The following is a 57,671-nucleotide window of genomic DNA, read 5'->3' on the forward strand; positions in this document are numbered from 1 at the left end:
TAACCTAAACTTGCCTGGGGATTGGTCAGGAAACTTAAAAGGTCCTGGAATTTTTCCGGTAAATTGTGTTGCTGGAATTCGATTGCACCAGCGCGTTTGAGCCGGTCATAATAAATTGAAGGCTCAACTGCTTCGTTGTCAGAATTGGCCACCGAATAAGATAGGTAAACCTTGTCACTGGCCAAGGCTAAACAAATACCAAACTGATAGTTCTGATCAAGATTGCTTAATTGCTGGTGATCTTCCAAATAAGAATCTTCGCCAAAGGCAGTACTTAAATTCTCTAGATTTTCAGTGCTTAAAAAACCTGGGGTAGTTTGAATTGCTGGCAAACCAGTGCTAGTAGCGCCCATGATGAAAACTTGCTTATAGCCGCTAACTTGGACAATACCTGTTTCAGAAAGATTAACTGCATCCAAGGTAGAAGGAATTTGGGAGAAAGTAGCCTCTTTAAAGCCATTGGTTAAAACATTGAAAAAACTGGCTACATCAAATTCAGTCGGATTAATCAGTAAGTAATCATGTAATAACGTAATGAGCAAGTCCCATACTTGTTCAGATTGGCGAGCTTGCTGCAAGTCACCAGCGGTTTGCGCATCTTCGCGCCATTTTTCAAGCACTTGATTAACTTTATTATTAGTTAAAAAATTAAAGAAAGTGGTAATCGCTTTTTGCGTGTCCTCTTCCTGCTTAAGTTTAGTTAATAACCGTTCAAGCTTTTTCACAAAAAAGTCTTTTAATTTGCTTATTTTAGCCACTTCATCAGGAACTTTGTCTAGCCTGATCACTTCAGAAGCAACATAGTCCGTAAAATCACGTTTCCATAAATTATGGTTGATTCCGTGCGCTAAAACAAAATTTTCCAGCTCATCGACGTCATGAATATAAGCTGATTCTTCTTGGTACCAGTCCGGAATAATTAGATGGGTTTTCATAATTGCTAGCATATTTTGGGTTTGAAACGGCCGTGCCAAAAGCTGAGCAATATTTTCAATTAAAATAACTAACGGATGATATTTCATTTCTTGCTGTAAGTCATCAAAAAATGGGACATGATTCTGCCGTAAAATCGGAATCAGGTATGTTTCGTATTCATGTAGATTGGGTGCTAAGACCAAGAAATCGCGGTAACGGTAGTTTTTTAGGGCCACTTGTTGGTAAATTGTATGGGCAACATAATAGGCTTCGGCATACCGGTTATCTGCTCGAACTAATTGCACCTGGTCAAGTTTACCCACATCATAAGCAGTACCAGTCCAGAACTCATTGAGCAATTCCCGCTTAGTGGGCTGGGGCGAAATAGGAGTTTTTTCTACTTCATAAGACAGATCGTGCTGTTTCAAATAATTCAGTAATTGATTAATTGTTCTCTGAATTACATAATCGTAATCACCTTGCGCAAAATCAGGGTTAATGTCGCCAATTTTGGTTTTAAAAGCTAAGGTAACGCTATGAGCATGCATCATTAACAATTTGACCGTCAAACATTCCTGCAGTGAAAAATGAGAAAAATCACTAAAATAAAAATCGGTCTTGCTTAAATCAATTCCGCTAGCAAGATACTCATTCAGCTGCAATTGCACCTCATTTGAAGTCGAAAACTTAGTAGCAATTGTACTGGTAAATGCCTCGTAAATGATTTTAAGGTCTGCAATCTTATTTTTCGTTTCTAAGTCAAGAGAAGCTTCGTCGATTTCATCAAGATCAAGGTTCCCTTCCCTAACCTGCAAAATCGTATCATAAAGCTGTTTAACTAAACCGGGACTGACGCTAACCGTTTTAAAAAGATGAAGCTGGTCACGTTTTTGCTCAATAATCTTGGCTAAAATCATGGCAGCCGCGGCATTATCAAGTTGTGTTGGCAAACCCTGTTCGGCATCTTTGAGGAAAAACCAGGCAAGTCGCGAAAATGATAAAACCTGCAAATTTTTAACCGATTGCTCAACGTTGCCCTTGCTAACGGCTAATCTGTTTATTGCTCTGACTTCTGTGGTAAACTTAATATGATTAGGAACGATAATAAAAGTTTCGTGTTCTGGAAAGCGTTGGTAGTTATCAACTGCAGCTTGCAGGACTTTTTCTTGTAAAGAATCTGTCTGCCGACCGACTAAAATCTTGATCATCTGTTCTCTTCTCCTTTGCTATTTATTTTAGCATAAGGAGTAAAAAAATTTCACAAACAGTAAGGATCTTAAGCAAAATGAAATCTAGTTATTTGGCCCATGGCAAAGTAATTTTAATCGGGGAACATTCGGTTGTATATGGCTATGATGCGTTAGCAATGCCAATTAATTCGCTTCATATCAAAACAACTGTTGAACCGGCCCCCGAGATGTGGATGGACACTGAGCGTTATCAAGGGCCTTTTTTTATGGCTCCAAATGAATATAACGGCTTAAAATATGTTGTTAAAAAAATGTTGGAGTTAGCTGCCAGTACAGAGCAACTGAAAATTTCATATACTGGGCAAATACCAATTGAACGCGGATTGGGTTCCAGTGCCACCGTTGCCCTGGCAACCACTCGGGCAATGGACGATTATTTCAAGCTTAATCTGACCGAAGAGCAAATTTTGGCTATTACCAATCATGCGGAAATGATTAATCATGGTAAAGCCTCAGGTTTAGATGCGGCTACAGTTAATTCTAACTACCTCGTTTTTTTTAATCAAAAAGATGGTCCACGCGTTTTAAAAGCAAAACTGGGGGCTACTTTATTAATTATGGATACGGGAGAATTAGGCAGTACGAAAGAAGCCGTTATGCAAGTTCATGATCAAATAAAAGCTTCACCACAAGCAGCAGATAAGTTAAAGCGGCTGGGAAAATTGGCCGATAGGACTAAGACATCTTGGCTTAATCATGATGCTGGTCAAATTGGTACTTACTTTAATGAAGCACAAGAAATTCTGTGTTCTTTTGGCTTATCAACGGCTAAAATTGACCAATTACAAAAAATTGCACTTGCGCACCAAGCGCTCGGCTTTAAGCTTTCAGGCAGCGGTCTTGGCGGCATTGTAATTGCTCTTTGCAAGAATCATGCGGTAGCGCAAGCAATAGCAGATCATAGTCAAAAAATTGCTGTTAATAGTTGGATTGAGGAGATTTAATGGGAAAAACTGTACGAGCACACGCCAATATTGCACTAATTAAATATTGGGGGAAAAAAGACGAACGTTTGCGACTACCTTTAATGTCAAGCCTTTCTATGACGTTGGATCGTTTTTATACTGATACTAAAATTACCGAAAGCGATCTTAATCATTTTTACTTAAACGGGATTGAACAAATCGGTCAAAGTTCGCAGCGTGTTTTCACTTATCTTAAATTTTTGCAGGACAAGTTTGGTGTTAGTGGTAATTTAGCCGTTAGATCAACCAATCATGTTCCAACGGCTGCTGGCCTGGCATCGTCTTCATCGGCTTTTGCTGCTTTAGCCGGAGCTTTCTGCTCTCATTATGGCTTTGAAATAGAAATCAAAGAATTATCCCGGCTTGCTAGAATGGGTTCAGGCTCTGCGTGTCGGTCAGTTTTTGGTGGCTTTGTCTTGTGGCAGAAAGGTGAAGATGATACTTCATCTTACGCCTACCCCTTAAACGAAAAGCCCGAGATGGACTTACAGCTTTTGGCAATTGAATTAAATCCGAAACCTAAGAAACTTTCATCAACGGAAGGGATGAAACAAGCGACCAGTTCCCCCTTCTTTAAGCCTTGGTTACAGCGAAATCAGACCGAGCTAGACCAAATGATAACGGCTATTGAAAATAATGATTTTACTGCGCTGGGACAACTAGCAGAATTAAACGCTAACGAAATGCACGCAATTAACTTAACCGCCCAGCCTGGTTTTACATATTTTGAGCCACAAACAATTGCAGCGATTAACTTGGTAAGGCATTTACGTGAAACTGGGATTGAGTGTTATTACACGATTGATGCCGGTCCCAACGTAAAAGTTATTACTCGTTTAAAAAATGTAAAAGAAATTACTAATCAGTTTGTATCGCAATTTGACAATGTTAAGATAGTAAATGCAAGTTTTGGTCCAGGTCTATCATATTTGGACTAATTAATGTAATTTAATTGATTAGGAGATTAAATTCTTTTGATAACAGAACAAGCGCCCGGAAAGTTATATATTGCTGGCGAATATGCGGTACTTGAACAAGATTGTCCCGCAATTTTAGTCGCAGTTAATCAATTTATCCGGGTTTCAATTACTAAAACAAAGTCATCTACTGGGTTAATCCATTCTAAACAATATTCACAAGATTCAATTCACTGGGTTAGGCATGGGGCCGAAATGGTTATTGACAATCGTGATAACCCTTTCGAATATATTTTGGCGGCTATTTCGTTTACTGAACGATTTTGTCTTGAAAAGCACATTGAGATGCAGGTCTATGATCTTTATATCAATTCGGATCTTGATTCGGCTGATGGTAAAAAGTATGGCTTGGGCTCCAGCGCAGCAGTTACGGTAGCAACTGTAAAAGCAATCTTACGCTTTTATAACGTACCCTTCAGTAACGAACTTGTTTATAAATTGTCAGCCATCTCTCATTATTCAGTTCAGGGTAATGGTTCGGCTGGTGATATTGCTGCCAGTGTTTATGGTGGCTGGCTTGCCTACCAGACTTTTGATAAGAGTTGGCTAAAACAAGAACTAGCACATAAATCGCTGTCTGAAGTTGTCGATGAAGCATGGCCGGGACTAAAAATTCAGTTGTTAACGCCGCCAACCGGCATGAATTTAATGATTGGTTGGAGTCAAAAGCCTGCTTCCACTTCCCGCTTAGTTGATGAAACTAATGCCAACAAAGAGGCACTGAACGGAAAGTACCGGGAATTTATTAGGCTTTCACGAAAATGTGTCTTAAAAATGATTGTTGGGTTTGAAAGAAACGATATCGACCTAATTAAAAAGCAGATCCGCGAAAACCGTAAATTGTTGCAACACTTTGCTGTTATCAATCAAATTGCGATTGAAATTCCCCGCTTATCCAAATTAATTAACATTGCTGAATCATTTGGTGGTGCTGCTAAAACTTCTGGTGCCGGTAACGGTGATTGCGGGATCGTCATTACAGATGAGCAAACCAACATAGCGGCCCTTGAAGAAGAATGGCGTCAAAACGGAATTATGCCCCTTGATTTTCACGTTCATTCCGTCAAGTTAGCCCGGTAAATGAGTAAGAGGAAAAAATGTCCATTAGATCTACGCGTAAAGAAGAACACTTGGCTTTAGCCCAAAAGTTCTATGAGAATGAGAAGTCGAATAGTTTTGATCAGATGCATTTAGTTCGGCCGGCTTTACCCGAAACTAATGTTAACTTGCAGGCGATTAGCACAAAAATGTTTGGCAAAACTGTGAGTGCCCCATTTTTCATTAATGCAATGACGGGCGGCTCTAAAAAATCTTTTGCAATTAACCAAGCTTTAGGTAAAATTGCCCAACAAACGCACATTGCGCTTGCTTTAGGCTCGGCTAGCATTCTTGTCAAAGAAGCAGATCAGCTGGATAGTTTTATCATTGCTCGTCAAGAAAATCCCAACGGTGTATTGCTCGCTAACATAAATGCTAAGACTTCTGTAAGAGATGCTGAAAAAATTATTGCTGAGCTGCAAGCAGATGCCTTGCAAGTCCATTTAAACGTCGTGCAGGAAATAGCAATGCCGGAAGGTGATCGCGACTTTCACTGGCTAGCTAACCTTCAAGAACTACGCCAACAAATAACTGTACCAATCATTATTAAAGAAGTTGGTTGTGGTCTGGATCAAGCAACAATTCACCGTTTAAAAAAAGAAGGTATCACCTTCTTCGATATCGCTGGTAGTGGTGGAACCAATTTTGCACAAATCGAAAATGCCCGAAACCCGCAGCCTCTTTCTTACCTTGAAAATATCGGCTTACCTACTGTTATTGCTGCGGTGCTAGCTGCAAACGAAGATGTTGATTTAATTGTTTCTGGGGGGATTCGCAATCCGTTAGATGTCTTCAAGGGACTTTGCTTAGGTGGAAAATATGTTGGTATTTCTAACACCTTCTTACAAGTCTTGCTTCAAGACAATGGCTTTGAAAATTTACTTCAACTGATTAAAGAATGGCAAAAGCAACTTGCTTATTTAATGGCGATTTATGGTCAAACCAATTTAACCGATTTACCTAAAATTAAGCGGTACTTTGATTTACCATTAAAAGCGCAAATTGACCAATTACTTTAAAAATAAGTCAAAAACATAAGTATTGAAAAATCCTGTTAAATCTTGGTATTGTAAACCTTGATTTAACAGGATTTTTGTTTGGATTAAAAGATAAAGTATATTTAACTGACTTGCTTATTATTAGTCATTTAAAAGCCGCCAAATTTCTTTTTGAACTGCACTACTATTGCTAGAGCCAATTACGCGGTTAGCTGCACTTTTAGCGATTGGCAAGGCGGTAGCAGTTACATAACTTTGACCAACATATTTAAGCATTCCCACATCATTGCCACTATCACCGAAAGCAACCATTTCGCGGGGATTGATATGATACTTTTTGCTTAAGTATTCTAACCCAATCGCCTTGTTCATTTTCTTGGTCGAAATATCAATTGAAGTAGCTGACCCCGACACAAAACCGATCTGAGGATAATTATTTTGCAATTCGCTAATAATTCGTGGCCGCTCATTTGCTGGAACATCGAGCGTAACTTTAAAAATCTGATCTTGCAAATCGGTAAAACTTGGCACAATTGTCAATTTAGCATAATATTTTTTTAACTCAGTAGCATATTCTGGTCCGTCACTTGCGCGTACGTATGCACTTGCAAGACCGGAAACGGTTATCTTTTCATGAGCATACTTAGCGATAATCTCAAAAATGACTTGCAGATCCTCATCGGAAATACAATCGGTATGAATAACCTGCCTGCCCTGGGCTACCAATGCTCCATTCTCAGCAATAAAGTACATTTTAGCTGCCGTTTTAGGAAAACGGGCATAAATATTTTCATATTGGTTACCGCTAGCAATGACAAATTTAATTCCGCGCTCCTGCATAATTGCAAATTCACGTAAAAATAGTTCCTCATCGTAGGTTTTTTGATCGGTCAACCATGTTCCGTCCATATCGGTAGCAATTAATTTAAGCATGTTAATCTCTAATCTTTCTTCAAAATTCGTAAACCCTTAGGGTAAAAATTCTTCAAAACGCCATCTTTCGTATTTTTACCAAAGCTAAAGATTAAGTGCTGGTAACTAAGTAAAATAAAGCCCTGCATCTTATTATCTTGGCCACGTAATGTTTCTCCATGTAAAAAAGCGGCGAAATCTGGTTGGCTAAGTTCAAGCACCTGCGTTTGTTCAACTTGACTTAAAACCATTGCCAATTGATGGCTCGGTTCAAACCGGTTTTTCTTGAGCAAACCTAGTTCAAAACCATTATTTAAAATTTTCAAATGAGCAATGTTTGTCGTTAAAGCTGGTAAAAAAACGTGATCGTGGCTTACTAAGCAGCGCTTGGGCCATTCACTTAAAGCCGAAGGCAGATTGAATGGTTTTAAGACTAGTGCAATCAATTCCACCTCTTGATTAGTTAGGTGCCTAGTACTGGCTTTTTCACGTTTACGTTTTTGTCGTTGAGACTTGGCTTTAGTGATTACTGAGCTGGCAGGCTTTTGCAATCTTGCCACAAATTGGCCTTCTCCTAGCTCATCAAAAGGCCAGAAACGTACTGTGTTAGTTAACGCCGGATTTTGATCAGCCCAATCAGGGTTTCCAGCAGCGCAGTTAGTATTGCTTAAAGTGATAGGTAAAATCTCAAAGCTATAAGTTTGGGCGAGCCAAGATACAATTTGTTCATCTTCTTCGGGAGCAAAAGTACACGTCGAGTAAATAAGCTCGCCGCCCGGTCGCAACATTTCTGTCGCAGCTGCTAAAATTTCTTTTTGACGACTTTGGCAGGTTAAGACATAATCTTGGGACCAATAAGAAACGGCATCTGGATTTTTGCGAAACATCCCTTCCCCACTACATGGTGCATCAACGACAATTTTATCAAAGAAACTGTTAAAGTGCTGCGCTAATCTTGCTGGACTTTCATTGGTAATTAATGCATTGGTGACTCCCCAGCGCTCCAGATTTTCACGGAGGACTTTTGCTCGGGAAGATGAGATATCGTTAGCAACTAATAGACCATCACCTCTTAACTGTTCAGCCAAAGCGGTACTTTTTCCGCCAGGCGCAGCGCAAAGATCAAGCACTTTCTCTCCGGGTTTTACCTGAGCAATCTGTGCAGGAAACATTGCAGCTGGCTCTTGTGAATAGACCATCCCACTTACCCATTCAGGATCTGAACCACTAACTTGACCATAATATGCGTTATTAATCCCTAAAACAGGTTTGGTTAGCGCATAACCAATATCTTGTTTTTGCTTGAGTGCGTTAATGCGAAATGCTTTCTTTGGTTCTTCATCGTTCATTGCAGCAAATAGCTGATCGGCTTTTGGACCCAATAATTTGCGGTACTTAGCAGTAAATTCATTAGGTAATTTAAGCATCTAGTTTTTCCTTTCGTACGCGATAAAAAATGCCGTAACTATAAATAATGGAAATAATTATCCAGCTAGCTAGTAACAATAACAAGAGATGCTGCGGCTTTGAGAAGAAAGCCCGCCAGCATAAGAAGAAATAGGCACCAAACACCAGTAAAATTTCGGTTAAAATGGTTCTAATTCCGTGGTTTAACAGCCAATTACGCAGTAATCCGCCACTTAAGTGAGTTTGCTTAACAGTTTGCCAATCTAAAAAGGCTAAAATAAGATTGCTGATTCCGGCAATCAAAATAAACACGACAATTAATAAAATTTCTTTGATCACTGAAAATTGATGGCTCTGGTGACTTTTGACAAATGATGGTGTTTTAACCTTTACACCATAATGAGCAGCAATCTGTCTGATCACCCTAGTCGAACTATCAATGATAATTACGTAATTGCGCAATTTAAATTGGCCAGTCGGCTGCATTGAACCCGTAGTTAAGTAATACCCATTCTGTTTCATTTGCCGATAATGCTTTAATGTCCCAATTACGGTGTAATATTTATTGTTTAAAACAATGTACTGGTTTCCCTGCGTTTTATACTGTTTAACATTGGCATTTAAGCCTAAGACACCAAAAGAGACCCTACCCTTAAAGTCGTCAGAAGTAAAGTAACGACCCGCTTCTGTTGGCAGAGTTAAGACATCTTTGTTAGACCAAATTAAAGTTTGCTTATCTTTTCTGTTACTTGCTAGGTGAAGCTGGATCTTGTTTTTTGGGAACTTTTGCTCTAAATAACACACAAAAGTGCTAATGTTTTGGTCATTTTTAATTTTAATATAACGAGTATTATTGCTTAATCCGTATGCTTCAAGTAATTGATTGGCTTCATCGGATTGAATATTAGATAGCATTGAGCCCACACCGAGCATTGCTAAAAAAATAATAAATAATAAAAAAATCTTTTTAAATTTCATGTTCTATCTCAAATATTTGTTCATCGATAAAATCGTAACTGGTAAAAGTTTGCTTAATTTGTCTAAGAGCTGGTGAATGACGAAATTTTTCATGATGCCAAAAAGCTGGTGAGTTTGTGGCACCATTTTTTTCGCCAATAAACAAGAAGTGACTTTTGGGATTGTACTTTTGCCAAGCATTAACTGCTGCTAAATCACTGCGGTTAAAATTGGGCGCCCAAGAACAAAGAATTAAGTCTACTGCCGAATACTGGGCAATAGCTGAACTAGCATTTAGATTAACCACAGAAGCAAACGGTTGCTGGCCAGTTCGCGAAGTCTTCGCCCACTGTAATGAATCTGTTGCAACTGTTTGAACCCCAACCTGTTGTAATGCCCGAGTCCAATAAGCGTTACCCGCCATTATTTCCAGTGCTGAATTTACATGTAAGTTCTCTTTGATTGCTTGAGCCGTTTCCAAGTTCGGTAAAGACCATAAACCATAGTGAATCGATAAAAACTGCCTTGTACTGTTAAAAAGCTGGTTAATTATCTTAAGTGCCGCTGCTTTTTGCGGTCCGACTTCTGTCATTATCTCCTCTAGTTTATCAGGATAAAAGCCGAGTAAGCTCGGTGCTTTAGCTAAAACTTGCTTTTTTTCAATTGTTTGAATGATGCACATGATTTCTTTAGCTTGCTGATCAACCTGTTGGTTGTCAATCTCAATTGCTAAGTGCTTAATTTTCTCTAAAAATTCTGTCATATCAAATACCTATAATGATTTTACCATTCAAATGAAATGATTTCAGTTATAATAAAGAGTAATAGAATAAAGGAGAATATTTGATGGAAAATGATATAAAAAAAGACGATGAGGAAGAAAGTTTAGGGAAATTCCTTTTAGATCTTGTCGTAATGGTAGTCGTTATTTTCGGAATCTTTTATCTGCTGTTTCACTTTGTTTTAGTTAACGTGCGTGTTTCTGGCAATTCGATGCAGCCGACTTTTGAAAATAACGAGCGAATGATCTCAGTTCGTCACTTTACACCCAAAAGATACGATGTTGTAGCCTTGATTCCCCCTAAAAAGGCAAATGATCCGCATGCACTCTACGTTAAGCGTGTGATTGGATTGCCGGGTGATAAGGTTACAGCAAAAAATGATAAAATGTATGTTAATGGCAAACTAATACCTGAACCTTATTTGAATAACAAATTCAAGAAAGCAGATAATGCTGCGGGCTATACCTATACCAACAATTTTACCTATCGCGTACCTAGTGGCCATTATTGGGTTATGGGTGATCATCGGGATATCTCAAAAGATTCACGCAAATTTGGTCCCGTTAGCCGTGGTAATTTAGTTGGTAAAGTTGTCTTTCGTTATTGGCCGTTTAACCGGGTTCAAAGTTTTTAATCTAAAATAGGGAGAATTTTTATGGCAAAAAATGTTACAAAAAAGCAGGATCAAGAGGAAGAAAGCCTTGGCAAATTTATTTTAGATATCGTCATTATGATGGCGGTTATCTTAGGCGCTTTTTATCTCATTTTCCATTTCGTATTGTCTAATGATCGGGTTTCGGGTCCATCAATGCAACCCACTTTTGAAGATAATGATCGGTTGATTTCCGTCAGAAATTTCACACCTAAAAGAAATGATGTCGTCGTTTTATTGGCTCCTAAGGCTGCTAACGATGTTCCTGGCGCTCTATATATTAAGCGTGTTATCGGCTTACCTGGCGATAAACTGGTGTCTAAAAACGATAAAATGTATGTTAACGGGAAATTGCTTCCTGAGTCTTATTTAAATAATAGCTTTAAAAAAGCAGCTAATGACACTGGCCATACTTATACTAATAATTTTACTTATAAGGTACCGAAAGGTTACTACTGGGTAATGGGTGATCACCGCGATATTTCGAGGGATTCACATATTTTTGGCCCGGTAAAACGTAAGAACTTAATTGGTAAGGTGGTATTGCGGTATTGGCCTTTTAACAAAGTACAAGGTTTTTAATATGACTTTTCTTTAAAATTACCGGTTTTTTCGCTAAAATAAACTGTAAAGGAGAATTATTATGAATCAGCAACTAGAAGAATTATCCAGTTCAATTATTAATTATCAAATTAAGCATCATATCACGGACACTGACTTGGCTTTTGCCAGTCACCTTTCGGTTGAAAAAATTCATGCAATGAAAACCGGTGAGGGTGAGTTCACTCCTGAAGAAATTAACCAACTCTATGATTACCTTGCCGCTAACCATTAGGAGTTACGATTTTAATAATTAAAGGGCACTAAGCAGATACTTAGTGCCCTTTTTGCTTAAGATAAAATGTGTTTTACTAGTAACTTTACTTACTTTCACTTGCTTCAAAGAATTTGTTGTAAGAGAATAAATTAATAATAGCTAATACAACATTAAACGTGATCAATATAATAATTATGTTTGACAAAGTATGATTGTCGGAAAACAGGTCCCCGCGCAAAAATGAAAGTGGATATAATACAATTGAAGCGATAAAGTTATTTGTATTAATAATGGTCCAAGCAATCAAAATAATCAACAAGATAATAATAACTCTGATATACGCTTGACCGTTAGAACCGGGAAGAAAATCAGCAATTGAGCGGCTGCTAAAGTTTAAAAAATCAACTATGAAGTAAAATAAGAAACCCAGTAAGATTAAGATAAAGACTAAACTCAATATACTAGAAACAATTTGAAAATCAATCTTAGTTGCATCGGCATTAGCATATTGAAAGCTTTTAATAACTTCTTTGGCAAATTGGCGATCGACCAGCATTGTAATTAAAAGAAAAATTATATTACTAATGATTTCCAATACGCAAAAGAATGCTACGGAAACAAATGAACTTAACATGTTGTCTGCGTATAGTCCCGAACTACTCATTGGAATTAAACGCCAAGTTTGATTGCGGTTGACTTTTTCATGAGTGATACAGGTTATACAATAATAAATTCCAATAAATAAAAAAGTTAAATATAAGAAATTAGTCAGCCACGTTGCGATGAAACTGGCATTCTGAAGAGATTTATCGTGAATGTAAATAAAGAAGGTCAGGGCAAATGAGCCAATTAGCTGGCAAATAAACCATAGATGAGTATTTTTGATTTTTAGCTTGAACAGCTCAGTAAAACTACGGTAAAAAATTGACATTACTCTTCCTCCTTCTCGTAAAGACCTTCATAATAGTCTTCGAGACTTTCGTTTTTAGCCCTGATTTCTTCAGTAGACTTGTGGCAATAAATTGTTTTGTCTTTGATAATGACCACTTCATCTAAAAGTGATGCAATTTCATTAACAAAGTGGTCAGAAATCAAAATGGTAGCTTTTTCTGCTTTCCACAAGATAATAGAACTAATTATTTTTTTGCGGGCCATCGCATCAATGCCAGAAAAAGGCTCATCAAGCAAATAAAGGTCAGTTTTACGCGAAAAAGTTAAAGCAATAACTAGTTTTTCCCGCATCCCCTTTGATAGTTCTGCCAATCGTGAACTTGCATCTAGCCTCATAAACTGGCGTAACTGGTCAAATTCTTCAAGATCAAAATCTTGATAAATCACTTCGTAGAATTTTTCAATTTCACTAATTCTGGTTGAATCAGTAAAACCTGTCAGGCCGTCAGTAAAGGACAGGTGTGCCTTTCTTTCGGCTTCTTTTTCACGTCCAGCTACATAGACACTGCCATGGTAATTCTTGGCTGTGCTGCTGATGATACGCATCAGGGTGGTTTTCCCTGCCCCATTTTCACCTAGTAGGGCTACAATTTTACCAGGTTGCAGGGTTAAGTTAATATTTTTTAAAATTGACTTTTGATTTTTCCGGTAGGTCAAATCCTTGATTTGTAAAAGATTTTCCATTGTACTACTCCTGTTTTGAATAACCAGATAAGATTGTACTGGTTTTTGGTGTCCTCCGCTTTATTGTCTAAAGTGTTGGCAAGCATTAAGCTATTTTTTAACTGTTTAGTGTGGTTAGACGTTGATGGTATTTTATCATTCACGAGAGAAATTTTTTAAAAAAATCCCTTGCAAGATAATAAGATTAAGCTCAAAGCATCAGATTTTTCTTTTTACTGTATTATTTTTCTAATACAGTATCATGTTAAACTAAATAATAAGAATTTGCAATAACTTTAAGAAAAAGACCAGCCCTGACATGATTTCAGTAGTTGGTCTTTTGAATTGGATATTTGCTCAATCTTTTGGCTCAAAATAGCGGTTGAATAAAAATAAATCCGCTAATAAGAATACAAGAAAGATAATCACAAAAATGAGGCTAGAGCTATAAAAGAAGCCCGTCAAGTCCGGGTCATTGTAGAATAAAGAACCTGGAACATTGGAAGCAAGGAGCCAATTGATGGGTTCCATTACTTTAATTATTAGCCAAGAAATTACTAAAATTAGTAATCCGCGAACAAAAAATAAGGCTGGACGATTTGAAAGTCCAGGTAAAAAATTAAGAATGGCCTTGCTAGAGAAATTTAAAAAGCTAATTAAGACATAAGTTACAAATATTAGTAGCATCAACCAAACTACTATTTGTAACATCGTAAGATAAAAGTCGGCCCCTAGTTTGAAAGCATCATGACAAATATCTTGCCAGATACTGATGGTATTTATTCGAAAATCTTGATCTGTCACAAAGGCTAATATGGAAAAAAGGACGACAAATAACAGATTAATAATATTCATCACGATCAGGGCAACAAATGAACTTAAAATATTAGCTAAAAAATATTTAGTATCGCTAATCGCCAATAATCGGTAGCTTTGGTTGCTATTATAGCTTTCGTTGTTAAAGCAAGTAATACCAAAAAATACTATCAGAGCAATCACAGCCAGACTAGCGAAAACTCCAATCAAGATGAGGAAAAAGCCAACATTGCCATTATCGTATAAGTAAAAATGGCCGTTTCTAAAACCAATTACACTAATAATTGAAATAACTATTGCCGCAATCGTTTGGATTGCTAGCAGAATGTAGCCTTGCTTCATTTTATTCTTGAAAAAGACTGAAAATAACCGCTGAAACATCTAATCCTCCTCATCTTCATAAATATTTTCGTAAAAGTCTTCGATACTTTCATTGCTTTCCCTGATTTTCTCGGTAGACTTATGCGCATAAATTGTCTTGTCTTTAATAACAACGACCTCATCAAGGATAGAAGCAATTTCATTTACAAAGTGGTCGGAGATTAACATTGTTGACTTCTCATCTTTCCACAGAATAATAGATTTAATTATCTTCTTACGCGCCATCGCGTCAATACCAGAGAATGGTTCATCCAAAAGGTAAAGATCAGTCTTACGTGAAAAAGATAAAGCAATGATTAGCTTTTCGCGCATCCCTTTAGACATTTGCGCTAAGCGAAGATCAGGATCCAATTTCATAAATTTTACTAGTTGCTCAAATTGTTTATTATCAAAATCAGCATAAAGCTCCTGGTAAAACTCACCTAGTTGCTTTATTTTGCTTGATTCCCGAAAGCCAGAAAGACGATCACTAAAAGATAAATGAGCTTTACGCTGAGTGAGGTCTGAAAAATCACTGACGGTCACAATACCAGTATAATTTTTGGCAATTCCTGCGATTATCCGCATTAAAGTGGTCTTCCCTGCACCGTTTTTTCCTAAAAGAGCAACGATTTTTCCTGACTGCAAGGTTAAATTCACATCTTGCAAAATTTTTTTCTGATTTTTCTTATAACTTAGATTTTTAATTTCTAAAAGGTTAGCCATTACTTAAACTCCTAGCTTTAGAATCCGCCTAAAGGCTGAATTGATTTGATTATTATCAACGCCTTGCTTATTTAGACCCCCAATGAAGTCCTTTACTGCATTATTAAGCAAATCTTGTTTAAGCTCCGAGATTTTTTCGTTATTGTCCGTTACAAAATAGTCATCAGCCTTGTTAACTAAGATTTGCTCGTGCAATAATTCGGTTAACACCCGCTGAACGATATGCGAATTAACCGTCAACTCAGCTGCCAGATTACGACTTCCAGGTAGTTTCTGGCCAGCAGCCAATTTACCGTAATAAATTTGCCACTCAATGTATTGTTTGACCTGTAAATAAAGCGGCCAGTCATCTACTAGACGAAATCTTCTTACTTTTTTGTCGTGCAAGCTAATGCTCATAGTTATTGCTCCTTTTTTAAATATTCGGTTAAAAAAGTACTAATTTGATCATCAGAAACGCCTAAAGCATGCATGCTTTGAACAAATTTATCTAGTTCTTCATTAATTAAATCCTGCTTGGTCTTATCAAGCAAATTGGTATCTTCCGTAACGAAGTTTCCTTCACCACGTTTCGTATATAAAATACCTTCTACATTCATTTGTTGCAGTGCCCGTTGAACTGTGTTGACGTTTACAGTTAGTTGGACAGCTAATTCTCTTACAGAAGGTATTTTTTCTCCTGATTTTAATTTTCCCGTAACGATTTGCCGATAAAGGTACTGCTTAATTTGCAAATAAATGGGAATGTTATCCTTGAATTCCACAAGTCCACCATCCTTTTAAGCTGTATTACATTTCTAATACACCGTAATATTATCGCAGTTTCGCTTATTGTGCAATCTTTTTTATTTTATTATGATAAATATTTCATTGTTACTATTCTGACCTCTTCACTATTAATTGTTTTAGCAGGAAGAGGTTAGACTGCAAGTAAATTTTTAGACATTTTTAACTGTTCCACGACTTATCACTTTTAGTCCTGAGAAAGAAAAAAAGCCCATAAAACCATCTATAGCAATGATTTTATGAGCTATTTTTTTACTTTATACTAGATGTGCATAATTTTTCAATTATAGTAGAAATACGCTTTTCTTTAGTATAACAAGCTTTTTAATGTTTAAGCTGATTTTTAACAAAGCAACTTTAATGTCATTTTTGTTTCACTAATTATTGTTTGTAGCATTCATTTCGGCCATTTTTACCATAACGTCTACTGCTTGATACATTGATTCAAGTACAGTGTATTCAAAACGACCATGCATGTTTTCCTGTCCTGAGAATAAGTTTGGACAAGGAAGACCCATGTATGTCAATTGGCAACCATCTGTACCACCTCTAATGGGATCTTCGTCAATTTGATTCAAACCTACAGCACGATATGCATCACGCGCCAAGTTAACAACATCCATGTGTTTTTCTAATTCGTCAGCCATGTTGTAGTATTGATCTCTCATGGTCAGCTTGATGCGTTCTTTACCAAATTTTTCATTCATCTCATTTACGATTTTTTTGACTAAGTTCTTGCGCTTTTCAAGCCCATCACGTTCAAAGTCACGAATAATATACTCTAAGTGAGCATTGTCAACCGTTCCTTGGAAGTCGGTTAGATGATAGAAACCTTGTCTTTTATCTGTCTTTTCTGGTACTTCGTCACTAGGCAATTGATTTTGAAAATCAATTGCAACTTGAATTGCGCTAATCATTTGGTTTTTAGCAACTGATGGGTGAACATTCACTCCTTGAATATCAAGCGTAAATGTGGCAGCTGAAAATGTTCCCCAATCTAATTTACCAGGTGCGGCACCATCAAGCGTATAACCAAAATCAGCACCAAATTCTTTGACGTCAAAATGAGGTGCACCGGTTCCAATTTCTTCATCTGGTGTAAAGGCTAACCGAATTTTACCGTGCTTAATTTCAGGATGGTTAAGCAAATATTCAGCCAGAGTAACAACTTCAGCTACCCCACATTTATCGTCTCCACCAAGCAACGTGTCACCCGAAGTTGTGATTAAGGTTTTGCCTTGGTATTTTTTTAGATTTGGAAAAACTGCTGGATCTAAGTAAAATTCAGAATCCCCTAGTTGAATTTTTGACTTACCATCATAGTTTTCATGGATTTGAGGTTTAACGTTTTCAGCATTAAAATCAGCTGTATCACAGTGTGCCAAAAAGCCCATAACTGGGACATCATAATCAACATTTGCTGGAATTTCAGCAATAACACAACCGGAGTCTTGGTTGTAATGAACATCTGATAAACCTAATTCTTCGAGGTCCTTTTGCACAACTTCCTTTTGGAACTTTTCCTCACGTTCAGTTGAGGGAAAACGATCTGAGTGTTCATCTGAGCGTGAATTCACTTTGACATACTTTAAAAATCGCGGTAATAAATTTGGGTATTCCATAAAATCTCCTTTTAAAACAAATCCTGAAATGGGTTAGTGGAAACAATAGATTTTTTAAGCTTAATTTGCCACTGATTTACATCATTCCATTTAATTAACTTTTCATACATTCTATCTTTAAATAATTTTTCTGTATAGTGCCCAGGGTCAACAACTGTCAATCCGGAAGAAATAATATCATGGCCAGTATGGTAATAAACATCACCAGTAATAAAGGCATCAATATTCTCTTCTACCGCCAGGTGCCAGTATTTGCCACCATCACCACAAATAAAACTGACGCTAGAAATTGTTTGTTCATTATTAGCACAAATCAAGCGGGCCATTTTAGTTTTCATCTTATCTTTGACATAGTAAGCAAAATCAAAAGCGCTCATTGGCTCAGGCAGATTACCCTTTCGGCCAATCGCGATGCCATCGTCATCAAGACAGAAAGGTTCGACATTTTGTAAACCCAATTCTTCAGCCTGCCAGTCGCTTGAACCATTCTCAGCTTTATCAGAATTAGTGTGAATAGAATAAACAGTTATGTTATTGGCGATAATTTTGGCATACATTTCATTTTGGGGATTAGCATAATTTAAGTTGGGTGCGGGACGAAACATTACGGGATGATGACTGATAATCAAGTCAACTTTGTTAGCAATCGCTTCATCAACTACTTGCGGGCGCACATCCAATGTAGTCATGACGCAATTAACTTCTTGATTTAATGAACCGATCTGAATTCCTACTGGATCACCTTTACTGGCAATTTTCTCAGGAAAATACTGTTGTAAAACTGCCACGATATCTGCAACTTTAGTCATTTAATACTCCTTCAATCATTTTTATTTCATGTTCAACTTGCTTGATATGGACTAAATCTTTATTTTTAGCCTTATTAAGGTTAGTTAATAAGGACCGGTGATACTTTAGTTGTCCGAGCCATTTTTGCTTAAAAATATCATTTTTTTCCCGTAATAGGAATGGCCCAAAATACAATTCCGCCGCAGACAAATTACTTTTTATTTGCGACTTAACTGCCTTAATTAACTCGTAAGTGTGACCAGCTTCTGCCACAATTTGTTCAGCTTTAATTTCATATGAATGCTCAGTCAACCATTTACGCACGCCACATTCACCAACATTTGGTTCAAGTATCAATGTCTTAAACTGCAACTTATTCTGCCAGGCATCATTTAAGATTTGTGTGATTAATTTTCCACCCATACCAGCAATAATCACCGTATCAATTTGATCTTGTTCAGATACCGTTGACAATCCCGCGCCTAAGCGAGTATCTATTTGATCTGCTAGTCCTGCTTCTTGAACATCTTTTTTAGCGTTATCCAGCGGTCCCTTTGCTATATCGCTGGCAATTGCATAGGATATTTTACCACTTTTAATGAGTTCAATTGGTAAATAAGCGTGATCAGTTCCAATATCAGCAACTCGAACGTCATTATCCACCATTGCTGCCAAACTATTCAATCGTAAATTCACTTTTCTTCCTACTTTCTTTGTATAAAAATTTTAACATAATCTTTTCTGGCATTGAGTAAAATAACCAGAAATCTCTATATTTTTGGGGCGTAAAAGTTTTATAATTAAAATAACATACTAAGAAGAGTGAGAGGATATTTTCAGATGAATAAAACTGACCCTGATGTTTTAAATTCACAGCTGAAAGCAAATGAAAATGAAAAGAAGAAAGAAATTAATGATAATAACGAACCTGCAAAAGACCCTCCAAATCGTTCTGATAAAGCAATTCGGGTAGCCAACGCTAGCAATATTTCTTTCAGGGAAATTAAAGATTTAACTGAACTAAATAAAGTTCTTAAACGGCTTGCTGAAGCTTTTTCAGATAATTCTACAAAAGAGTCTACCTCAGTAGACGTTAAAGTCGCTAAAGAAATAACTAATCCAGATTTATTTAAGACTGATTATCGAGTTGTCAGTAATTTTAGTGAATTTTCCAGAAATTGGGAAAACACTACACAGCCTAATAATAGTAGTTCAGTAAAAAAATCTGCTAAACCAAAAATTGAAATCAATATAACTAAGCAAGAATTTAACATTAAGCTAAACGGAAGAGCATTTCCGTTCCATCCCTTTAATAAATAATAATGTAGGACAAATTTGAAAGGAAAATTAATGGACAGAACCGAACCAGTCACTTTGACTAATATGTGCATGATTGTAAAAGATAAGAAGATTTTGGTTTTAAATCGAAATGACCTTAACTGGCCCGGACTAACTTTTCCTGGCGGACATGTTGAAAATCATGAATCGTTCTATGACTCCGTTGTGCGGGAAGTTAAAGAAGAGACAAATTTGGCAATCGAAAATCCACGGCTTTGTGGCTTAAAGCAATTTTATGATGACAATGACCATCGCTATATTGTCTTTTTTTATACTGCAACCAAGTTTAAAGGACAGGTGAAAGCATCAAACGAAGGTGATTTAGCCTGGATGACAAAACAAGAATTACTTAATACGCAATTGGCCTATAATTTTGATCGCGATTTACTCGTTTATTTTAATGATAAAATCGACGAACATCTTTTAGATGGAAAACGTGATGAACTCTTTTAAATTTATTCCAAACCTAAAAAGATAGTTAATCATCTTTTTATTAAAGATTAAAAACACTAGCTGGTATTTAATAGCAGTTTCTTCCTTAAAACTTAATTTTTTATGATGAAATTTGGACCGAAACCTTAAGGGTTTTATGTAAGCGACAAACAGGCTATTTTGTGCAAATTACTAACTACCTTTTCAGCAAGGTGTCCATCATGAGTAGCAATGGTCTTTAATAGTCAGTTAAATACTCCTATATTATGAACTGGTGAAATTAATTCTAATTTCACATTTTTTATACAGTACCTCCCCTTATTTTTACTTGATAAAATTTTTTATTTAAATCAAGGAGAATCAAATATTCTGGTAAACAAAAAAGTGATATTTCCTTGTTAAGAGAAAATATCACTTTAACACATTAATTTAATCAGTTTTAGTCCAAGAAGTCGCGTAGTTGGTTAGAACGACTTGGATGACGTAATTTCCGCAAAGCTTTTGCTTCAATCTGCCTAATTCGTTCCCTGGTTACACCAAAGACTTTACCAACTTCTTCTAAAGTTCTAGTCCGACCATCATCAAGGCCAAAACGTAATCGTAAAACATTTTCTTCACGATCAGTCAAAGTGTCCAAGACCTCTTCAAGTTGTTCTTTCAGCATTTCATACGAAGCATGCTGCTCGGGACTAGTGGCATCTTTATCCTTGATGAAATCACCTAAATGAGAATCGTCTTCTTCACCAATAGGAGTTTCAAGAGAAACTGGTTCTTGGGCAATCTTTAGGATGTCACGCACTTTACTCGTCGGCATATCCATTTCTGCACCAATTTCTTCAGGAGTCGGTTCACGTCCTAAGTCTTGAAGTAATTGTCTTTGAATTCTAATCAGTTTATTGATGGTTTCAACCATATGAACAGGAATTCTGATAGTTCTAGCTTGATCAGCAATCGCACGAGTAATTGCCTGCCTAATCCACCAAGTAGCATAGGTTGAAAATTTGAACCCAAGGCTATAATCAAACTTATCGACGGCCTTCATCAACCCCATGTTACCTTCTTGAATTAAGTCAAGAAACGACATTCCACGACCAACATAGCGCTTAGCGATTGAAACAACTAAACGAAGGTTAGCTTCAGCTAATTCTTGTTTTGCCTCTTCATCGCCTTTTTCAATTCTTTTGGCCAAAGCAATTTCTTGATCAGCATTTAAAAGCGGAACACGACCGATTTCCTTTAAATACATCCGAACCGGATCATTCATTCTAACACTAGATGGTGCAGACATATCCTTCAGTTCAGCTTTTTCAACATCCTTTTGCTTTTTCAGAGCTAGTTTAGATGGTTCACCTTTATCGTCTACAATGCTAATGCCGTTGTCTTCGAATTCTTGAACTAATTGATCCACTGCTTTGCCCTGCAGTTTATAGGGCTTAACTAGACGATCAACAAACTCATTTTCTGTAATTGATTTTTCCTTTTTTACAGCTTTAACAACATCTCTAACGACTTTATCTAAAGATGGTTGTTTATTTTTGCTAGTGCTTTTCTTTTCTACCACTGTAAGCCCCCCTTTAACCCTGGATTCTTTTTAATTGTAAAATCTTTTGTGTGATTGTAATAATTTCATCAGAGTCCATTTTGCGCTTGGCATCCTGAAGATTATTCATCAAATCATGCAGCTGATCATTTACTTGCCGCATTTGCAGTGCATGAATTTGCTCACTAAGTTCACGATCAGAAAAATCCTGGGGCATGTCTGTCATTTCAGCATTTACTATTATACCTTGAAGTTGACTAGGAATAAAATTTAAAAAACTATTCACTGTCGGTTTTTCTTGGGTTTCACTAAAATTTAACCATAATTCCGCTAATTTTTGGTAATTTTGATCTGGAAATAAAAACTTATTTTCCAGTAAGTAATCACGAGCGTGTTCTGAATGAATAAATAAATATAAAAGTCTTGTTTGTACCGGATCATTAGCCGGTGAAGTATCAGCTACTATTTCAGGTGGCGCATCCTGTTCAGCGCTCACCATACTTTGATTACCTTTATGTTGCTGAGCGGCATTAAACTGCCGGCGATATTTAACCAAATTTACTTTTAAAGAATCAAGCGAGACTCGTTGCTGCCGTGCAATTTTTTCTAAATAGAGGTCTTGTTCAACTGGATTAGATAATTGTGCAATCTCTCGAACCGCTTCATCTAAATATAATAATTTTTCGCGATCGTTACTCAAATTATATTTTTTAGCCAGCCGCTTTAAGTAAAAATCGGTTGGCGTTAAAGCGCCTTTGATTTCGTCACGATATTTTTCTACACCGTATTTTTTGACATATTCATCTGGATCCAACTTTTCGGGAAGAACGACGACTCCGAGATTAAAACCACCTGCTTTTTCAAATAGCTTAGTAGCACGTTCTTCAGCATGAACTCCAGGATCATCACCATCGTAATTGATGATAATGTTTTTGGTAATACGCTTAAGCATGTAAACCTGCTGCTCGGTTAGGCTTGTCCCCATAGAAGCAATCCCTGATTTAACACCAGCTTGATAGGCAGCAATTACATCCATGTATCCTTCGTATAATACTAAATGTCCTTCAGCTCTTGCTGCTTTTTTGGCTTCAGCAAAATGAAAAAGTACGTTTGATTTTTCAAAAACCTTTGTTTCCGGACTATTCATGTACTTGGCTTCGGTTTTATCATTAGATAGCCTTCTACCAGAAAAACCAACTGCATAGTCGCCCTCATTTGTTAAGGTAAACATTAAGCGGTCACGAAAACGGTCGAATAGTTCCCCACTTTGTGCCTGAACAAATAAGCCACTCGCAATTAAATCCTGATCTTGGTAATCATGTCCTCGAAGGTAAGTTAAGAGCAGATTATTTTGCTTTGGTGCATACCCAATCCGAAAATGATCAATAATTTCTTCAGTCAGTCCACGTTGATGGGCATAATCCAGTCCCCGTTTACCTGCATTGGTTGACAACAAAACGCGATGATAAAAATCCGCTGCTTCCTCATTTATTTTAATTAAAATGTTGGAATATTTTGGTGTTTTGTTGGTAAACTCACCAACATCAATATGAGCAATCTCAGCTACCTTTTGAACACTTTCAGGAAAAGTCAGGTTTTCCTTTTCCATTAAAAAGGTAAAAACATTGCCACCTTTGCCACAACCAAAACACTTAAAAAATTGCTTTCCCTCATTAACGGTAAAAGAAGGCGTTTTTTCTTCATGAAAAGGACATAGACCGACATAATCTTTCCCTTTCTTTTCAAGAGAAACATACTGGCTAATCACGTTAACGATATTAACATTATCGCGAACTTTGGCAATGGTTTCCTCAGGTATTAAGCCAGCCATTTTTTCACCCGCTTTTTTAAACTATTTATTTAATTACTAATTTACTCAAATCACCCAAGTTATCGGCTAATTCAGCAACTGCACTTAATTGGTTTAACCGGTTATTTTTAATTTCTTCGTTTTTATCTAAAATCATATTAGTCTCAAAGTAGCGGTCAATAACTGGTTGTAATTTAACAAAACCGTCATACAAATCAGTTAAGTTAGAAATATCTTTTAGTGCATTAACGCCAGCATATAATTCTTGCTCGCTCTCATTAGCAAATAAATCGGGATTAACTGCATTTTTACCCTTGTATTTGGCTTTTTTCAGAATATTCTTAATTCTGATTAGACTTTCAACCACTGGTTTAAATTTATCATCATCATGGTGTAGTTGCAAAACATTAGCAGCTGCTAAGATCTGAATTGGATCTTGTTGGCTGGAAGCAAGAACTGCATCAATAATGTCGTACTTAAAGTTATTTCTCTGCAAATATTGCTTAATTCGATCACGGATAAAGGCTGCAATTTCTTCGTCTTGTTCAGCTGTTTTTGGTAATTTAGCTGGAGTCTTATCGTCAAGAGCACTAACAATTTCAGGTAAAACTTCTTTAAATGGCAGAGACCATTTTTGCTTCAACAAAATTCGTACGATACCGTAAGCATAACGACGAAGAGCATATGGATCATTTGAAGAACTTGGAATCATGCCAACGGCAAAAAAGGTAATGATGGTATCAAGCTTATCTGCAACTGACAATAAGGAGCCAACTGTAGTTTCAGGTAATTCACCTTCGGAAGTTGTCGGCATGTAATGTTCCTTGATTGCAACGGCAACATCATCTTTTTCACCAGCAAGTTTAGCGTAATGCATCCCCATAATTCCCTGAAGTTCAGCAAATTCACCAACCATTTGGGTTACTAAGTCAAATTTATACAGTTCACTTGCCCGATCAAAATCCTTAATCGTTTGTTCGTCTAACTTCCAACGTTTAGCAAGCAAATCACCAATGATTCGAACCCGAACAGTTTTTTCTGCCATTGAGCCGATCTTATCATGGAATGAAACATTCTTTAATTTATTTACAAAATGACTCAACGGGTATTTGCGGTCTTCATCATAAAAGAATTGGGCATCATCTAAACGAGCAACCAACACTTTTTCATTACCAGAAACAACATTTTCTAAGTAGTCTTTATTACCATTTCTGACAGAAATAAAGTGGTTGATTAAATGACTGTCTTGATCATAAACTTCAAAATAGCGCTGATTATCTTTCATTGAAGTAATTAAGACTTCTTGTGGCATTTCTAAATATTTTTTGTCAAATGAACCGGCAAAAACAGTTGGATATTCAACTAAATTTGTAACCTCTTCTAACAGATTTTGGTCCATTTTGATTTGCCAATTATTTTCTTTAACCAGCTGATTCATTTGATCAACAATCATTTCTTTACGTTTTTTTGCATCAACGATTACAAATTGATCTTTTAAAGCATCCTCATAATCAGCAGTGTTTGCAAGCACCACTGAGTCGCCCAAGAAGCGGTGCCCCTCTGTTTTACGACCAGCTGTAATATCTAAAATTTTGACAGGAATAACATCGCTACCAAATAAGGAAACTAACCAGTGAATTGGACGAACAAATTCAAAGTCGTGTGAATCCCACCGCATTTTTGTCGGGAAGGTCATTGCTTTGATAATGTCGCTCATGCCTAAAAGGATATCAGCTGCTTTTTTACCTTCTTTTTGAACGTGAACGTATGCATACTCGGTTCCCTTAAGTTCTTCGAAGTAGATATCGTCAGTTGACATTCCTTGGCCACGCGCAAAACCTTCAGCCGCTTTTGTCCAATTTTTGTCTTTATCCAAGGCAATCTTTTTGGCTGGCCCTTTTTTTATCTCATCGATATCATTTTGCTTTTCAGCTAATTCTTCAATTAAGATTGTGAGTCGACGAGGAGTAGAAAAAGTTTTTACGTTTTTGAATTTTAAACCATTTTCTTTTAAGAATTTTTTGGTTCTTTCGGCTAGTTGCTTAACGCTACGTGAAACAACGTGCGCAGGCATTTCCTCAGTACCAATTTCAAATAAATAATCTTTAGTCATCTTCAAGCCCCGCATTCTTATCTTCTGCATTCTTTAACAAAGGAAAGCCTCTCTTTTCACGCTCTTCTACAAAGCAGGTAGCTATTTCATGTGCCATACTTCTAATTCTTGCTAAATAACCAGCACGTTCAGTAACAGAAACTGCTCCGCGTGCATCAAGTAAGTTAAAAGTGTGTGAACATTTCAAGATGTAGTCGTAAGCTGGTTGAACTAGGTTTAACCCAATTAGTTCTTTAGCAGTTCTTTCGTAGACATCAAAGAATTTCAATAAATCTTCTTGATTAGATTCTTCAAAGGCATATTTTGAATTTTCATACTCGGCTTCTTTAAAGATATCACGATAGTAAACTCCGTTACCCCATTCCAAGTCAAAAACAGAGTTAACGTCTTGAATATAGGAAGCTAATCGTTCAACACCATAAGTGATTTCGCTCATCGTTGGTTTTACGTCAAGTTCACCGACCGTTTGGAAATAAGTAAATTGGCTTACTTCCATTCCGTCTAGCCAAACTTCCCAACCGACACCGGCACAACCCATTGATGGATTCTCCCAGTTATCCTCGACAAACCTGATATCGTGTTCAAGCGGATTAATGCCTAAAACTTTTAAGCTATCAAGATAATATTGCTGAATATCGGTTGGAGCAGGTTTAATGACCACTTGAAATTGGTGGTGTTGGAAAAGCCGATTGGGATTATCTCCATAACGGCCATCAGCTGGGCGTCTTGAAGGCTCAACGTAACAAGCAGCCCAAGGTTCTGGTCCCACAGCTCGTAAGAATGTGTACGGGCTCATCGTTCCTGCCCCTTTTTCAACATCGTATGATGGCATAACCATACAGCCCTTTGAAGACCAAAATTCTTCAAGTTTAAAAATCATATTTTGAATTGTCAGTTTTTTCTTTGCCATTTCTGTTCCTCCCTGCATTAGGCCATAAAAAAAGCCTATGCAAAACTTGCATAGGGACGATTAAATCGCGGTTCCACCCTAATTCAGGAAAATTAATAATTATTCCCTGCTCTTAATTAGATTGACTAGAGGTGCCTTTTCCCAGATGTCCTTGCACCGTCCGACACTCGCTTTACTGGTACTTTCTCTGATCCTCATCTTTATCAAAACACACTAATATTTTACCATAATAACAATTTAACCTAAAGCTTTACATGGATAAATTCAACTCATCAAGGAATTTTTTCGTTTTTAAATTAAGGTCAATCGTTTCTTGGTAAATGCGATCGATTGCTTTACGGGTAGCTTTCTTGGTAGCAGAATTAATTTTTACTGTTCCCAAACGCTCAAAAGGTAAAAGAGCAATTGTACGCAAAACGGCAGTTTCTTTCGGTAATAAATGAAGACGGGCAGAATCTACGTAAAAGTGCTGACTGCATAAGATGCCACCCTGTTTAATTGAATAATCGAATTCGCCTTGTTGCTTGCCGCAAATTACACAGTGCCGCAGTTCTGGTGCAACTCCATAAGCGGCTAATAGCTGCATTTGCACCATTTGAGTGATCATTTCAGGGTCTGTTCCAGCATCAATTTTTTGAAGAGCATAAAAAAGCAAATCGTAATATTTACCAATGTTTTGGTATTCAATAAAAGCGTGGTCGGCTAAATCTAAAATAAATGAAGCATAAGCATTTTTGGTTAAATCATTAAAAATGCCATCAAATTGCTTAACATTCTTATACGTCCGTAAGTTACTTAATCCTTGACCAGAAGAATAGATGACGTAAGTACCAAATGAAAAATTAAGCAGACTTGCCCCTAATTTTGATTTTGGCCTCAACGCTCCGCGAGCAATCATCGTAATAATGCCATTTTTTTGCGTCACGATTTTAGCTAGTAAATCAGCTTCATGAAATTTTTGTCGTTTAAAAATAATTCCTTGAACTTCTTTCAGTTCGCGCGCCATTTTAAGTTAAATCCTTGGTGTTATACCCAATTTGTTTCAAAAATCTTGGATCAGAGCGCCAGTTACGTTGAACTTTTACCCAAAGATGTAAGTTTACCTTTTCACCGAGTAAGTCTTCAATTTGCTTACGTGAATTAATACCAATCTTCTTAAGCATACTGCCATTTTTACCAATAATAATTCCTTTTTGGCCGCTTTTTTCGACGTAAATAGTTGCTTCAATTTGGAGTTTATTATTTTCATGCTTATTCATCTGTTCAACCCAAACAGCCGCAGCATGAGGTACTTCTTCAGCAGTAAGCTGCAAGATTTGCTCTCGGATCAACTCTGCCACCATAAAGTATTCTGGGCGATCAGTAATTTGATCAGGATCATAATACGCAGGACCTTCTGGCAAATAGTCATAAAGAACTTTATTTAAATCCGTAATACCAATACCTTGCGTAGCAGAAATCGGCAGGTATTCCTTGAAAATTCCTAATTGACGATAGTCATCAATGATCGGCAATAATTCATTAGGGTTAACCTGATCGACCTTGTTAATCACTAAAAATACGGGTACCGTAACCTTTTTCAATAATTCGATAATGTACTGGTCACCCTTACCCATTTTTTCAGGTTCAACCATAAATAAAATCAAATCGACCTCATTTAAACTAGAGACACTGGCTTTATCCATGTAATCATCTAACTCAACATGAGGCTTAAAAATTCCAGGCGTATCGACAAAAACAACTTGCATATCGTTGGTGGTATAAATGCCGGATATTTTATTTCGTGTAGTTTGCGGCTTATTGGAAGTAATTGCTACTTTTTGTCCAACTAAAAAATTCATTAGAGTCGATTTACCAACATTGGGACGGCCAAGTAACGCAACAAAACCAGATTTATTTTTCTTTTCTTCAGACATTATTTTCCTCTGCCTTTATCTAATTGATCAGGATAAAGCGGTAAACCATAGTCTTCCAAAACTTTACCTTGAATCCCAAACATTTCTTTAGCCTCTTTTGGATCAATATGATCGTAGCCGTTTAAATGTAAAAAACCATGGACTAGTGTGTAGCCAAATTCACGTTCCCAACCAGTACCATATTCTTCACTATGACGCTTTATGACACTTGGACACATAAATAAATCGCCAATATCCTCTTGAAAAGTTGGATCAGCTGCAAAAACAGCAAAATCAAGCATGTCATCGCCATCTTCAATTGCAAAAGAAATGACATCCGTTGGCCGATCTTTTTCACGATACTCGGCATTAATTTTTTGACTACGTTCTTCGTCAACGAAATTAATGCTCATTTCCAAATTATTTTTCTTGCCAATTTCATTTTTAGCAAGTAAAAGCAGTTTAGCAATCCAATCTTGCCAATTTTGGTCGTTATTTTCTAAAAAACCGACTTCATCATTGTAAGTGATTTCGATTGGTGTCATTAATTTCGTTCATCTTCCTTTTCATAAGCATTGATAATTTTGGCAACTACCGGGTGACGAACAACATCATTAGCGGAAAACTGAATAAATTTAATCTGTTCAATTCCCTTCAAAATGTGTTGCGCGTCAATTAATCCGCTACGCTGACGTCCAGGTAAATCTACCTGGGTCATATCACCATTAACTATCATTTTGGAATTAAAGCCTAACCGAGTTAGAAACATTTTCATCTGCGCATCGGTGGTGTTTTGTGCTTCGTCTAGAATTACAAAAGCATCATCCAGAGTCCGTCCTCGCATATATGCTAAGGGGGCAACTTCAATTACTCCGCGCTCCATCAAATGATCAGTTGTGTTTGTTCCTAATATAGAATATAGAGAATCATAGATTGGTCGCAAATACGGATCTACTTTTTCTTTTAAATCGCCGGGCAAAAATCCCAGTGACTCGCCAGCTTCAACAGCAGGCCTAGTAAGAACTATCCTAGAAACCTCACCTTTTTTAAAAGCTGCTATTGCACAAACAACAGCCAAAAACGTTTTACCAGTACCAGCAGGTCCGATACCAAATACAACATCATTTTTGGCGATTGCTTCAACGTACTTCTTTTGTCCCATATTTTTGACTCTAATCGGTTTGCCTTTAGCATCACGAATTAAAATCTTTTTATACAGGTCAGGAAAATACTCTGTTGTTCCTTTGTCAGCCATTTTCATCGCACTGACGACATCGGGAGCTCCGATATTAATATTGGCACTGACAACATTATCAAGTGCCTTTAAAACAGCCAATACTTTCTTAGTATTAGCGTCTTGATTAGCACCCTCAATAATAATTTCACTGCCAGTGTCAGTAACATTGACATCATAGCCTTCGGCTAAAAGAGTTAAGTTGCTATCATTAACCCCAACAAGCTTTTGAATGTTTTCTGGATTTTTTGGAATAAAAGTGGTTTGAACCAAATATCCATGCTCCTTTTCTTAATTAACCAAGCTGACTGCGTACCGCGTCAGAAGCTGCTTTACCGTCGGCTCTACCCTTGATTTTTGGCATCACTGCTTTCATTACTTTACCAAAATCTGCTTTTCCAGTAGCACCAACTTCTTTAATTGTTGAAGTAACTATTTCGCTTAATTCATCATCGGAAAGCTGCTTTGGCAAGTAACTCTCAACAACAGCCAGTTCTTTTTTAGTTTCATCAGCTAAGTCATCACGATTAGCTTTGGCAAATTCGGCAATTGATTCTTCACGCTGCTTTTTTTCGCGGTTAAGAACGGTTAGTTCCTCATCGGAATTCAATTCATGTCCTACTTTAATCTTTTCATTCATTAAAGCAGACTTAATCATTCGCACAGTGTTAAGCTTCACTTTATCACGTGCCTTCATTGCTTCTTTCATATCAGACATAATTTGTTCAGATAAACTCAAAGTAACTCCCTCTTTCTAATTAAAACCTAGATAAATTATACCAAATTCCTGAACTAGATTGGCAAAAAAATAACTAATGTTAAAAAAGACACCTACCACAATTGATAGGTGTCTTTTCAAATCCATTAATAATGTCTACGCTTCCGAGCTGCTTCTGATTTCAGCTTTCTGCGGACACTAGGTTTTTCATAGAATTCGCGCTTACGATATTCTTGCAAAGTACCACTTCTTGAAACGGAACGTTTAAAACGACGAAGAGCATCATCAATAGACTCGTTTTCGTGAACGACTGTCTTGGCCATATGTGATCCCTCCTTCCATTTCTTGACGTAACCGTCATGCATTTATATAAATTATATCAAACCATATTAATCGGTCAATACATACGTACAATATTTTTCAAAAAAATTTGTGCGTCAGACTATTTTTTATTTCAAATCTGTTAATGAGGGTGCTTAAATTGTATAATTAGAGAAAAAAAGGAGCTAATAATGGTTGAAGAAACACCAAAAAAAGAAGTCAACATAGTAATTATTTCGGATTCGGCTGGTGATACTGCTTTTAACAATGCTGTTGCTGCAGCTGCACAGTTCCCCGATGCACAAATTAATTATCGGCGTTACCCATTTATCATTAATAAAGAAAAATTAGAGGAAACTTTCCAAGAGGTAGAAAATTACCCTAATTTAATTATTATCTACAGTTTGGCTAAGGATGAAATGCAAATTCCAGTAATACGGTTCGTGCGTGAGCATCATATTGAGAGCGTTGACGTTCTCTCCCCTGCAATGGAAGCAATTCAAAAAACTACCGGTATGCGGCCGCAAATGAAAATTGGTGCCCAGCATAAAATGAACCAAAAATATTTTGACCGTATTTCGGCGATGGAATTTGCAGTAATGTACGATGATGGCAAAGATCCAAAAGGCTTTCTTGAAGCTGATGTGGTCTTACTAGGAGTCTCACGAACCTCTAAAACCCCATTATCATTGTTTTTAGCTAACAAGAACTTAAAAGTCGCAAACTTGCCTCTAGTTCCCGACACGCATATTCCAAAGGAAATATATAAAGTTGATCCTAAGAAAATAATTGGTTTAACTAATGACCTGTCGGTTTTAAATGAAATTCGGCGCCAACGAATGATTTCGTACGGATTAAACCCAGATACTACTTATTCGAATACCGATGCTATCAAAGCTGAGCTTGATTCTGCTAAAAAGCTATATGACAAGTTGGGATGTTATGTCATTAACGTGGCTCACCGCTCAATTGAAGAAACGGCAGCACTAATTTTAAAACATTTAGGGATTGAAGATTAGTAATTGTTTTATCTAACAGATAACCTTGAAAGAGTTCGATTAATTGCAGTTATCTCAGGTCTGAATTAGACTTACCTTAAAGCACTTAATTAATATGTGTTAAATTTTACGAGAAGGTGGACAAAAGATGACAGAAATAAATTCTGATAAGTCAAATTTAGATACTGCAATTTTTGCAGGTGGATGTTTTTGGTGTATGGTTAAGCCATTTGATTCTTTACCTGGAATTAAAAAAGTGGTTTCTGGTTACACAGGTGGCACAGTAGAAAACCCAACCTATGAACAAGTAGTAAGTGGAACGACTGGACACACAGAAGCTGTTGAAATTACTTTTGATCCCCAAGTAATGCCTTATGAAAAGCTATTAGACTACTATTGGCAAGTAACGGATCCAACCGATGCTTCTGGTCAATTTCAGGATCGCGGGGCTAATTATCGTCCAGTAATTTTTTATAATTCTTCAAGTCAAAAAGCTGCTGCTGAAAAATCCAAACAAGAATTACAAAATAGCGGTAGATTTGGTGCTCCAATTGTTACAGCAATTGAGCCAGCAAAACCTTTCTACCCTGCTGAAGATTATCATCAAGATTTTTATAAGAAGAATCCATTAAGATATCAATTAGAAGAATCTGGCGGTCGTGAAGAATTTATCAAAAAACATTGGAAGAATAAATAATTTTTTGCAAAAATAGTTACTATTTTGTTTAGGTTATCATTAGTATTATTGTATTTACGATAAGTTCTTATTAAAAAAGCAACTTCAATCATATAGAAACTTTTAAGTGCTTTTGAACCATTGTGTTTCTTTATATAAGATGTTTATACACTTTAGGCTAATATAAATTTTTAATGTAATATACGCCAAAAAGGTAATCGGTTTAACGACTGATTATTTTTTTGGTATAATGCAGAGCTAGAAAATTACTTACAACTATTTTGCAAAAGGAAAATATAAATGGATCAACTCGATAAATTTAATCGGCGCTATAGTTTATTATCAAAGATTTCTGCCTCATTTTTTTATTCTTTAACGGTCGCCATTGCCCTTAATTTTTTCTGGGGACCCGGACATATGTATTCGTCTGGAATTACCGGTTTTGCTCAATTGATTAATACGTTAAGTGAGCGCTTTTTGCCGGTTACGCTGTCTACTTCGGAAATGTACTTCGCATTAAATCTTCCCATTTTATTATTGGCATGGTTTAAAATCGGGCATAAGTTTACCTTCTTCACTGTGGTAACCGTTATTTTGGGTTCAATTATGATGCACGTCATTCAGCCAGTCAACATGCACGTTGATCCGTTAGTTTGTGCAATATTTGGTGGAATGATTAACGGCTTAGGAACCGGTTTTGCTTTAAAAAATGGTATTTCAACTGGTGGCTTGGATATTATTGGTATTGTCATTAGAAGAAAAACTGGTGCAAGCTACGGTAAAGTCAGCATTTTAATTAACCTAGTTATTATTGCTGCTGCTGGTTTTGCTTTTGGCTGGAATCGAGCACTCTATTCGGCATTAACTATTTTTATTAATGGACGCGTGATTGATGCAATCTATACGCAGCACCAAAAATTACAAGTAACTATTGTCACGGATCAACCACAAGCAATCATTGATGGTATTCAAGAAAAAATGCATCGTGGGATTACCATTTTTCATGATGTCGAAGGTGCATACAGTCACAGCGAAAAAAAGGTTTTAATAACTGTTATTGATCGTTACGATATGTATGATATTTTACAAATCGTCAAAAAGAGTGATCCATACGCTTTCATGAGTGTTACCGAAGTTGAACGCGTATATGGCAGTTTTAAAGAGCAGGAAATTGTCTAACCAAAAAGCACACCTCGTTTGAGGTGTGCTTTTATTTTACATAATTTTTATTATTTAAAGATTTTTTTAAATTCGCCATAACCCTTTTCATCGAGTTGGTCATAAGGAATAAAATCTAAAGCCGACGAATTAATGCAATATCTTAATCCGCCTTGATCGGCTGGTCCGTCATTAAAAACATGTCCTAGATGAGAATCGGCATCAGGACTTTTAACTTCGGTCCTTTCCATGCCCATTGACTGATCACGATGATATACCAGTTTTTCAATTGGCTTTGTAAAACTAGGCCAGCCACAACCCGCGTCGTATTTATCCTCACTTGAAAATAGTGGCTCACCTGACACAATATCAACGTATATCCCTTTTTGATAAAAATCATCATATTTACCTTTAAAGGGATAGTCGGTAGCTGCATGCTGCGTTACTTCATATTGATCTTGGGTTAATTCTTTTAACCTTGCGTTTTTCTTTGTCTCGTCCATATTTTCACCTTCTTTATTTAACTATACCAAAGTTTCTTTTAATAACCTCATTATGAGCTCAATAAATTAACGTTAATTTAAATATTCGCAACGTAAATACTAGGTTATAATGATATCTGTACAAAAATTCTAGAAAGGTTTTTTTTATGCCAACATTAGCAAAAAGTTTATTTAAAACGATTAATCAGAAAATTAGTAAATTACCAAAATCCGAAATTCGTGCTTTCAGCGACAATATCTCGCAAATTCCTGGAATCATCAAACTTACTGTCGGTGAACCTGATTTAAAAACTCCGGAACATATTAAGAAAGCCGCAATGAATGATATTGCCTGTGATGATTCCCATTACGCACCCGAAGCAGGAAAAGAAGAATATTTAAAAGCGGTTAGCAAATATTTAAATGATAGTTTAGGTGTTTCCTACGATTCGAAAGGAGAAATCTGTGCAACTGTTGGCGTTTCAGAAGCACTAAATGTTTCAATAATGTCGATTATTAATCCGGGTGATAAAATTATTGTCCCTACTCCCGTGTGGGGCGTTTATTTTGGCATTATTGAAATGGCTGGTGGAATTGCAGTTCAAGTCGATACCTCCGCTAATAATTTTATTCTTTCTCCAGAAATGTTGTGTGACACGTTGGAGAATGAAGGCAAAGGTGCCAAGGCCATCATTATGACGGATCCCTCCAATCCTACTGGTCGTGTTTATTCTAAAGAAGAACTGACAGATTTAGCTGAAGTCATTTGTGACTATAACTTATTCGCTTTAAGTGATGAAATTTACGCAGAGTTAATATATGGCCATAAAAAGCATTATTCCTTAGCACAAATTATTCCTGAACGGACCATTTTGTTATCGGGTCTATCAAAGAACTTTGCCATGACAGGCTGGCGAATTGGCTACATTGCCGCTCCTAACGAAATTATGAAAACAATTATTAAAGTAAATTCGTTTATGATTACTTCCGTAACCGATAATGTTCAAATCGGAGCAGCTGAAGCGTTAGAAAATGGCGAGCAAGATTATGTAGAAGCTCGGGCAATTTATGAAAGAAGATTGCATATTGTTCAAACTGGACTTGAGAAAAATGGGTTCAAAATGGCTACTCCCGAAGGTGCTTTTTATGTTTTTGCGCAAATACCAGACAAATTTGGCCAAGATGACGTTGCTTTTGCTAAAGATTTAGCTGTTAAAGCTAAAGTTGGTGTTGTTCCGGGAAGCTACTTTGGTAAAGGTGGACAAGGCTTTGTTCGTCTTTCTTATGCCTCTTCAGATGAAAATCTAAAATTAGCTGTTTCTAGGATCAGTGAATACGTCAAAGATACTTTAAATAATTAAAGTGCGTATCGTTTGGGGTTTAAAGGCTTTCTAGTTTAAACTAGAAAGGTATTATTGTTATTTTATATCAGAAAAGGGTTTAAAAGAATGAAAATTACAATGAAAAATGAGCCTTTAACAACTAATGGTCAACCACCTGTTGTCGGCGCTAACTTACCAGATTTTGAAGTTAAAAAAGCTGATGGTACAATCGTTAAAATGAGTGAGCTAATCAACCAACCTACTTTGATTAGTGTTGTGCCTAATATCAACACTAGCGTTTGCAGCATTTCTACTAAACGCTTTAATGGTGAAGTTGACAAGTATCAAAACATTAATTTCTACACTGTTTCAACAAACACGCCAGCTGAACAAAAAGATTGGTGTGCAGCCGAAGATGTTGAAAACATGGAACTTTTGTCAGATGAAAGTCATGATTTCGGTGAGAAGATGGGACTTTTTGTTGAATCTGCTGGAATTGATGCAAGAAGTATTTGGATCGTTGATGCTGACAACAAAGTTCTTTACCAAGAACTAATTCATGAAATGACTAATGAACCTAATTATGATGCAGCATTAAATTTCTTAAATAATTTAAGCAAATAATAACCAAAAAAGGCAGCTAGTAAAGCTAGCTGCCCTTTTTATTAAAATAGCGGTTTTTGCAGTATTTGCCAATCAGTATAAGTTTGATCCTGTAAACTAAATTCATTTGGTCTAAGTAAGTATTCTTTTGCCTTTAAAACAAGTGGCGAAGAATTTTGAATATTAATTTTAGCCAAAGGAACTTTGACTGCGCCGAGTGAATCTTGCCCAGCAAATTGCTCTACGCTTTGCTGCAGTTTTCCTGTAAAAGACGTAATCCGATAAAACACGCAAATATGTTGGTTATAATGCCACTCCTGATAATCCCACGGATACCTAAAGGAGGTGACTCCGATTTGGTCAAAATGAAGAGCCTCAAGCCCAGTTTCTTCCTTAACTTCACGAACAACGGCTTTAGCTAACTCTTCCCCATCTTCTAAGCTGCCTCCTGGTAAGTCATAGCGATTAATGTAGGGTCCGGCATTTTTTCTGATAACAACTAATTCATTTGAATTACCAATTATTCCATAACAGCCAAACGCACGATGATATTTTTGTGACATAATTTTTCCTCAATTAAAATTACAATGTTTTCTAAAAAATAAAGAGATGAAGCTTTTTTGCTCCATCTTTTTGCATTTAATCTTCTTCCCAAGTTGAATGGGCAGCATAATCCTTAACGGCCTGCTCTTGCAGGTTGGCGTCAGTTTTCGCTACACTTTCTTGGTATTGTTCCTTAACTTCAATTCCTAAATCAGCTAATTGCTGATCGGCTACTGGAGCTGGAGCATGCATCATTGGCTCGGAAGCATTGGCATTCTTTGGAAAGGCCAGTACATCTCGAATATTATCTTTTTCTGCTAAAAGCATTGCAAACCGATCTAAGCCAATCGCCAAACCTGCATGTGGTGGGAATCCCATATCTAAAGCTTCGAGTAAGTAACCGAATTGTTCATAGGCACGTTTCTTGGTAAATCCTAAAGCTTTGAACATTTTTTCTTGAATTGAACGTTTATGAATACGGATTGAGCCACCACCAAGTTCATCACCGTTCATAACGATATCATAACTGCGAGCATGCGCTTTATGTGGATCGGTATCAAGTAGCTTAATTCCCTCATCATCGGGCATCGTAAATGGGTGGTGAGCAGCAATCCATCTACCAATACCTTCATCGTATTCAAATAGTGGCCAATCAACTACCCAAACAAAATCAAATTCATGTTTAGGAATAATTCCAGTTTCCTTAGCAAATTCACGCCGTAAATGATCAAGTGAGTCACAACAAACTTTCCATTTATCAGCTACAAAGACTAACAACTCGCCACCTTCGAGTTGGAACTCATTAATAAGTTGTTCTTGGTTCGTAGTAGTTAAAAAGCGTGCAACTGGACCTGAAAATTCATTATTTTCATATTTAACCCAGGCAAGACCTTTTGCATGGAAACGTTTGATATATTCTTGTTTCTTTTCAATTTGCTTGCGTGAATATGCCTTAGCACCACCCTTAACAGCAATTCCCTTTACAAAACCACCATCAGCAATTGCACCTGAGAAAACTTTAAAGTCGCTATCCTTGAAAATAGGACTTAAATCATGAATAAGCATGTCAAAACGGATATCAGGCTTATCTGTTCCGTAATTATTCATTGAATCGGTCCAAGAAATTCGTGCAATCGGCGTCTTCAAGTCAATGCCCATTACATCCTTCATAATCTTTTTAAGCAGTCCTTCAGTATAGTCTTGTACTTGCTGTTCATCGGTGAAAGATGTTTCCATATCAATTTGCGTAAATTCGGGCTGACGATCCCCACGCAAATCCTCGTCTCTGAAACATCTTGCTAATTGATAATACTTATCAAAGCCTGCTCCCATCAATAACTGTTTGAACAATTGTGGTGATTGCGGTAAAGCATAAAAACTACCGGGGTAAATACGCGATGGTACTAAATAGTCACGAGCTCCCTCAGGTGAGGACTTACCCAAAACTGGTGTCTCAATATTAATAAAGCCGTTTTCGTCAAAATACTCGTGAGTAGCTTGCAAAATTTTAGACCGCAAAATTATTGCTTTTTGTAAATTAGGCCGACGCAAATCCAGATAACGGTATTTCAGCCGAGTCTGTTCCCCAACTTCAATATTGTCTTTAATTTCAAATGGAGGGTTTTGTGACTTATTTAAAATGTTAATTTCGCTAGCATCAACTTCAACTTCACCAGTCTTCATTTCGGGGTTAACACTTGAACGCTTAACAACCTTGCCTTTTACTTGAATAACGTATTCATTACCCAGTGAATCAGCAATTGCCATCAATTCTTTTCCTGAGTCATGGTTAATCACAACTTGGACAATGCCTTCACGATCGCGCAGATCAATAAAAACTAGGTTCCCCAAGTTACGAACACGTTGAACCCAACCATATAGGTTAACCTCTTGATCAATATATTCGGCAGTAATGTTGCCACAGTAATTCGTTCTTTTTTCCATTTTGTTTAATCCTTTAATTTCTTTATGACTTCTTTGATATTGTCGACATCGGTCAAGTTTAATTCTAATGTTTTACCATCACTTAATCTTTTAACATTCAAAATTCCGTTAGCAAGTTCCTTGGCACCTAACGTGATTACAAACTGGGCGTGCACACGGTCGGCCTTTTTAAACTGTGCCTTAAGTTTCTTTTGGTCAACATCATATTGGGCCTTAAATCCTTGATTACGTAAAGAGCGCGCTATTTCAACCGCTTTAATTTCCGTTCCGTCACCAATATTGGTAATGAAAAAGTCGATTCCTTGATCGGCAAAAAGAGCTGGATTCTGCTTTTGTAAAACTAGCATTAAGCGCTCTTCGCCAATACCAAATCCTACAGCTGGAGTTGCCGGACCATCAAATTCTTCAACTAGATTATCATAGCGTCCCCCACCTAAGATTGTAGTGGCAGATTCCCATAGACTAGGATCTTCAACCATGAATTCAAAAATAATTCCTGAATAATAATCTAACCCGCGAACCAAATCATTATCGATTGTATATGAAATGCCGAGCTGATCGAGCATTTGGGTAATTTGGTCAAAATTCTTTCTTGCATCATCATTAAGATAATCAATTATTTTAGGGGCATTTGGTAAAAATTGTTTATCTTGTTCATCTTTAGAGTCTAAAATTCGCAATGGATTCTTTTCCAAACGACGCTTAGAATCATCCGATAATTGCTCTTTTAATGGTCTAAAGTAGTTAACTAATGCATCATGATAATCTTTTCGAACCTGAGCATTACCCAAGGTATTAATGTGTAATTCGTAATTTTTAACCCCAAGTTCTGCCAGTAAATCATGAGCCAAAACAATTGTTTCAACATCAGCCAATGGATTTTTGGAACCAAAACTTTCAATTCCAATCTGGTGAAATTCACGTTGACGGCCCGCTTGTGGCCGTTCATAACGGAATGTTGATTCAAGATAATAAACATTGAGTGGCTTGACCATTTCGGGTGCATATAATTTATCTTCAACATATGCACGAACCACACCCGCAGTTCCTTCAGGTCTTAGAGCAATATGTCTGCCACCCTTATCATTGAAATCATACATTTCTTTTTCAACTACATCAGACGTTTCACCGCTAGAACGTGAAAATACTTCATAGTTTTCAAAACTAGGGGTTCTAATTTCACGGTAATTTGCCCTTTTGAAGAAATCACGTAAAATTTGTTCTACTTTTTCCCAAGAACCTGATTGATCAGGGAGAATATCAACTGTTCCTTTAGGTTTTTGAACTCTCATTTAATCATCCTTTTTAATAAAAAGACGCCCTTGAATAAAATCAAGGGCGCTCTGAATCAGCACGGTACCACCTTTTGCCTGCTGCGAATAACGCTCGCGATGCGGTTATTATCTGGTAAAGGGGTCACAGTTTAGCTTTTTATTCGTTCTTTCAGCAAGATGAACGTTCTCTGTTATTAAAAAGTGCTAATCTTCAGTCTTTGTCATTGATAATTTCTTTTTTTAGCTTATAGTTTTAACCTTAAAAAGTCAACCTGTACTGTTATTCCGGCTAAAATTTTTTATAAGTCAAGTACAATCGTAAAAGGTCCATCATTTTCTAAAGTAACTTGCATGTCGGCACCAAATTTGCCAGTAGCAACATCCAAGCCATTATTTTCAAGTTCATGATTAAAAGCCTGCCATAACTCATCCGACTTTGGTGGTCTCATTGCCTGAATAAAGCTAGGACGATTACCTTTCTTAGTATCGGCAAGTAAAGTGAATTGACTAACACTCAAGATTTTGCCGCCAACATCTTTAATTGCCAAATTAGTCTTTCCGTCTTGATCTTCGAAAATCCGCATTTTAGCTATCTTAGAAGCAGCTTTTTTCACCGTTTGGCTATCGTCGCCTTCTTTTAAGCCAACTAATAATAGAAGGCCCTTTTTGATTTCACCAACATTTTCGTTTGCAATTTTAACGTTAGCATAATTTACTCTTTGAATTACTACTCGCATTAATTATCAGCCCTTCTAGTTTCATAAACATCAGGAATATCACGTAACTTGGTTAAAATACTATCAAGTTGACCAGAATTATTGACAGCAACCGTTGCATAAATATGAGCAATATTTTCGTCATTAACTTTACCTGAAAGATTGTTAATATTGGGCGTTAACGAGTTTAATTTAGTTAAAACATCGCTTAATAGACGACTGCGATTATAGCCAAAAACCTCAATATTAGCGTTAAAGGCTTGTGCGCTATTTTCTTCAACATTTTCCCATTCTACTTCAATTAGGCGTCCCTGACTGGCATCATTATGAACAATATTACGACAATCGCTACGGTGAATTGTAACCCCACGGCCCTTTGTAACGTAACCGACAATCTTATCACCAGGAACCGGATTACAGCATTTAGCTAAATGCAGCATTAAATCGCTGATGCCTTGAATCACCACACCATTCTTGTGTTTAACTTTCATAGCTGAGGAATTACTATTATTTGTTTCAGAAACTGCTTTTTGTCCTGAATTTAAAATTTCTTCTTCAAGCTGCTTTTGGCGCTTTTTTTCATCCTCATGGCGAATGTCGGCAGTCAAGCGATTAACCACACTAATGGCCGAAAGATCACCAAAACCAACTGATGCAAACATTTCATCTGCTGTATGATAATTTAATTGTTGCAATAGTTGCTCGATGTGGTCTTTATCCATGAATTCCTTAGGTGAGAAATTTTGCTCGCGTAAATTATCCGCGATCATCTGCTCACCTTGCTCAATGCTATGCTCTCGGTCTAAGTTTCTAAAATAGCGCCTGATTTTATTCCGAGCGCGTGAAGTTTTGACCATGTCCACCCAATCCCGCGATGGACTAGCATTGGATTGCGTCATAATATCAATGACATCACCATTTTTTAACTTGTAGTCTAGTGGCACTAATTTGCCATTCACTTTAGCGCCAACCGCGTGACTTCCTACCTGAGTATGAATCTCGTAGGCAAAGTCTAAGGTAACTGAGCCCTTGGGCAGTTCGTAGACCTCACCTTTTGGCGTAAACACGTAAACACGGTCAGAGAAGATCTCACTTTTGACGCTCTTCATAAACTCGCCAGCGTCCTGTGTTTCATCCTTTAATTCAAGAATTTCTCGCACCATGTCAAGTTTTTCGTTGGAAGAAGTTTGCTCAACTCCAGAGAAATTGCCGCGCTTATATGCCCAGTGGGCAGCTACACCGTATTCCGCCACTTCATGCATTTGTTCTGTTCTAATTTGAATTTCAAGTGGACGGCCACCGGGACCAATAATTGTAGTGTGAAGTGATTGATACCCGTTTACTTTAGGAACGGCAATATAATCTTTAAATCTACCGGGCATCGGCTTCCACTTAGTATGGACGGCACCTAAAACTGCATAACAATCCTTGACAGTCTTAACAATTACCCTAACCGCTAAGAGATCGTAGATTTCATTAAAATCCTTATGCTTATTAACCATTTTTTTATAAATGGAATAGATATGCTTAGGTCGACCATGAATATCATAAGTAATTCCTAAACCATCTAGACTTTCTTTTAATGTATTAATTGCATCTTGAATATATTTTTCCCGTTCGCTTCTTTTTAAGCTCATTAAGTTCACGATCCGGTAATAAGCTTTCGGATTAAGATAATGAAAACTGAGATCCTCCAGTTCCCACTTAATAGTACCGATACCTAATCGATCAGCTAATGGAGCATAAATGTCCATTGTTTCTGAAGCAATACGTCGTTGTTTATCCGGCCGTAAATGCTCTAGCGTGTGCATGTTATGCAATCTATCAGCTAACTTGACCATAATGACGCGGATATCCTTAGCCATTGCTATGAGCATTTTACGGTGATTTTCAGCTAAGAACTCTTGGTGCGATTTGTATTCATATTTATTTAGCTTAGTAACGCCATCAACAATAAAAGCAACATCTTTACCAAAGATATTTTTAATATCGTCATTAGTTACTTCCGTATCTTCGACTGTGTCATGTAAAAAGCCGGCAGCTATTGTATCTGGGTCAAGTCCAAGAGTGGCCAAGGTCCCTGCCACTTGCGTGGGATGCACAATGTAAGGCTGACCAGACGCGCGTTTTTGCTCTTTATGCGCATTTTCAGCAAATTCATATGCCTTTTCAACAAAAGCAATTTGCTCATCATTCATGTATTTTTTACAGGTGTCAATTACTTGATCATGCGTCATTTCCGCATATTTTGACATAGAACCCGACCCTTCTTATTTATAAAATTGTCTATCCATTAAGCCAAAGATTTCAAAGATTAAATAAATTAAACCAAATAATAAATTGTAGTTAGCATATTTGATTAAAACGATTAAACAAAAACAAACTGGCAGCAATAACAGCCAATACCATTTCAAGGCAATTTTTTTAACCAATATTCCTAAGTGGTAACTGACCAGACAGTTAAAAACGATAAAAAGTAATCCAACACGCCAAACGGTTGGAATCCGGCACAAGCTAAAAATAAATGGTAATAATAAAACCAATATTGTCCACCAGATAATAGGCATTGCTTGATACTGATTTAACTTTTTAATAAATGGTATGTGTTTTAATTTATCAATCAATTCACTTTTTCCTTACTTAACTTAATTTTCTATTATAACTCTTTTTATTGTTCTTTTCGCGCAATTACTAAACTTACCCAACGATCCTGTTTCATCGTTAATTCAACCTTAAAGTCATAATTATCTAGGGCCTTTTCTACCTTTGTTAACTGTAAATAATCGATTCCGGAGAAAATAACTTTTCCGCCTTTTTGCAAATGATCATTTAGCTGAGGTATCAAGTCGAGTAAAATTTCCGCCAAAATATTAGCAACAATAATATCAAATTTACCGTCAATATTCTCTAATAAATTTGCTTTTTTAATCTGAATATTATCTAAATGATTTAAGGCAACATTTTCTTGAGCTGCCGTGACAGCTTCGTCAGAAACATCGGTGCCAATTACCTTGTTAGCTCCTAAAAGTGAAGCGGCAATAGCCAAAATACCTGATCCAGTTCCAACATCAATTACGCTTTTAGGAGCAGTCAGTGTTCGCTCTAAGCCCATCATTGCAAGTTGTGTAGTTTTATGGCCACCTGTGCCAAAAGCTAATCCTGGATCCAAATTAATTAGCTTTTGATCAGAAAACTGGGGTTGGTAATTTTCCCATTCTGGAACAATTGCCAGGTGCCTGGAAAAATTAATAACGTGATAAAATTTTTGCCATACTGTATTCCAGTCTTTATCTTCGATGTAAGATGCACTAATTTTGGCTTGACCAATATCAAGTCCGTATCCCTTCAATTCCTGTAACTTTTGGCGAAAATCTGCAAGTAATTTATCGCGGTCTGAATCTTCCCTAAAATACGCATAAAATTCTAAGTCTTGAGGAAGATCTTTGATTTCTTCCAGATTAACAATGGTAGAATCATTTTCCCAGCCGGCATGTTCAAAATCAGACCGCTTGCGTGTTTCTGTTCCCAAGCAGTGAAGGACGTCCTGGCTGTATACACTGAGTGCATCTTCTATTTCGTGACTAGTCTCAATTTTAATAATTAATAATTTCATGAATAAACTCCCTTTTTTATTTCTCTTTATCAATGCTATGATTAAAAAGGTGATAATTATGGCGAAAAAGAAAAATAAAATTGAAAAAACGTTAGTTGAAAAAATTTTAGATAGAAATAAAATTCCATATCATCAAGCTGAATTTGCTACACACAAAGACTCAGGTGGCGTTGCGCAAATGGATACTTCTATTCTAAACGAGAATGAACATTTGGTCTACAAAACACTTGTCTGTTCTGGTAATAAAACTGGAGTGTTAGTTGGAGTCATTCCTGTTACCGAACATTTAAGCATGAAAAAGCTAGCAAAAGCTTCTGGTAATAAAAAATGTGAACTTCTACCATTGAAGGACCTTGAAAAAACAACTGGTTATGTTCACGGAGCAAACACGCCAATTGGCATCTACTTCAATCATCATTTTCCAATTTACCTAGACCAAGACATGAAAAAAGAAACTGAAATAGCGGTTTCTAGTGGAAAAGTCGGAAGAAGTGTCTACTTAAAACCAAATGACTTGCAATTAGTGACCCATGGTACTTTTTGTGATTTGCTTGAATAAGTTTACAATTTATGGTGTTTTTTTGAATAATAATAAATATATTTTATTAACTTTTTAAAATTATTGTTTTAAATAAATTTTTGTTTATATTTTTATAGAATAAAGAGCCGTTTTTGTAATATAATTTAAAATAATATTAAAGAAAAGGGATACCCACATGACACTATTAACAGATGAACAATTAGCTAATATTGCACAAGATTATTTTTTAAGTCAACTAAATATTGCTGATATATCTAATAAATACAACATTTCACGCTACTTAATCACGAAAGCGATTGAAGAAGCTAAGGATAAAGGAATTGTCAAAATCAGCATTTCTCAAAGCCCAAAAAGGTCACAAAAGTTGGAAAATGAATTTCAGCGTATTTTTAATCTCAAAGAAGTTTATATTCTTGAAGATTTAGAAACGAAAAATCAGGACAACGAAGTAATTGTCAACTACGCGGCAAAACAAATTCAAAACTACACTAAATCTGCCCATTTAATCGGTTTAACTTGGGGTACGCTTCTCAAGGATATTATTGATAATTTTACTGAAGAAACAAGGGATGATTTAACTTTTATTCAGCTTGTTGGTCAAGCTGTCAATACCAGTAGACGAAAAAATCAGCTAACACAAGAGGCTGCAGATAAATTTAATGCTAAGAGCTTAACTTTTCCTGCCCCACTTTATTCAATTAATCCGCAAGTCGTAAAAGAGCTTAAAACTGAACCTTACTATGAATATTTTGCTAAGAAATTTTCTGAAATAGATTTGCTTTTTGCCAGCATTGGAACGGTTCAATCATTAGAATCTGACCAATTCTTTATGGATTACTATGCTGAGAATCTATTGAAAAATGTTGATAGCCTGCAAATTGCGGGCGTCATCTTCGGTCGACCATATGATATTAACGGTAACTTTTATAAACCAATTGACTCACACATTTGTGGTATCAGTATGGCGGACATTATGAAAATACCTACTCGTTTTGTTGTCGTTAAAAATCGCTTTAAAGAAGATGCATTGTTAGGAGCATTACGAAGCGGCGTAATTACTCATTTGGTCACAAATAGCGGTATTGCCGAACGCGTTCTACGTAAAAACAAGAGTTTTATTTAACTTGCTGATAGTAAATCCGACTAATATATTCTTGCAATTCTTGTACCGAATGACGTCGTGAGCGAGCACAGTCTTTAGCTGGACGATCGCATAAAAAGCATTTACGAGCGGGCATGTCCAAGTCAGTGCGTGATAGTGCTGCCTGTTGGTTTTTAACTAAAACATCAGCGTCGAAAAGTCGCGTTAATTGTGATTGGTTTTCAAAGTCAACTGCAGTTTTTTTGACGACTCGACTATTGCCATTCACTAAATAAAAATTTTCGCATCCGGTTGGCTTATCCCACTTTTCCATTAATTTAAAGGATAAGTGTTCTTTCTTAAGTGACTCTTCCAAAGTTTTTATACCTGTTAAGAAGAGCTGCTTTAGGTACTGGTTATTTTTAATTGGCCCAGGTATGTTAAGCTTAACGTCCAGTAAAACACTGTGCGGAAACTCTCGAAAAAGTTTTTTCTGTAAATTAACGCGTTGATCTTTGTCCGCAAGAACTTGTTCTATTGATTGTTTTGTTCCAGATGCAAATATAGTTTTAGTCATTAAAAAACTCCTTTTTAAATATAAGAGTTAGAAATCTACTTCGACTTATTCAGAGGTAGGTTTTTGCTCTAAAAATAGAGATCTAATCTTTAGTAATTATAGCTTAAATCAGTTAGGGTTAATTTAGCTAAATATAAAAAGCTTCAAAAGTCATAACTTTTGAAGCTTTTATGATTTATCCAAAAAATTGCTAGACTATTAGTCTTTTACTTCTTTGATTGTGTCAATAATTGTACCATCACGATATTGAATCAATGCTACTGTTCTATCAGTATACTCTAATGGCTTTGGAGTTCCTACTTGTTTTTCAGCCATCTTTTGCAAATCCTTAATATCAACAATCTTAAGCTCTGGTACTTTGCTAAATGCAGCAATTAAATCTTGCCGTTTTGGATTGATTGCAATTCCCCGTTCAGTAACTAAAACATCAATCGAGTCACTTGGAGTAACAACAGTTTCAACTGAAGGTACAATCGTTGCGTTACGTCCACGTACAAGTGGCGCAGTAATAATCGTCATTTTGGCAGAGGCAGCATCTTGGTGACCACCAATTGCACCACGAATTACCCCATCCGAACCAGTCATTACATTAACGTTGAAGTCAGTATCAATTTGTAAGGCCGACAAAATAGCAACATCTAAATTATTTACTACTGCTCCCTTATTATGTGGGTCAGCGTACCAAGAAGCATCAATTTCTTGTTGGTTTTTATTTTTAGCCATTGATGCAGCAGCACCCTTATCAAAGTCCTGCACATCCATTACCTTGTTAACTAGTCCCTCTTCGAGTAAATCAGTGGTTGGTTTGGTAATTCCACCTAATGCAAATGAAGCTGTAATATTATCATCAAGCATCGATTGCCGTAAATACCTAGTTACAGCAAGAGCGGCACCACCAGAACCAGTTTGGAATGAAAAACCTTGCTTATAATATGGAGAATTAACAATCACTTGGTTAACCATCTGCGCAATTTTTAATTCCTTAGGATCCTTGGTAAAACGGGTAGCGCCAGAACCAATTTTATCGGCATCACCAATTTGATCAACTTTTACTATATAGTCAACTTGAGTTTGTTTAATTGATGCAGGCGTATTAGGATAGTCAACGATATTATCAGTAAGTAAAACAACTTTATCTGCGTATTGTGCGTCAACTAAAGCATAGCCTAATGAACCAAAGACTGCATCACCTTCTTGCCCGTTAGCATTTCCAGCTGGGTCAGATACAGGAACACCTAAAAAGGCAACATCAATCTTAATTTCGCCTTCTTCAATTGAACGTGCACGATTACCATGTGAGCGAAAAATAACTGGATTTTTCAGGCCACCATGAGAAACAAAGTCACCAAGACTGCCACGCATACCTGAAGAAGTAATATTCGTAATGACGCCCTTTTTAATTGCCTCAATTACTTTATCATTCATAACGCCGGTTAAAGAAGATGGTGCTAGGGTTAAGTCCTTATAACCGAGTTTAATAATTAAATCCATTACCTTGTTGAAGGCAAAATCACCGTTTCTAAAATGGTGGTGGAAAGAAATAGTCATCCCATCCTTGAGTGTTTTCTTAATAACTTCTTCTAAAGATTCAACTACTTTGTTTTCGCCAGTGGTTACACTAGCTTTAGGAGCCACTCTTTGAACGTCAGGATTACCGATATTAACACCCTCAAATGGTTTTAAACTCATTTTTGTCATTAAATCATCCGGTAAATTGCGTTTTACTTTATTCTCCAATGTAATTGCCCTCCTCATCAATTAAGTTTGACGCTTTGGCTGTTTCGATTACGCGATTAGCCTTTTCAACAACAGGTTTATCAACCATCTTGCCATTCATTGAAATTACTCCAGAGCCCTTAGCTTTAGCTTCGCGAATTGCATTTTGAACTGCTTGAGCATTTTCAATTTCATCTTTGGTTGGGTTGAAGACTTTGTTAACCATTGGAATTTGTCTTGGATTAACCAGTGATTTCCCATCATAACCTAGTTCATAAATATAGTTTGTTTCGCGGTAAAAGCCTTCCGTATCATTCATATTAGAAAAGACAGTATCAAACGCGTAAACGTCAGCTGCACGAGCTGCTTGCAAAACCATATTCCGAGCAAATTCGAGTTCACGACCATCAGGATAACGATGAGTATGCATATCAGCAGTATAGTCTTCACCAGAAACGGCCAAGCCCATCATTAACGGCGTAGAAGTGGCAATTTCAGGAGCGTTTAGAACTCCCTTAGCACTTTCAATAGCTGCCATTACACCGATTGAACCTTTCTCGACGCCATATTCTTGTTCAGCTTTTTCCATATCACTGACCAATTTTTTAATCATTGCAGCAGATTCAGTTTTTGGCAACCGAATAACATCAACGCCAGCTTTAACCATTGCTTTTACGTCTTCATCATAAAATGGTGTATCCTGGCCATTTATTCTAACGACTATTTCTGCTCCGCCGAAATCAACAGTTTTGATGGCATTATATACAAGCATCCGTGCAGCGTCTTTTTCGGTTAGAGAAACAGCATCTTCTAGATCCAGCATAATTGAATCGGCACCATAAATTCCAGCATCTTTAACCATGGCAGGATTATTACCTGGTACAAACATCATGGTTCGACGCAAACGGTTTTTTACATAAGTCATTTATTGCAATACCTCCAATTCTGGTTTATCCGAGGTCTCAGTTGCTCTTTGGGCAGCGGCAAGTGTCCGCGCTGCGATTACACAATCAAGAGCTCCCTTATCAGTGGCCTTTACTTTTGCATTTTCAATGCCATATTTTTGTAAGGTCGTAGTAATTACTTTTTTGATTTGATCACCATAAGCCTTGATAACTTCTGAGTCTAAATCAATTTGAATTCCTTCGTTGCCCTCTGAAATCATGATTTGGATGTCTGAGGACTCTAATGTTCCTGCAACACCAACTGTCTTAATTTCCATTGATATTCATTCCTTTCTTTATTCGCATTTGTAAATCTTGCTTGTTGTTAATAATAAATTGCATTGTGCTAACTGGAACCAAAGGTTTTATTTCTGCTAAATGGTCTTGCTTAATTAGCTGCCGCACTTTTGTTGCTGTTATTACCTGACTATCTGCTTGGAAACGTTCAACAATTTTAACTTCGATATCAGGACTTAAAGTCTTTATCAGGCTTTGATTATAGAAATTAGTTGTTCGCGAAAGTGGTTCTGTTCCTAAATATCTTCTGTTAATTGTTAGAGCGGGAGCAACATAGTTTTTAAAAACTAAGGCATCAATTTCAGTCTGAACAGTAATTAAATCATCGGCTGATTTTAGGAAATAAGCTGGAAATGTCGACTGGGAAACCATATAGTCTCCACCACTGACGACAAGGACATTTTTTAAATCCTTTGTCCCCTCTTTTACCAGCTGCATCCTTTCATTGGTTTTAAAGAGCGAAGCATCTGTAGCCACAACAAAAACATAAACCAAATCATTTTCTTTACTTGCTAATTCAACGAGTTGACGATGACCAAGCGTAAAAGGGTTTGCATTCATGACAATTGCTGCCACTTGCAGTTTTTCTTGGTCTTTAACCCGAGGAATTTGTGCTAAAAAATCATTAATATCTGGCGTCCCATTTTCTAAAAAAGCGGCTGACTCATTATGAGCGAGTTCTTGAAATCCTAAATGGGCAAAACTTGTAGAATACTTTTCTTTGGTGAAAACAAAGCTATGAAAAATCTGTTGACTAAAGAGATATTGCTGCAAAGCAGTAATTATCTGGTTGAAACGAGCACCTGGAGTTGTTTCATCATCATTTGAAACCGCGATGTACTTTAAGACATTGTTCGCTGTACTTCCGGTACCAACTAATTCCCCGTCTTCATTAATCAAACCTAAAGTATGATCAATCACGTTGACTTCACGGGAATTAAAATTTGATAGACCATGATGAAGCAAAAAATTTTGCCATTTTTTGTATGTCTCTGGTGTTTTTAAATAAAGATCTACGATCTTATCCATTAAGTAACTTCCTCTTCAATATCAACTTCTGCATTCAATTATGCAAGAAATTTATTATTTCTTTGTACATCAAATTTGGTTGTTCAGCCTGAATTAAGTGCCCACAATTAGGAATCACTTTTGCCTTAATTAATGGATTTAATTTTGTTGTTGCTTCAGCAAAGTGATAGTCAAAAAAGGGTGACTTTTCACCAGCCAAAACTAGCATTGGCTTCTTTAATTCAATCAGCACATCACGCCAATCTTGTTCAGCATGATTAATGCGACACAATAGGTTTTCTTCAGGATGATATGGAAAACTTTGAGCTTCCTTTTTTGCGAGTGCAAACATTGCATCGTCAACGTGGGTGGCCATCCCGGTACCAAAATCGGCCTTTAGATAGCTCGGATAATTATTCCAAGTAAGGTCTTGGTATCCGTATTGCCAAGTTTTATCTTTTATCATTTTGGGAGGTTGATCCAAATCCACGATCGCCTTTAGGCGCTTTTCACCATAAAGTGAAATATAAGCCCACAAATTCGCAGCACCCATCGAATTGCCAATGCCAATAATATCAACTAAATCTAGCTTTTCAATCAACTGATTTAAATCAGCGGCATGTCGACTAATTCTTTGGCCTTTAAATGTTCGCGCAGATCTGCCCTGGTTTCTTGGATCGATAATAATAAAACGATAATCTGAGCTAAAAAGCTCTATTGCCTTTTGCCATAATGCGGCAGAGCCACCGATTCCCGGGATAGCAAGAATTGGTGGTTGCGTAGTTTTTGTATCATAATAATGGATTCTTACTCCATCATTAGTTATAAAGTCTGCTTGACTAATCATTTACCACATGCCAATAATTTTCATCCAGAAAGTACCGATTACCCCGAAAATCAATAGATATACGATACCGAGGATAAAGTTCATCTTCCACCATTCGCTTTGTTTGATATAACCGGTGGTGGCTAAAATGGAAGCTGGTCCGTTGGCATAATGTGTAGTTGAAGCGTTAATTGCACCAGTGAATGCTAAAAGCATTGCTGACAGGGCAAGTGGTGCTCCGGTAGCGACTGCTACTGATAAAAATGGTAGATACAATGCTGTCATATGAGCTGTTCCACTGGCAAAGAAGTAGTGGGTGTAGAACATTAGAATTACTAATACTGCTAAAACAATTTCCCAGCTAATTCCGTGAAGGCCAGATTGGATAGTCTTTGAGAACCAATCAATAAAACCAAATGAGATTAGCTTGCTAGCCATAAATACCAAAATTGATAGCCAGATTAAAATGTTCCAAGCTCCAGTCTGCTTCAAAGCATCCTGCATGGTCAAAACCCCAGTTAACAAGAGTAGGCCAACAGCTAAGAATGCAACGAAAGTTGAATCTAATTGTGGAATTTTATAAATTCCTGATAAAACCCATAAAACAATCGCCAACAAGAAAACTGCAGACATTATTTTTTCAGGCTTAGTGACAGGACCCATATCTGCTAAACGGTCATCTGCCCATTTTTTAGCATTAGGAGTTTCCTTAATCTCAGGTGGGAAAATTTTATAAATGATTAATGGAATGACAATTGTTGCAATTATTGCTGGCACAATTGCTGCAGTAAACCAGCTTATCCAGCTCATTTGATAGCCCTTTTGAATTGCCATTTGGGAAGCAACCATATTAGGAGCAGCACCTGTAATAAACAGAGCTGTCGAAATGACGTTAGCATGAAAGGCAATAAAACTTAGATAGGCACCGATTTTTTTCCGAGATGGATCATTTGGTAAAGAATCATAGTCTTTTGAGATTGATTCTGTGACTGGCCATACTACCCCACCTGTACGTGCACTATTAGAAGGAATTAAAGCTCCGAGAATCAATTCAAGACCAGTAATGGCATAGCCAATTCCAATCGAGCGTTTACCAAAACGACGAATCATCCAATAAGCGATTCTATTTCCTAAACCGGTTTTACTAATACCATAGGCCATGATAAAAGCCATTGCAATCAACCAAGAAGCGGAGTTACTGAAAGCACTCAGGATCCCGGCATTAACTGCACCGGTTTTTGGATTTACTTCATTTTGAATTGGTGCTAAACCAACCAAAACAGTTACAATCAAACCAATTAATGTGGTACCACCAATTGGTAAGGGTTTAGTAATACAGCCAACAATGGTAGCTACAAATATTGCAAACATTTCCCATGCTTGTGCTGATAAGCCATACGGTCGAATTGGAGTAAAACACCATAAAGCAATACCAATTATTACTGGTAAAACAAATCCTTTATAGTTTACTTTCTCTAAAGTTTTCATAATTATCCTCTTTTATTTATGGGCGGTAAATATCGTCGATAATTTTATAATCCTTGTTTTTCAGTTCCTCATCAAGCCAGTCAATATTTCCTGTTCCATTATGAAAACTCTCAGTTTTACGATCATCTTCTTGGTGAAAGGCCTGGACTTTAGGAAGTAATTCAGTCGTCTTTTCACGAGCTACTTTAACCACGCCATCAGCATCGCCAACAATTAAATCACCAGGATTTACGCTGACCTCACCACAAGAAACTGGAATATTAATTTCTCCTGGACCTTCCTTATATGGACCATTTGGCGAAGTGCTTACAGCATAAATGGGAAGATCCCAATTGCGTAAGCTATCAATGTCACGCATCGGACCATCTACAACAACACCAGCTACGTGTCTTTGATCACGAAGCCATGTCATCATAACTTCACCGATAACGGCCCTAGTATTGTCGCCCTCATTATCAATTACAATGACATCACCTTCATGACAGTATTTTAAAGCCGCATAAATAGTTAAGTTATCACCAGGACGATTATGAACTGTAAATGCCGGGCCACACATCTCTTTTGTAGGACTAGACATCAACTTAATGCGAGTAGCCATTGCCCCTCTGCGATTCATACAGTCCGCTATATTAGATGTCGGCAAATCCTTATAGCCTTCAACAATTTCTTTATCAGGAAGTTCTCTTTTCAGGAAAATCCGTTTACCAACTTGCATGTTTATCTCTTTTCTTCACTAATCTAAGCTAATTCCAGCAAGAACTTCTTGCATCTTATCTGCAGAATTGAGCATTTTCTTAATTTCAGAATCAGATAATTTAGCTTCAATAACATGACTAATACCAGTTCCATCAATTGCTGTAGGAGTTCCTAGGTAAAGGTCATGCTTAATGCCGTATTCACCATTAATTGGTGCTGAAAGTGGCAAAACAATTGCACGATTATCCAGAATGGCACTAACAATTTGAGTCAGCATCATTGCGATGCCATAGAATGTGGCACCTTTGTTTTCAATAATCTTGCCACCCTTTTGGCGAATATCTGCTTCAATATCATTTAAGACATCAGCAGTAATTGCGTCATAATCTTTTAAGGCTTTTTTAGCAACAACTGATTCATCAAAGTTTTCAAATGAAGTATCACCGTGTTCGCCAAGAACCATTGAATTTACTTCAGCTACAGGCACATTCAATTTTCTTGCAAGTTCAACTTGTAAACGAGCTGAATCAAGAGAAGTACCTGTACCAATAACCTTATTCTTAGGAAAACCAGATAATTTTTGGGTTAAAGTGGTCAAAATATCAACTGGGTTTGCTGAAACTACAAACACTCCATCAAAGCCGGAATCTACAACTGGTTGAATAATACTCTTCAAGATTTTGACATTTTTGTTTACTAAATCTAATCTAGTCTCTCCGGGTTTACGCGGAACGCCTGCAGTGATTACTACCACATCAGCATCCTTTGCATCTGAATACTCGCCGGCATGAATATTACACTCACCAGCAAATGGGATGATGTCTTCAAGATCCATTGAATCGCCTATTGGCCTTTTTTTAACAACATCAGTGATGACTAGTTCATCAACATTTGTATGTTGCAGTAGGTCATTGGCAAAAGTTGATCCAACAGCTCCATCACCAACAAGTAAAACTTTTCTAGACATAATTTAATCCTTTCAATCTCTAAAAAATGAAATCCTTTTCATCTGTCATTATATATGTGAAATGGAAATTTTGCAATATTTTAAAGAAATAAATTATTTTTTACTTTTTTAAATATTAAAACTAATTTTTATTTTTCAATTTTAAAAAATAAAAGTAAATTTACAAAATTAAAAAAGCACTCAATTTTACTAAGTGCTTTTAAAACTTTAAAATTCAATTACTATTTTGCTGAATGAACAAATTCAGCCATTTGCATACCTGCTTGGCGACCAAAGATAACTGTTTCAGCAATTGAGTTACCACCAATTCGGTTATTTCCATGCAATCCACCAGAAACTTCGCCAGCTGCGTAAAGGCCAGAGATGATATTTCCATTAGTATCTAAGACTTCTGTCTTAGGTGTAATGTGAATACCACCCATAGTGTAGTGAATAGCCGGATTAATGTGGATAGCAAAGAAAGGTCCGCGGTCAATTGCACGGTCCATCCCAGTTGTCCGGTTAAATTCTTGGTCATTGCCTGACGAAACGGCTTCATTCCAAGTCTTAACAGTATTTTCTAAGTTTTGACCATTAATACCGTTTGCTTCCGCAATTTCGCTTAACGTGTCACCGTGGCTTACTAAACCGATGTGATCATAAAATTCAACGGCAGTGAAATTGTCACGAATACCCTGATCAAAAATGAGGTAAGCCCCATTTTCGTGCAAGTCATTAATTGAATTAGAAACAATTTTACGGGTATTCATTTCATTAACAAAGCGTTTACCAGCCTTATTAACTAAGATTGCTCCCTCACCACGAAGTCCTTCACCAATCAAGTAAACATGGTCTGTGTCTGTTTGAGCGGTCGGATGTACCTGGATAAAGTCCATTTGTTCGAGTTGAGCATCAATTTGATCAGCTAACTTAAGTCCGTCACCAGTTGCACCTGGTTGATTAGTTGTTTTAAAGTCGACTAAGTCTGGTCGATATTTCTTGATCAATTCTTTTGATGAGCCAAAACCACCACTGGCAAGTAATACTGCCTTGGCATTAACAATCTTGTTCCCTGCTTCAGTTTCAAGTTCGACACCAGTAACATTCTTATTGTCATCTTGAACTAACTTAATTACCTTAGAATTGTTAAAAACAGGAATATTTTCTTTTTGGATTTGCTTTAACGCACCGGTAACAAGGTAATTTCCGACAGGTGCCATTGAAGCAGGACGGTGGGCACGCTTTTTACTCATTCCACCAGTAATAGTTAAATTGGTTAATTCAATTCCATGATTACTCAACCAGTCAATTGCAATAGCTGAATGATCCACGAAGTAACGCAGCAATTCAGGGTCATTTAATCGACCTCCGCCTTGCATTGTTTCTTGGTAAAAATCTTCTTTGTTATCAATAATTCCTTCGTTAATTTGAACCAAGCTTTCTGATGCATTCATACCGGATGAAGCCCGATTAGTGTTTCCACCTAGTTCAGCATTTTTTTCAAAAACAGCTACTTTTAAGCCCAATTCATTTGCCTGAATTGCGGCTGTTAACCCGGCACCACCAGCACCGACGATTATTGCATCGTAACTATCTTTTATTTCGGAACATTTGCTTGGTGTAAAGACAAATTTAGCCATTAATCTAATCTTCTCCTATACCTATAATATTATTTTTCAGGTTCAGTACGATCAATATTGGTCATTTCCATGTAGTCCATCCATTCATCGTATTGCTCTTCTGTAACTTCACCACTCTTCAAAGCTGCTTCTTTCAAAGTTGTACCTTCTTTGTCAGCAGCTTGAGCAATTTTAGCGGCAGCATGGTAACCAATATGAGGTGACAAGGCAGTAACTGTCATCAATGAATTTTCTAGTAGCTCATCCATCTTTTCTGAGTTAACAGTTAAGCCATCAATCATCTTATCAGCAAAGCCCTCAATTGTTCCAGTTAAAATATCACAAGAATCAAGGAATGCAGCAATCATAACTGTCTTGAAAACATTCATTTCGAAATTACCTTGTGACGCGGCAAAAGTGATGGTGGTATCATTGCCGAAAACTTTTGCGGCTGCCATTGTTACAGCTTCAGCCTGAGTTGGGTTTACTTTACCTGGCATGATTGATGAACCCGGTTCATTAGCAGGAATGTTCAATTCATGGTAAGCAGCTCTAGGACCAGAAGCTAAGAAACGAATATCCTGGGCAATCTTAAACATATCAGCGGCTAATGTCTTTAGTGCGCCATGAACAACATCGATTCCTGAGTGATGTGCCAGACCCCAGAATTTATTCGTTTTAACCTTAAATTCATGTCCATATACTTTTGACAATTTAGCTGCAATTTTTTCGGTCATTCCAGGAGCAGCATTTAAGCCAGTTCCAACAGCAGTTCCACCTATTGCTAATTCATACAATGTTGGCTTAAGCTCTTGAATATATTCTAAATCATGCTTTAGGGCAGAGATATAACCGGAAACTTCTTGACCAAAAGTAATTGGCGTAGCATCTTGCAAGTGAGTACGACCAACTTTCACCGTCTTCCAATACTTGTCTTGTTTAACTTTGAGTTTTTCAATTAAATGCTTAATTGCAGGCTCCAGTTTATCAAGTGCTTCAACGGCAACAATATTCATTGCCGTTGGATATGTATCATTTGAAGATTGACCACGATTAACATCATCGTTAGGCAAAATATTCAATCCTGGGTGCAATTTATTAGCTAAATTAGCAACAACTTCATTAACATTCATATTGCTTTGCGTTCCTGAACCAGTTTGCAAAACATGAAGTGGAAAGTCTTTTTGTAATTCTTCGTCTCTTAATTGAAGTAAGTGATCAACCGCATCTTCAATGGCTGCTCCTTTTTCTTCAGGTTCATCTCCAACCTCGACATTTGATTCAGCAGCTGCCTTTTTCAAGTTAAGAAAGGCCCGAATAATTGCTAATGGCATTAATTCACCGCTTGGAAAATTATTCCGGCTCCTTTCAGTTTGCGGACCCCACAGTGCATCCTTAGGAATTTTAACTGGACCGATCGTGTCACTTTCAACACGGTATTCTTCTTCGTTCATTTTAGTTCTCCTTTTTGGTTTTTACTATATTTTATCTGAAAAATTGCCGATTTACGACTTCAATACTCATCATACCTGTTCTTAAATTTTATTTCAATATTTTTCAAAAGAAAGGGCTTTCCTTTTAATTTTTTAAAAAGAAGTTTTATTTTTTGAAATCAACCCCACGACCAATATTTTGTAAACAAAAAGCACCCCACACAGGAGATGCTTAGAATTCATTTATTAAATATGAAGAGTTTCAGCATTAATTGCTACAATAACTGTCGACAAGGACATTAAAATTGCTCCGACAGCCGGTGCTAAAATAATGCCCCATGGGGCCAAAATACCTGCCGCTAGTGGTAGTGCAATAATATTATAACCTGCTCCCCACCATAAATTTTGAACAGTTT

The 57,671-nt window shown here is 36.9% G+C and carries 60 protein-coding genes (2 of these 60 only partly in view); 16 read left to right on the forward strand and 44 right to left on the reverse strand.

Annotation, left to right across the window (positions count from 1 at the left end; all coding sequences use genetic code 11):
• A protein-coding gene (locus tag J3U73_RS02485; protein WP_267409469.1) for a PD-(D/E)XK nuclease family protein crosses the window boundary here: on the reverse strand, window positions 1-2,123 show its 5' portion. It extends 1,351 nt beyond the left edge of the window; only the first 2,123 of its 3,474 coding nucleotides appear in the window; it begins with the start codon at window positions 2,121-2,123; its stop codon lies off the left edge, out of view.
• Window positions 2,124-2,200: 77 nt separating this feature from the next.
• Here J3U73_RS02485 and mvk point away from each other — a divergent pair, with 77 nt between their 5' ends.
• The 4 genes from mvk to fni are packed head-to-tail and all read left to right on the forward strand — an operon-like array spanning window position 2,201 to window position 6,224.
• Window positions 2,201-3,109, forward strand: coding sequence for a mevalonate kinase (gene mvk / locus J3U73_RS02490; RefSeq protein WP_267385330.1), 909 nt, complete (start codon window positions 2,201-2,203; stop codon window positions 3,107-3,109).
• Window positions 3,109-4,068, forward strand: a complete 960-nt coding sequence (gene mvaD / locus J3U73_RS02495; RefSeq protein ID WP_267409470.1) for a diphosphomevalonate decarboxylase — start codon at window positions 3,109-3,111, stop codon at window positions 4,066-4,068. Before mvk ends, mvaD begins: the two co-directional genes overlap by 1 nt.
• 36 nt (window positions 4,069-4,104) lie before the next feature.
• Window positions 4,105-5,187, forward strand: a complete 1,083-nt coding sequence (locus J3U73_RS02500) for a phosphomevalonate kinase (RefSeq protein ID WP_267409471.1) — start codon at window positions 4,105-4,107, stop codon at window positions 5,185-5,187.
• Window positions 5,188-5,204: 17 nt separating this feature from the next.
• The gene (fni, locus tag J3U73_RS02505; RefSeq protein WP_267409472.1) at window positions 5,205-6,224 is read left to right on the forward strand and encodes a type 2 isopentenyl-diphosphate Delta-isomerase; all 1,020 of its coding nucleotides are present in this window, start codon (window positions 5,205-5,207) and stop codon (window positions 6,222-6,224) included.
• Between the two features lie 120 nt (window positions 6,225-6,344).
• On the opposite strand, the gene J3U73_RS02510 is transcribed toward fni, so the two are convergent.
• Genes J3U73_RS02510 through J3U73_RS02525 form a run of 4 tightly spaced genes read right to left on the reverse strand, consistent with a single transcriptional unit; the run spans window position 6,345 to window position 10,242 of the window.
• Window positions 6,345-7,136 carry a Cof-type HAD-IIB family hydrolase gene (locus J3U73_RS02510; protein WP_220267979.1) on the reverse strand — a complete coding sequence of 264 codons (792 nt, stop codon included), beginning with the start codon at window positions 7,134-7,136 and terminating at the stop codon, window positions 6,345-6,347.
• Between the two features lie 8 nt (window positions 7,137-7,144).
• Complete coding sequence (locus J3U73_RS02515) at window positions 7,145-8,542, reverse strand: RsmB/NOP family class I SAM-dependent RNA methyltransferase (RefSeq protein ID WP_267409473.1); 1,398 nt, start codon at window positions 8,540-8,542, stop codon at window positions 7,145-7,147.
• The gene (locus J3U73_RS02520; RefSeq protein ID WP_267409474.1) at window positions 8,535-9,500 is read right to left on the reverse strand and encodes an ABC transporter permease; all 966 of its coding nucleotides are present in this window, start codon (window positions 9,498-9,500) and stop codon (window positions 8,535-8,537) included. The genes J3U73_RS02515 and J3U73_RS02520 overlap by 8 nt, the downstream gene beginning before the upstream one ends.
• Window positions 9,490-10,242, reverse strand: coding sequence for an SAM-dependent methyltransferase (locus tag J3U73_RS02525; protein WP_267409475.1), 753 nt, complete (start codon window positions 10,240-10,242; stop codon window positions 9,490-9,492). Before J3U73_RS02525 ends, J3U73_RS02520 begins: the two co-directional genes overlap by 11 nt.
• An 83-nt stretch (window positions 10,243-10,325) precedes the next feature.
• Here J3U73_RS02525 and lepB (J3U73_RS02530) point away from each other — a divergent pair, with 83 nt between their 5' ends.
• The 3 genes from lepB (J3U73_RS02530) to J3U73_RS02540 all read left to right on the forward strand — a co-directional run bounded on the left by lepB (J3U73_RS02530) (window position 10,326) and on the right by J3U73_RS02540 (window position 11,748).
• The gene (lepB, locus tag J3U73_RS02530) at window positions 10,326-10,895 is read left to right on the forward strand and encodes a signal peptidase I (RefSeq protein WP_267409476.1); all 570 of its coding nucleotides are present in this window, start codon (window positions 10,326-10,328) and stop codon (window positions 10,893-10,895) included.
• A gap of 21 nt (window positions 10,896-10,916) precedes the next feature.
• Window positions 10,917-11,495, forward strand: coding sequence for a signal peptidase I (lepB, locus tag J3U73_RS02535; protein ID WP_267409477.1), 579 nt, complete (start codon window positions 10,917-10,919; stop codon window positions 11,493-11,495).
• Window positions 11,496-11,556: 61 nt separating this feature from the next.
• Complete coding sequence (locus tag J3U73_RS02540; RefSeq protein WP_103751643.1) at window positions 11,557-11,748, forward strand: LBP_cg2779 family protein; 192 nt, start codon at window positions 11,557-11,559, stop codon at window positions 11,746-11,748.
• An 85-nt stretch (window positions 11,749-11,833) separates the two neighbouring features.
• On the opposite strand, the gene J3U73_RS02545 is transcribed toward J3U73_RS02540, so the two are convergent.
• The 9 genes from J3U73_RS02545 to J3U73_RS02585 all read right to left on the reverse strand — a co-directional run bounded on the left by J3U73_RS02545 (window position 11,834) and on the right by J3U73_RS02585 (window position 19,139).
• Window positions 11,834-12,661, reverse strand: coding sequence for a hypothetical protein (locus tag J3U73_RS02545; protein ID WP_267409481.1), 828 nt, complete (start codon window positions 12,659-12,661; stop codon window positions 11,834-11,836).
• The gene (locus J3U73_RS02550) at window positions 12,661-13,365 is read right to left on the reverse strand and encodes an ATP-binding cassette domain-containing protein (RefSeq protein WP_220267986.1); all 705 of its coding nucleotides are present in this window, start codon (window positions 13,363-13,365) and stop codon (window positions 12,661-12,663) included. The genes J3U73_RS02545 and J3U73_RS02550 overlap by 1 nt, the downstream gene beginning before the upstream one ends.
• 336 nt (window positions 13,366-13,701) lie before the next feature.
• A complete protein-coding gene (locus J3U73_RS02555; RefSeq protein ID WP_220267987.1) occupies window positions 13,702-14,541 on the reverse strand; it encodes a hypothetical protein in 840 nt (279 codons plus the stop codon).
• The gene (locus J3U73_RS02560; protein ID WP_267392651.1) at window positions 14,542-15,246 is read right to left on the reverse strand and encodes an ATP-binding cassette domain-containing protein; all 705 of its coding nucleotides are present in this window, start codon (window positions 15,244-15,246) and stop codon (window positions 14,542-14,544) included.
• A 3-nt stretch (window positions 15,247-15,249) separates the two neighbouring features.
• Entirely contained in the window at window positions 15,250-15,645 is a 396-nt protein-coding gene (locus J3U73_RS02565) for a GntR family transcriptional regulator (RefSeq protein WP_220267989.1), read from the reverse strand.
• 2 nt (window positions 15,646-15,647) lie between these two features.
• A complete protein-coding gene (locus J3U73_RS02570) occupies window positions 15,648-16,010 on the reverse strand; it encodes a GntR family transcriptional regulator (protein WP_103751649.1) in 363 nt (120 codons plus the stop codon).
• A gap of 399 nt (window positions 16,011-16,409) precedes the next feature.
• Window positions 16,410-17,654 carry a peptidase T gene (gene pepT, locus J3U73_RS02575; protein WP_267409482.1) on the reverse strand — a complete coding sequence of 415 codons (1,245 nt, stop codon included), beginning with the start codon at window positions 17,652-17,654 and terminating at the stop codon, window positions 16,410-16,412.
• An 11-nt stretch (window positions 17,655-17,665) separates the two neighbouring features.
• Window positions 17,666-18,463 (reverse strand): Nif3-like dinuclear metal center hexameric protein, encoded by a 798-nt coding sequence (locus tag J3U73_RS02580; RefSeq protein WP_267392650.1) that lies wholly within the window; start codon window positions 18,461-18,463, stop codon window positions 17,666-17,668.
• Window positions 18,456-19,139, reverse strand: coding sequence for a tRNA (adenine(22)-N(1))-methyltransferase (locus J3U73_RS02585; RefSeq protein ID WP_267392649.1), 684 nt, complete (start codon window positions 19,137-19,139; stop codon window positions 18,456-18,458). The genes J3U73_RS02580 and J3U73_RS02585 overlap by 8 nt, the downstream gene beginning before the upstream one ends.
• A 144-nt stretch (window positions 19,140-19,283) precedes the next feature.
• Here J3U73_RS02585 and J3U73_RS02590 point away from each other — a divergent pair, with 144 nt between their 5' ends.
• Together J3U73_RS02590 and J3U73_RS02595 are read left to right on the forward strand one after the other, a co-directional pair.
• Window positions 19,284-19,763 (forward strand): hypothetical protein, encoded by a 480-nt coding sequence (locus J3U73_RS02590; protein ID WP_267392648.1) that lies wholly within the window; start codon window positions 19,284-19,286, stop codon window positions 19,761-19,763.
• A 30-nt stretch (window positions 19,764-19,793) separates the two neighbouring features.
• Complete coding sequence (locus J3U73_RS02595; protein WP_220267994.1) at window positions 19,794-20,234, forward strand: 8-oxo-dGTP diphosphatase; 441 nt, start codon at window positions 19,794-19,796, stop codon at window positions 20,232-20,234.
• 418 nt (window positions 20,235-20,652) lie between these two features.
• Here the strand turns inward: J3U73_RS02595 and rpoD are convergent, their stop codons facing one another.
• The 10 genes from rpoD to rpsU all read right to left on the reverse strand — a co-directional run bounded on the left by rpoD (window position 20,653) and on the right by rpsU (window position 30,756).
• Complete coding sequence (gene rpoD, locus J3U73_RS02600) at window positions 20,653-21,774, reverse strand: RNA polymerase sigma factor RpoD (protein WP_267409483.1); 1,122 nt, start codon at window positions 21,772-21,774, stop codon at window positions 20,653-20,655.
• Window positions 21,775-21,787: 13 nt separating this feature from the next.
• The gene (gene dnaG, locus J3U73_RS02605; protein WP_267409484.1) at window positions 21,788-23,584 is read right to left on the reverse strand and encodes a DNA primase; all 1,797 of its coding nucleotides are present in this window, start codon (window positions 23,582-23,584) and stop codon (window positions 21,788-21,790) included.
• Window positions 23,585-23,609: 25 nt separating this feature from the next.
• Window positions 23,610-25,676 (reverse strand): glycine--tRNA ligase subunit beta, encoded by a 2,067-nt coding sequence (gene glyS, locus J3U73_RS02610; RefSeq protein ID WP_267409699.1) that lies wholly within the window; start codon window positions 25,674-25,676, stop codon window positions 23,610-23,612.
• A complete protein-coding gene (gene glyQ / locus J3U73_RS02615; protein WP_220219692.1) occupies window positions 25,669-26,586 on the reverse strand; it encodes a glycine--tRNA ligase subunit alpha in 918 nt (305 codons plus the stop codon). The genes glyS and glyQ overlap by 8 nt, the downstream gene beginning before the upstream one ends.
• Before the next feature lie 250 nt (window positions 26,587-26,836).
• A complete protein-coding gene (gene recO / locus J3U73_RS02620; protein WP_267409485.1) occupies window positions 26,837-27,592 on the reverse strand; it encodes a DNA repair protein RecO in 756 nt (251 codons plus the stop codon).
• 1 nt (window position 27,593) lies between these two features.
• A complete protein-coding gene (era, locus tag J3U73_RS02625) occupies window positions 27,594-28,502 on the reverse strand; it encodes a GTPase Era (RefSeq protein ID WP_267385552.1) in 909 nt (302 codons plus the stop codon).
• On the reverse strand, window positions 28,502-29,026 hold the full coding sequence (gene ybeY / locus J3U73_RS02630) for an rRNA maturation RNase YbeY (protein WP_220267999.1): 525 nt from the start codon (window positions 29,024-29,026) through the stop codon (window positions 28,502-28,504). The genes era and ybeY overlap by 1 nt, the downstream gene beginning before the upstream one ends.
• A complete protein-coding gene (locus J3U73_RS02635; protein ID WP_220268000.1) occupies window positions 29,026-29,988 on the reverse strand; it encodes a PhoH family protein in 963 nt (320 codons plus the stop codon). The genes ybeY and J3U73_RS02635 overlap by 1 nt, the downstream gene beginning before the upstream one ends.
• Window positions 29,989-30,010: 22 nt before the next feature.
• The gene (locus tag J3U73_RS02640; protein WP_103751662.1) at window positions 30,011-30,454 is read right to left on the reverse strand and encodes a GatB/YqeY domain-containing protein; all 444 of its coding nucleotides are present in this window, start codon (window positions 30,452-30,454) and stop codon (window positions 30,011-30,013) included.
• Between the two features lie 125 nt (window positions 30,455-30,579).
• Complete coding sequence (rpsU, locus tag J3U73_RS02645; protein WP_009560161.1) at window positions 30,580-30,756, reverse strand: 30S ribosomal protein S21; 177 nt, start codon at window positions 30,754-30,756, stop codon at window positions 30,580-30,582.
• Between the two features lie 189 nt (window positions 30,757-30,945).
• Here rpsU and J3U73_RS02650 point away from each other — a divergent pair, with 189 nt between their 5' ends.
• The 3 genes from J3U73_RS02650 to J3U73_RS02660 all read left to right on the forward strand — a co-directional run bounded on the left by J3U73_RS02650 (window position 30,946) and on the right by J3U73_RS02660 (window position 33,607).
• Window positions 30,946-31,773: a pyruvate, water dikinase regulatory protein gene (locus J3U73_RS02650; protein WP_103751663.1), complete on the forward strand. Its 828-nt coding sequence runs from the start codon at window positions 30,946-30,948 to the stop codon at window positions 31,771-31,773.
• A 127-nt stretch (window positions 31,774-31,900) separates the two neighbouring features.
• The gene (gene msrA, locus J3U73_RS02655; RefSeq protein ID WP_220268001.1) at window positions 31,901-32,449 is read left to right on the forward strand and encodes a peptide-methionine (S)-S-oxide reductase MsrA; all 549 of its coding nucleotides are present in this window, start codon (window positions 31,901-31,903) and stop codon (window positions 32,447-32,449) included.
• Between the two features lie 279 nt (window positions 32,450-32,728).
• Window positions 32,729-33,607, forward strand: a complete 879-nt coding sequence (locus tag J3U73_RS02660; protein ID WP_220268002.1) for a YitT family protein — start codon at window positions 32,729-32,731, stop codon at window positions 33,605-33,607.
• A gap of 50 nt (window positions 33,608-33,657) precedes the next feature.
• Here J3U73_RS02660 and msrB read toward each other — a convergent pair whose 3' ends face one another.
• Window positions 33,658-34,089 (reverse strand): peptide-methionine (R)-S-oxide reductase MsrB, encoded by a 432-nt coding sequence (gene msrB, locus J3U73_RS02665; RefSeq protein WP_220268003.1) that lies wholly within the window; start codon window positions 34,087-34,089, stop codon window positions 33,658-33,660.
• A gap of 146 nt (window positions 34,090-34,235) precedes the next feature.
• Here msrB and J3U73_RS02670 point away from each other — a divergent pair, with 146 nt between their 5' ends.
• Complete coding sequence (locus tag J3U73_RS02670) at window positions 34,236-35,429, forward strand: aminotransferase class I/II-fold pyridoxal phosphate-dependent enzyme (RefSeq protein WP_220268004.1); 1,194 nt, start codon at window positions 34,236-34,238, stop codon at window positions 35,427-35,429.
• 87 nt (window positions 35,430-35,516) lie between these two features.
• On the forward strand, window positions 35,517-36,014 hold the full coding sequence (gene tpx / locus J3U73_RS02675) for a thiol peroxidase (protein ID WP_220268005.1): 498 nt from the start codon (window positions 35,517-35,519) through the stop codon (window positions 36,012-36,014).
• Between the two features lie 41 nt (window positions 36,015-36,055).
• On the opposite strand, the gene J3U73_RS02680 is transcribed toward tpx, so the two are convergent.
• The 7 genes from J3U73_RS02680 to prmA all read right to left on the reverse strand — a co-directional run bounded on the left by J3U73_RS02680 (window position 36,056) and on the right by prmA (window position 44,083).
• Window positions 36,056-36,556 carry an NUDIX hydrolase gene (locus J3U73_RS02680; protein WP_103751669.1) on the reverse strand — a complete coding sequence of 167 codons (501 nt, stop codon included), beginning with the start codon at window positions 36,554-36,556 and terminating at the stop codon, window positions 36,056-36,058.
• Between the two features lie 76 nt (window positions 36,557-36,632).
• A complete protein-coding gene (gene aspS, locus J3U73_RS02685; protein WP_220268006.1) occupies window positions 36,633-38,480 on the reverse strand; it encodes an aspartate--tRNA ligase in 1,848 nt (615 codons plus the stop codon).
• Between the two features lie 5 nt (window positions 38,481-38,485).
• A complete protein-coding gene (gene hisS, locus J3U73_RS02690; RefSeq protein WP_220268007.1) occupies window positions 38,486-39,772 on the reverse strand; it encodes a histidine--tRNA ligase in 1,287 nt (428 codons plus the stop codon).
• Between the two features lie 281 nt (window positions 39,773-40,053).
• A complete protein-coding gene (dtd, locus tag J3U73_RS02695; RefSeq protein ID WP_220219702.1) occupies window positions 40,054-40,491 on the reverse strand; it encodes a D-aminoacyl-tRNA deacylase in 438 nt (145 codons plus the stop codon).
• Window positions 40,491-42,725, reverse strand: a complete 2,235-nt coding sequence (locus J3U73_RS02700; RefSeq protein ID WP_267409486.1) for a RelA/SpoT family protein — start codon at window positions 42,723-42,725, stop codon at window positions 40,491-40,493. The genes dtd and J3U73_RS02700 overlap by 1 nt, the downstream gene beginning before the upstream one ends.
• A 15-nt stretch (window positions 42,726-42,740) precedes the next feature.
• Window positions 42,741-43,094, reverse strand: a complete 354-nt coding sequence (locus J3U73_RS02705) for a hypothetical protein (RefSeq protein ID WP_220232004.1) — start codon at window positions 43,092-43,094, stop codon at window positions 42,741-42,743.
• 44 nt (window positions 43,095-43,138) lie between these two features.
• The gene (prmA, locus tag J3U73_RS02710; protein WP_220232005.1) at window positions 43,139-44,083 is read right to left on the reverse strand and encodes a 50S ribosomal protein L11 methyltransferase; all 945 of its coding nucleotides are present in this window, start codon (window positions 44,081-44,083) and stop codon (window positions 43,139-43,141) included.
• 58 nt (window positions 44,084-44,141) lie between these two features.
• On the opposite strand from prmA, the gene ybaK reads away from it, so the two are divergent.
• Both ybaK and J3U73_RS02720 read left to right on the forward strand, forming a co-directional pair.
• On the forward strand, window positions 44,142-44,642 hold the full coding sequence (ybaK, locus tag J3U73_RS02715; RefSeq protein WP_220219706.1) for a Cys-tRNA(Pro) deacylase: 501 nt from the start codon (window positions 44,142-44,144) through the stop codon (window positions 44,640-44,642).
• Between the two features lie 157 nt (window positions 44,643-44,799).
• On the forward strand, window positions 44,800-45,747 hold the full coding sequence (locus tag J3U73_RS02720) for a sugar-binding transcriptional regulator (protein ID WP_103751677.1): 948 nt from the start codon (window positions 44,800-44,802) through the stop codon (window positions 45,745-45,747).
• Here J3U73_RS02720 and citX read toward each other — a convergent pair.
• The 12 genes from citX to J3U73_RS02780 all read right to left on the reverse strand — a co-directional run.
• Entirely contained in the window at window positions 45,740-46,282 is a 543-nt protein-coding gene (citX, locus tag J3U73_RS02725; protein ID WP_267409487.1) for a citrate lyase holo-[acyl-carrier protein] synthase, read from the reverse strand. The two genes, J3U73_RS02720 and citX, sit on opposite strands and share 8 nt — an antisense overlap.
• Window positions 46,283-46,480: 198 nt before the next feature.
• The gene (gene citF, locus J3U73_RS02730; protein WP_323848361.1) at window positions 46,481-48,019 is read right to left on the reverse strand and encodes a citrate lyase subunit alpha; all 1,539 of its coding nucleotides are present in this window, start codon (window positions 48,017-48,019) and stop codon (window positions 46,481-46,483) included.
• Entirely contained in the window at window positions 48,009-48,923 is a 915-nt protein-coding gene (gene citE / locus J3U73_RS02735; RefSeq protein ID WP_220219708.1) for a citrate (pro-3S)-lyase subunit beta, read from the reverse strand. The genes citF and citE overlap by 11 nt, the downstream gene beginning before the upstream one ends.
• A complete protein-coding gene (gene citD, locus J3U73_RS02740; protein WP_103751681.1) occupies window positions 48,924-49,220 on the reverse strand; it encodes a citrate lyase acyl carrier protein in 297 nt (98 codons plus the stop codon). It lies immediately after the preceding gene.
• Complete coding sequence (citC, locus tag J3U73_RS02745) at window positions 49,210-50,268, reverse strand: [citrate (pro-3S)-lyase] ligase (RefSeq protein WP_267409489.1); 1,059 nt, start codon at window positions 50,266-50,268, stop codon at window positions 49,210-49,212. The genes citD and citC overlap by 11 nt, the downstream gene beginning before the upstream one ends.
• Window positions 50,269-50,302: 34 nt before the next feature.
• Window positions 50,303-51,094, reverse strand: a complete 792-nt coding sequence (locus tag J3U73_RS02750) for an alpha/beta fold hydrolase (protein WP_267409490.1) — start codon at window positions 51,092-51,094, stop codon at window positions 50,303-50,305.
• Window positions 51,095-52,561, reverse strand: a complete 1,467-nt coding sequence (locus tag J3U73_RS02755; RefSeq protein ID WP_103751684.1) for a DASS family sodium-coupled anion symporter — start codon at window positions 52,559-52,561, stop codon at window positions 51,095-51,097. It lies immediately after the preceding gene.
• A 16-nt stretch (window positions 52,562-52,577) separates the two neighbouring features.
• Complete coding sequence (locus J3U73_RS02760) at window positions 52,578-53,276, reverse strand: RraA family protein (protein WP_267409491.1); 699 nt, start codon at window positions 53,274-53,276, stop codon at window positions 52,578-52,580.
• Window positions 53,277-53,294: 18 nt separating this feature from the next.
• Entirely contained in the window at window positions 53,295-54,224 is a 930-nt protein-coding gene (locus J3U73_RS02765) for an L-lactate dehydrogenase (RefSeq protein WP_267409492.1), read from the reverse strand.
• Between the two features lie 221 nt (window positions 54,225-54,445).
• Window positions 54,446-55,843 (reverse strand): flavocytochrome c, encoded by a 1,398-nt coding sequence (locus J3U73_RS02770; protein ID WP_267409493.1) that lies wholly within the window; start codon window positions 55,841-55,843, stop codon window positions 54,446-54,448.
• 29 nt (window positions 55,844-55,872) lie between these two features.
• Window positions 55,873-57,276 carry a class II fumarate hydratase gene (locus J3U73_RS02775; RefSeq protein WP_267409494.1) on the reverse strand — a complete coding sequence of 468 codons (1,404 nt, stop codon included), beginning with the start codon at window positions 57,274-57,276 and terminating at the stop codon, window positions 55,873-55,875.
• 225 nt (window positions 57,277-57,501) lie between these two features.
• Window positions 57,502-57,671: the end of a copper-translocating P-type ATPase gene (locus tag J3U73_RS02780; protein WP_267409700.1), read on the reverse strand. 1,879 nt of this gene lie beyond the right edge of the window; 170 of the gene's 2,049 nt are visible here — the last part of the coding sequence; its start codon lies beyond the right edge, outside the window; its stop codon occupies window positions 57,502-57,504.

The organism is Lactobacillus sp. B4005 (genome assembly GCF_026536045.1).
Taxonomy (GTDB): Bacteria; Bacillota; Bacilli; order Lactobacillales; family Lactobacillaceae; genus Lactobacillus; species Lactobacillus panisapium.

Coding starts and splice junctions, on each gene's coding strand:
- citX (WP_267409487.1), bottom strand. CDS start 46,282: ATGACTAAAACTATATTTGCATCTGGAACAAAACAATCAATAGAACAA.
- J3U73_RS02650 (WP_103751663.1), top strand. CDS start 30,946: ATGGTTGAAGAAACACCAAAAAAAGAAGTCAACATAGTAATTATTTCG.
- J3U73_RS02700 (WP_267409486.1), bottom strand. CDS start 42,725: ATGTCAAAATATGCGGAAATGACGCATGATCAAGTAATTGACACCTGT.
- rpsU (WP_009560161.1), bottom strand. CDS start 30,756: ATGGCCAAGACAGTCGTTCACGAAAACGAGTCTATTGATGATGCTCTT.
- citD (WP_103751681.1), bottom strand. CDS start 49,220: ATGGAAATTAAGACAGTTGGTGTTGCAGGAACATTAGAGTCCTCAGAC.
- fni (WP_267409472.1), top strand. CDS start 5,205: ATGTCCATTAGATCTACGCGTAAAGAAGAACACTTGGCTTTAGCCCAA.
- J3U73_RS02525 (WP_267409475.1), bottom strand. CDS start 10,242: ATGACAGAATTTTTAGAGAAAATTAAGCACTTAGCAATTGAGATTGAC.
- J3U73_RS02565 (WP_220267989.1), bottom strand. CDS start 15,645: ATGAGCATTAGCTTGCACGACAAAAAAGTAAGAAGATTTCGTCTAGTA.
- J3U73_RS02680 (WP_103751669.1), bottom strand. CDS start 36,556: ATGTCACAAAAATATCATCGTGCGTTTGGCTGTTATGGAATAATTGGT.
- era (WP_267385552.1), bottom strand. CDS start 28,502: ATGTCTGAAGAAAAGAAAAATAAATCTGGTTTTGTTGCGTTACTTGGC.
- J3U73_RS02515 (WP_267409473.1), bottom strand. CDS start 8,542: ATGCTTAAATTACCTAATGAATTTACTGCTAAGTACCGCAAATTATTG.
- J3U73_RS02765 (WP_267409492.1), bottom strand. CDS start 54,224: ATGTCTAGAAAAGTTTTACTTGTTGGTGATGGAGCTGTTGGATCAACT.
- J3U73_RS02520 (WP_267409474.1), bottom strand. CDS start 9,500: ATGAAATTTAAAAAGATTTTTTTATTATTTATTATTTTTTTAGCAATG.
- J3U73_RS02670 (WP_220268004.1), top strand. CDS start 34,236: ATGCCAACATTAGCAAAAAGTTTATTTAAAACGATTAATCAGAAAATT.
- lepB (WP_267409476.1), top strand. CDS start 10,326: ATGGAAAATGATATAAAAAAAGACGATGAGGAAGAAAGTTTAGGGAAA.
- J3U73_RS02590 (WP_267392648.1), top strand. CDS start 19,284: ATGAATAAAACTGACCCTGATGTTTTAAATTCACAGCTGAAAGCAAAT.
- msrB (WP_220268003.1), bottom strand. CDS start 34,089: ATGGACGAGACAAAGAAAAACGCAAGGTTAAAAGAATTAACCCAAGAT.
- prmA (WP_220232005.1), bottom strand. CDS start 44,083: ATGAAATTATTAATTATTAAAATTGAGACTAGTCACGAAATAGAAGAT.
- J3U73_RS02720 (WP_103751677.1), top strand. CDS start 44,800: ATGACACTATTAACAGATGAACAATTAGCTAATATTGCACAAGATTAT.
- J3U73_RS02560 (WP_267392651.1), bottom strand. CDS start 15,246: ATGGCTAACCTTTTAGAAATTAAAAATCTAAGTTATAAGAAAAATCAG.
- citC (WP_267409489.1), bottom strand. CDS start 50,268: ATGGATAAGATCGTAGATCTTTATTTAAAAACACCAGAGACATACAAA.
- glyS (WP_267409699.1), bottom strand. CDS start 25,676: ATGACTAAAGATTATTTATTTGAAATTGGTACTGAGGAAATGCCTGCG.
- aspS (WP_220268006.1), bottom strand. CDS start 38,480: ATGGAAAAAAGAACGAATTACTGTGGCAACATTACTGCCGAATATATT.
- lepB (WP_267409477.1), top strand. CDS start 10,917: ATGGCAAAAAATGTTACAAAAAAGCAGGATCAAGAGGAAGAAAGCCTT.
- J3U73_RS02770 (WP_267409493.1), bottom strand. CDS start 55,843: ATGGCTAAATTTGTCTTTACACCAAGCAAATGTTCCGAAATAAAAGAT.
- J3U73_RS02550 (WP_220267986.1), bottom strand. CDS start 13,365: ATGGAAAATCTTTTACAAATCAAGGATTTGACCTACCGGAAAAATCAA.
- J3U73_RS02580 (WP_267392650.1), bottom strand. CDS start 18,463: ATGACTAAAGTTGCAGATATCGTGGCAGTTTTACAACAGTATTTTCCT.
- dtd (WP_220219702.1), bottom strand. CDS start 40,491: ATGCGAGTAGTAATTCAAAGAGTAAATTATGCTAACGTTAAAATTGCA.
- J3U73_RS02750 (WP_267409490.1), bottom strand. CDS start 51,094: ATGATTAGTCAAGCAGACTTTATAACTAATGATGGAGTAAGAATCCAT.
- J3U73_RS02540 (WP_103751643.1), top strand. CDS start 11,557: ATGAATCAGCAACTAGAAGAATTATCCAGTTCAATTATTAATTATCAA.
- J3U73_RS02760 (WP_267409491.1), bottom strand. CDS start 53,276: ATGCAAGTTGGTAAACGGATTTTCCTGAAAAGAGAACTTCCTGATAAA.
- J3U73_RS02660 (WP_220268002.1), top strand. CDS start 32,729: ATGGATCAACTCGATAAATTTAATCGGCGCTATAGTTTATTATCAAAG.
- citE (WP_220219708.1), bottom strand. CDS start 48,923: ATGACTTATGTAAAAAACCGTTTGCGTCGAACCATGATGTTTGTACCA.
- mvaD (WP_267409470.1), top strand. CDS start 3,109: ATGGGAAAAACTGTACGAGCACACGCCAATATTGCACTAATTAAATAT.
- J3U73_RS02545 (WP_267409481.1), bottom strand. CDS start 12,661: ATGTCAATTTTTTACCGTAGTTTTACTGAGCTGTTCAAGCTAAAAATC.
- J3U73_RS02510 (WP_220267979.1), bottom strand. CDS start 7,136: ATGCTTAAATTAATTGCTACCGATATGGACGGAACATGGTTGACCGAT.
- dnaG (WP_267409484.1), bottom strand. CDS start 23,584: ATGGCTGGCTTAATACCTGAGGAAACCATTGCCAAAGTTCGCGATAAT.
- glyQ (WP_220219692.1), bottom strand. CDS start 26,586: ATGGCAAAGAAAAAACTGACAATTCAAAATATGATTTTTAAACTTGAA.
- hisS (WP_220268007.1), bottom strand. CDS start 39,772: ATGAGAGTTCAAAAACCTAAAGGAACAGTTGATATTCTCCCTGATCAA.
- ybeY (WP_220267999.1), bottom strand. CDS start 29,026: ATGACACCAATCGAAATCACTTACAATGATGAAGTCGGTTTTTTAGAA.
- pepT (WP_267409482.1), bottom strand. CDS start 17,654: ATGGAATACCCAAATTTATTACCGCGATTTTTAAAGTATGTCAAAGTG.
- J3U73_RS02595 (WP_220267994.1), top strand. CDS start 19,794: ATGGACAGAACCGAACCAGTCACTTTGACTAATATGTGCATGATTGTA.
- msrA (WP_220268001.1), top strand. CDS start 31,901: ATGACAGAAATAAATTCTGATAAGTCAAATTTAGATACTGCAATTTTT.
- ybaK (WP_220219706.1), top strand. CDS start 44,142: ATGGCGAAAAAGAAAAATAAAATTGAAAAAACGTTAGTTGAAAAAATT.
- J3U73_RS02555 (WP_220267987.1), bottom strand. CDS start 14,541: ATGTTTCAGCGGTTATTTTCAGTCTTTTTCAAGAATAAAATGAAGCAA.
- J3U73_RS02775 (WP_267409494.1), bottom strand. CDS start 57,276: ATGAACGAAGAAGAATACCGTGTTGAAAGTGACACGATCGGTCCAGTT.
- mvk (WP_267385330.1), top strand. CDS start 2,201: ATGAAATCTAGTTATTTGGCCCATGGCAAAGTAATTTTAATCGGGGAA.
- J3U73_RS02755 (WP_103751684.1), bottom strand. CDS start 52,561: ATGAAAACTTTAGAGAAAGTAAACTATAAAGGATTTGTTTTACCAGTA.
- recO (WP_267409485.1), bottom strand. CDS start 27,592: ATGGCGCGCGAACTGAAAGAAGTTCAAGGAATTATTTTTAAACGACAA.
- tpx (WP_220268005.1), top strand. CDS start 35,517: ATGAAAATTACAATGAAAAATGAGCCTTTAACAACTAATGGTCAACCA.